This window comes from Clostridium sp. AF17-21AC (assembly GCF_003461365.1).
GTDB classification, from domain to species: domain Bacteria; phylum Bacillota; class Clostridia; order Lachnospirales; family Lachnospiraceae; genus Coprococcus; species Coprococcus ammoniilyticus.
In genome coordinates this window covers 245,781-303,451 of sequence record NZ_QTWY01000004.1, presented here as the reverse complement: position 1 = coordinate 303,451, position 57,671 = coordinate 245,781, and the positions used below count along the sequence as shown (strand labels likewise).

The 57,671-nt window shown below is 41.8% G+C and carries 57 protein-coding genes, 4 pseudogenes and 1 other annotated feature (2 of these 62 cut by a window edge); of the genes and pseudogenes, 23 read left to right on the top strand and 38 right to left on the bottom strand.

Translation table 11 applies throughout. The features are described 5' to 3' along the window. From DWW85_RS08325 to DWW85_RS08290, 7 genes are all read right to left on the bottom strand, one after another. On the bottom strand, positions 1 to 1,087 hold the 5' portion of the coding sequence (locus DWW85_RS08325; protein ID WP_117785554.1) for a 1-deoxy-D-xylulose-5-phosphate synthase. Its footprint begins 665 nt before the window's first position; only the first 1,087 of its 1,752 coding nucleotides appear in the window; the start codon lies at positions 1,085 to 1,087; its stop codon lies off the left edge, out of view. A 5-nt stretch (positions 1,088 to 1,092) separates the two neighbouring features. Then, positions 1,093 to 1,479: a MerR family transcriptional regulator gene (locus DWW85_RS08320; protein WP_117808355.1), complete on the bottom strand. Its 387-nt coding sequence runs from the start codon at positions 1,477 to 1,479 to the stop codon at positions 1,093 to 1,095. A gap of 315 nt (positions 1,480 to 1,794) precedes the next feature. Continuing rightward, complete coding sequence (locus DWW85_RS08315; protein WP_117808303.1) at positions 1,795 to 2,358, bottom strand: alpha/beta hydrolase; 564 nt, start codon at positions 2,356 to 2,358, stop codon at positions 1,795 to 1,797. A gap of 154 nt (positions 2,359 to 2,512) precedes the next feature. Next, positions 2,513 to 4,234, bottom strand: a complete 1,722-nt coding sequence (locus DWW85_RS08310; RefSeq protein ID WP_117808302.1) for a carbon starvation CstA family protein — start codon at positions 4,232 to 4,234, stop codon at positions 2,513 to 2,515. Between the two features lie 133 nt (positions 4,235 to 4,367). Next, positions 4,368 to 4,633: a binding site (T-box leader), on the bottom strand. 87 nt (positions 4,634 to 4,720) lie between these two features. Further along, positions 4,721 to 6,127 carry an amidophosphoribosyltransferase gene (locus tag DWW85_RS08305; protein WP_021944805.1) on the bottom strand — a complete coding sequence of 469 codons (1,407 nt, stop codon included), beginning with the start codon at positions 6,125 to 6,127 and terminating at the stop codon, positions 4,721 to 4,723. A gap of 459 nt (positions 6,128 to 6,586) precedes the next feature. Next, complete coding sequence (locus tag DWW85_RS08295; protein ID WP_003062094.1) at positions 6,587 to 7,777, bottom strand: site-specific integrase; 1,191 nt, start codon at positions 7,775 to 7,777, stop codon at positions 6,587 to 6,589. Positions 7,778 to 7,854: 77 nt separating this feature from the next. Next, positions 7,855 to 8,058: an excisionase gene (locus tag DWW85_RS08290; RefSeq protein ID WP_002322728.1), complete on the bottom strand. Its 204-nt coding sequence runs from the start codon at positions 8,056 to 8,058 to the stop codon at positions 7,855 to 7,857. Between the two features lie 284 nt (positions 8,059 to 8,342). On the opposite strand from DWW85_RS08290, the pseudogene DWW85_RS08285 reads away from it, so the two are divergent. From DWW85_RS08285 to DWW85_RS13115, 14 genes and pseudogenes are all read left to right on the top strand, one after another. Continuing rightward, positions 8,343 to 8,597: pseudogene (locus DWW85_RS08285) on the top strand (ATP-binding protein); the annotation flags it as partial. Continuing rightward, positions 8,597 to 10,807, top strand: coding sequence for an MFS transporter (locus DWW85_RS08280; protein WP_003060083.1), 2,211 nt, complete (start codon positions 8,597 to 8,599; stop codon positions 10,805 to 10,807). The pseudogene DWW85_RS08285 and the gene DWW85_RS08280, both read left to right, overlap by 1 nt. Next, the gene (locus DWW85_RS08275) at positions 10,804 to 11,811 is read left to right on the top strand and encodes a bifunctional lysozyme/C40 family peptidase (protein ID WP_003059774.1); all 1,008 of its coding nucleotides are present in this window, start codon (positions 10,804 to 10,806) and stop codon (positions 11,809 to 11,811) included. The genes DWW85_RS08280 and DWW85_RS08275 overlap by 4 nt, the downstream gene beginning before the upstream one ends. Positions 11,812 to 11,827: 16 nt before the next feature. Then, complete coding sequence (locus tag DWW85_RS08270) at positions 11,828 to 12,739, top strand: conjugal transfer protein (protein WP_003062215.1); 912 nt, start codon at positions 11,828 to 11,830, stop codon at positions 12,737 to 12,739. 144 nt (positions 12,740 to 12,883) lie between these two features. Next, a complete protein-coding gene (locus DWW85_RS08265; RefSeq protein WP_003061887.1) occupies positions 12,884 to 13,198 on the top strand; it encodes a DUF6442 family protein in 315 nt (104 codons plus the stop codon). A 1-nt stretch (position 13,199) separates the two neighbouring features. Continuing rightward, positions 13,200 to 13,409 carry a helix-turn-helix transcriptional regulator gene (locus DWW85_RS08260; protein WP_007286202.1) on the top strand — a complete coding sequence of 70 codons (210 nt, stop codon included), beginning with the start codon at positions 13,200 to 13,202 and terminating at the stop codon, positions 13,407 to 13,409. A gap of 14 nt (positions 13,410 to 13,423) precedes the next feature. Then, positions 13,424 to 13,753, top strand: coding sequence for a DUF3784 domain-containing protein (locus tag DWW85_RS08255; protein WP_003061243.1), 330 nt, complete (start codon positions 13,424 to 13,426; stop codon positions 13,751 to 13,753). Between the two features lie 15 nt (positions 13,754 to 13,768). Further along, positions 13,769 to 13,999, top strand: a complete 231-nt coding sequence (locus DWW85_RS08250; RefSeq protein WP_003060191.1) for a hypothetical protein — start codon at positions 13,769 to 13,771, stop codon at positions 13,997 to 13,999. Positions 14,000 to 14,165: 166 nt separating this feature from the next. Further along, complete coding sequence (locus DWW85_RS08240; RefSeq protein ID WP_003061398.1) at positions 14,166 to 14,936, top strand: ABC transporter ATP-binding protein; 771 nt, start codon at positions 14,166 to 14,168, stop codon at positions 14,934 to 14,936. Then, positions 14,926 to 15,768: an ABC transporter permease gene (locus tag DWW85_RS08235; protein WP_003060411.1), complete on the top strand. Its 843-nt coding sequence runs from the start codon at positions 14,926 to 14,928 to the stop codon at positions 15,766 to 15,768. Before DWW85_RS08240 ends, DWW85_RS08235 begins: the two co-directional genes overlap by 11 nt. Positions 15,769 to 15,788: 20 nt before the next feature. Further along, positions 15,789 to 15,872: a 23S rRNA methyltransferase attenuation leader peptide gene (locus tag DWW85_RS08230; RefSeq protein ID WP_001814874.1), complete on the top strand. Its 84-nt coding sequence runs from the start codon at positions 15,789 to 15,791 to the stop codon at positions 15,870 to 15,872. A 124-nt stretch (positions 15,873 to 15,996) separates the two neighbouring features. Next, positions 15,997 to 16,734: a 23S rRNA (adenine(2058)-N(6))-methyltransferase Erm(B) gene (erm(B), locus tag DWW85_RS08225; RefSeq protein ID WP_001038795.1), complete on the top strand. Its 738-nt coding sequence runs from the start codon at positions 15,997 to 15,999 to the stop codon at positions 16,732 to 16,734. Between the two features lie 169 nt (positions 16,735 to 16,903). Then, positions 16,904 to 17,164, top strand: a pseudogene (locus tag DWW85_RS08215) (topoisomerase DNA-binding C4 zinc finger domain-containing protein); the annotation flags it as partial. Between the two features lie 294 nt (positions 17,165 to 17,458). Continuing rightward, positions 17,459 to 17,713 (top strand): annotated as a pseudogene (locus tag DWW85_RS13115) (sigma-70 family RNA polymerase sigma factor); the annotation flags it as partial. On the opposite strand, the pseudogene DWW85_RS08205 reads toward DWW85_RS13115, so the two are convergent. From DWW85_RS08205 to crcB, 5 genes and pseudogenes are all read right to left on the bottom strand, one after another. After that, positions 17,703 to 20,348: pseudogene (locus DWW85_RS08205) on the bottom strand (SrtB-anchored collagen-binding adhesin); the annotation flags it as partial. The pseudogenes DWW85_RS13115 and DWW85_RS08205 sit on opposite strands and share 11 nt — an antisense overlap. Before the next feature lie 476 nt (positions 20,349 to 20,824). Next, positions 20,825 to 21,307 carry an HD domain-containing protein gene (locus DWW85_RS08200; protein ID WP_021944804.1) on the bottom strand — a complete coding sequence of 161 codons (483 nt, stop codon included), beginning with the start codon at positions 21,305 to 21,307 and terminating at the stop codon, positions 20,825 to 20,827. Between the two features lie 61 nt (positions 21,308 to 21,368). Further along, positions 21,369 to 21,857, bottom strand: a complete 489-nt coding sequence (locus DWW85_RS08195) for a pyridoxamine 5'-phosphate oxidase family protein (RefSeq protein ID WP_242996106.1) — start codon at positions 21,855 to 21,857, stop codon at positions 21,369 to 21,371. 544 nt (positions 21,858 to 22,401) lie between these two features. Continuing rightward, complete coding sequence (locus DWW85_RS08190; protein ID WP_117808300.1) at positions 22,402 to 23,610, bottom strand: amidohydrolase; 1,209 nt, start codon at positions 23,608 to 23,610, stop codon at positions 22,402 to 22,404. 42 nt (positions 23,611 to 23,652) lie between these two features. Beyond that, positions 23,653 to 24,015, bottom strand: coding sequence for a fluoride efflux transporter CrcB (gene crcB / locus DWW85_RS08185; protein WP_117808299.1), 363 nt, complete (start codon positions 24,013 to 24,015; stop codon positions 23,653 to 23,655). A 159-nt stretch (positions 24,016 to 24,174) separates the two neighbouring features. Between crcB and DWW85_RS12935 the strand changes: the two genes are divergently transcribed. Continuing rightward, entirely contained in the window at positions 24,175 to 24,540 is a 366-nt protein-coding gene (locus tag DWW85_RS12935; protein WP_242996105.1) for an RNA polymerase sigma factor, read from the top strand. A 100-nt stretch (positions 24,541 to 24,640) separates the two neighbouring features. Next, a complete protein-coding gene (locus tag DWW85_RS08170) occupies positions 24,641 to 25,735 on the top strand; it encodes a plasmid recombination protein (protein WP_278286977.1) in 1,095 nt (364 codons plus the stop codon). Between the two features lie 15 nt (positions 25,736 to 25,750). Here the strand turns inward: DWW85_RS08170 and DWW85_RS08165 are convergent, their stop codons facing one another. The 7 genes from DWW85_RS08165 to DWW85_RS08135 form a co-directional block, all read right to left on the bottom strand. After that, on the bottom strand, positions 25,751 to 25,984 hold the full coding sequence (locus DWW85_RS08165; RefSeq protein WP_242996102.1) for a plasmid recombination protein: 234 nt from the start codon (positions 25,982 to 25,984) through the stop codon (positions 25,751 to 25,753). 180 nt (positions 25,985 to 26,164) lie between these two features. Beyond that, complete coding sequence (locus DWW85_RS08160; protein ID WP_173783928.1) at positions 26,165 to 27,187, bottom strand: AAA family ATPase; 1,023 nt, start codon at positions 27,185 to 27,187, stop codon at positions 26,165 to 26,167. Then, the gene (locus DWW85_RS08155) at positions 27,168 to 27,359 is read right to left on the bottom strand and encodes a hypothetical protein (protein WP_054325471.1); all 192 of its coding nucleotides are present in this window, start codon (positions 27,357 to 27,359) and stop codon (positions 27,168 to 27,170) included. Before DWW85_RS08155 ends, DWW85_RS08160 begins: the two co-directional genes overlap by 20 nt. A gap of 388 nt (positions 27,360 to 27,747) precedes the next feature. Then, positions 27,748 to 28,440: a hypothetical protein gene (locus tag DWW85_RS08150; protein ID WP_054690455.1), complete on the bottom strand. Its 693-nt coding sequence runs from the start codon at positions 28,438 to 28,440 to the stop codon at positions 27,748 to 27,750. Then, complete coding sequence (locus tag DWW85_RS08145) at positions 28,437 to 28,997, bottom strand: sigma-70 family RNA polymerase sigma factor (RefSeq protein ID WP_117808298.1); 561 nt, start codon at positions 28,995 to 28,997, stop codon at positions 28,437 to 28,439. Before DWW85_RS08145 ends, DWW85_RS08150 begins: the two co-directional genes overlap by 4 nt. Before the next feature lie 340 nt (positions 28,998 to 29,337). Then, complete coding sequence (locus DWW85_RS08140; RefSeq protein ID WP_054325472.1) at positions 29,338 to 29,715, bottom strand: TnpV protein; 378 nt, start codon at positions 29,713 to 29,715, stop codon at positions 29,338 to 29,340. Then, positions 29,640 to 31,043 carry a DUF4368 domain-containing protein gene (locus tag DWW85_RS08135; protein WP_242996100.1) on the bottom strand — a complete coding sequence of 468 codons (1,404 nt, stop codon included), beginning with the start codon at positions 31,041 to 31,043 and terminating at the stop codon, positions 29,640 to 29,642. Before DWW85_RS08135 ends, DWW85_RS08140 begins: the two co-directional genes overlap by 76 nt. Between DWW85_RS08135 and DWW85_RS08130 the strand changes: the two genes are divergently transcribed. The 4 genes from DWW85_RS08130 (at position 31,044) to aguA (ending at position 34,556) form a co-directional block, all read left to right on the top strand. After that, positions 31,044 to 31,190, top strand: a complete 147-nt coding sequence (locus DWW85_RS08130; protein ID WP_117808353.1) for a sigma factor-like helix-turn-helix DNA-binding protein — start codon at positions 31,044 to 31,046, stop codon at positions 31,188 to 31,190. Beyond that, a complete protein-coding gene (locus DWW85_RS08125) occupies positions 31,174 to 31,794 on the top strand; it encodes a hypothetical protein (protein WP_117808297.1) in 621 nt (206 codons plus the stop codon). Before DWW85_RS08130 ends, DWW85_RS08125 begins: the two co-directional genes overlap by 17 nt. A 166-nt stretch (positions 31,795 to 31,960) precedes the next feature. Then, positions 31,961 to 33,253 (top strand): serpin family protein, encoded by a 1,293-nt coding sequence (locus DWW85_RS08120; protein WP_117808296.1) that lies wholly within the window; start codon positions 31,961 to 31,963, stop codon positions 33,251 to 33,253. A gap of 205 nt (positions 33,254 to 33,458) precedes the next feature. Continuing rightward, positions 33,459 to 34,556 (top strand): agmatine deiminase, encoded by a 1,098-nt coding sequence (gene aguA / locus DWW85_RS08115; protein ID WP_117808295.1) that lies wholly within the window; start codon positions 33,459 to 33,461, stop codon positions 34,554 to 34,556. 101 nt (positions 34,557 to 34,657) lie between these two features. Here the strand turns inward: aguA and DWW85_RS08110 are convergent, their stop codons facing one another. The 8 genes from DWW85_RS08110 to acgA all read right to left on the bottom strand — a co-directional run bounded on the left by DWW85_RS08110 (position 34,658) and on the right by acgA (position 39,989). Continuing rightward, positions 34,658 to 35,095, bottom strand: coding sequence for a DUF3783 domain-containing protein (locus DWW85_RS08110; RefSeq protein WP_117808294.1), 438 nt, complete (start codon positions 35,093 to 35,095; stop codon positions 34,658 to 34,660). Positions 35,096 to 35,163: 68 nt separating this feature from the next. After that, positions 35,164 to 35,496 (bottom strand): carboxymuconolactone decarboxylase family protein, encoded by a 333-nt coding sequence (locus tag DWW85_RS08105; protein ID WP_021944795.1) that lies wholly within the window; start codon positions 35,494 to 35,496, stop codon positions 35,164 to 35,166. Positions 35,497 to 35,512: 16 nt separating this feature from the next. After that, a complete protein-coding gene (locus tag DWW85_RS08100) occupies positions 35,513 to 35,947 on the bottom strand; it encodes a cupin domain-containing protein (RefSeq protein ID WP_117808293.1) in 435 nt (144 codons plus the stop codon). 178 nt (positions 35,948 to 36,125) lie between these two features. Beyond that, the gene (locus DWW85_RS08095; protein WP_117808292.1) at positions 36,126 to 36,908 is read right to left on the bottom strand and encodes a protein-ADP-ribose hydrolase; all 783 of its coding nucleotides are present in this window, start codon (positions 36,906 to 36,908) and stop codon (positions 36,126 to 36,128) included. Between the two features lie 107 nt (positions 36,909 to 37,015). After that, positions 37,016 to 37,969 carry a Sir2 silent information regulator family NAD-dependent deacetylase gene (locus DWW85_RS08090; protein ID WP_117808352.1) on the bottom strand — a complete coding sequence of 318 codons (954 nt, stop codon included), beginning with the start codon at positions 37,967 to 37,969 and terminating at the stop codon, positions 37,016 to 37,018. Positions 37,970 to 38,065: 96 nt separating this feature from the next. Further along, the gene (locus DWW85_RS08085; protein ID WP_117808291.1) at positions 38,066 to 38,677 is read right to left on the bottom strand and encodes a 4Fe-4S binding protein; all 612 of its coding nucleotides are present in this window, start codon (positions 38,675 to 38,677) and stop codon (positions 38,066 to 38,068) included. 90 nt (positions 38,678 to 38,767) lie between these two features. Further along, positions 38,768 to 39,829: a radical SAM/SPASM domain protein, ACGX system gene (gene acgM, locus DWW85_RS08080; protein WP_117808290.1), complete on the bottom strand. Its 1,062-nt coding sequence runs from the start codon at positions 39,827 to 39,829 to the stop codon at positions 38,768 to 38,770. Between the two features lie 28 nt (positions 39,830 to 39,857). Further along, a complete protein-coding gene (gene acgA, locus DWW85_RS08075) occupies positions 39,858 to 39,989 on the bottom strand; it encodes an ACGX-repeat peptide (protein WP_117808289.1) in 132 nt (43 codons plus the stop codon). Between the two features lie 249 nt (positions 39,990 to 40,238). Here acgA and DWW85_RS08070 point away from each other — a divergent pair, with 249 nt between their 5' ends. Continuing rightward, positions 40,239 to 40,559 carry a helix-turn-helix domain-containing protein gene (locus tag DWW85_RS08070; RefSeq protein WP_117808288.1) on the top strand — a complete coding sequence of 107 codons (321 nt, stop codon included), beginning with the start codon at positions 40,239 to 40,241 and terminating at the stop codon, positions 40,557 to 40,559. A gap of 123 nt (positions 40,560 to 40,682) precedes the next feature. Here DWW85_RS08070 and DWW85_RS08065 read toward each other — a convergent pair whose 3' ends face one another. The 6 genes from DWW85_RS08065 to DWW85_RS08040 form a co-directional block, all read right to left on the bottom strand. Next, the gene (locus tag DWW85_RS08065) at positions 40,683 to 40,985 is read right to left on the bottom strand and encodes a hypothetical protein (protein WP_117808287.1); all 303 of its coding nucleotides are present in this window, start codon (positions 40,983 to 40,985) and stop codon (positions 40,683 to 40,685) included. Positions 40,986 to 41,534: 549 nt separating this feature from the next. After that, a complete protein-coding gene (gene ptsP / locus DWW85_RS08060; protein ID WP_117808351.1) occupies positions 41,535 to 43,238 on the bottom strand; it encodes a phosphoenolpyruvate--protein phosphotransferase in 1,704 nt (567 codons plus the stop codon). Positions 43,239 to 43,278: 40 nt separating this feature from the next. Beyond that, the gene (locus tag DWW85_RS08055; RefSeq protein ID WP_008400082.1) at positions 43,279 to 43,542 is read right to left on the bottom strand and encodes an HPr family phosphocarrier protein; all 264 of its coding nucleotides are present in this window, start codon (positions 43,540 to 43,542) and stop codon (positions 43,279 to 43,281) included. 171 nt (positions 43,543 to 43,713) lie between these two features. Beyond that, positions 43,714 to 45,777: a fructose-specific PTS transporter subunit EIIC gene (locus DWW85_RS08050; protein ID WP_117808286.1), complete on the bottom strand. Its 2,064-nt coding sequence runs from the start codon at positions 45,775 to 45,777 to the stop codon at positions 43,714 to 43,716. A gap of 78 nt (positions 45,778 to 45,855) precedes the next feature. Next, entirely contained in the window at positions 45,856 to 46,758 is a 903-nt protein-coding gene (gene pfkB / locus DWW85_RS08045; RefSeq protein ID WP_021944790.1) for a 1-phosphofructokinase, read from the bottom strand. Further along, entirely contained in the window at positions 46,755 to 47,507 is a 753-nt protein-coding gene (locus DWW85_RS08040; protein WP_008400090.1) for a DeoR/GlpR family DNA-binding transcription regulator, read from the bottom strand. The genes pfkB and DWW85_RS08040 overlap by 4 nt, the downstream gene beginning before the upstream one ends. Positions 47,508 to 47,909: 402 nt before the next feature. On the opposite strand from DWW85_RS08040, the gene DWW85_RS08035 reads away from it, so the two are divergent. Both DWW85_RS08035 and DWW85_RS08030 read left to right on the top strand, forming a co-directional pair. Next, on the top strand, positions 47,910 to 48,299 hold the full coding sequence (locus DWW85_RS08035) for a hypothetical protein (protein WP_117808285.1): 390 nt from the start codon (positions 47,910 to 47,912) through the stop codon (positions 48,297 to 48,299). Positions 48,300 to 48,366: 67 nt separating this feature from the next. Further along, the gene (locus DWW85_RS08030) at positions 48,367 to 48,828 is read left to right on the top strand and encodes a hypothetical protein (RefSeq protein WP_181986537.1); all 462 of its coding nucleotides are present in this window, start codon (positions 48,367 to 48,369) and stop codon (positions 48,826 to 48,828) included. A 190-nt stretch (positions 48,829 to 49,018) separates the two neighbouring features. On the opposite strand, the gene argJ is transcribed toward DWW85_RS08030, so the two are convergent. The 5 genes from argJ to glpK all read right to left on the bottom strand — a co-directional run. Beyond that, a complete protein-coding gene (argJ, locus tag DWW85_RS08025; RefSeq protein WP_117808350.1) occupies positions 49,019 to 50,263 on the bottom strand; it encodes a bifunctional glutamate N-acetyltransferase/amino-acid acetyltransferase ArgJ in 1,245 nt (414 codons plus the stop codon). 116 nt (positions 50,264 to 50,379) lie between these two features. Beyond that, entirely contained in the window at positions 50,380 to 52,059 is a 1,680-nt protein-coding gene (gltX, locus tag DWW85_RS08020) for a glutamate--tRNA ligase (protein ID WP_117808283.1), read from the bottom strand. A gap of 191 nt (positions 52,060 to 52,250) precedes the next feature. Beyond that, complete coding sequence (locus DWW85_RS08015; protein ID WP_021944785.1) at positions 52,251 to 53,225, bottom strand: aldolase catalytic domain-containing protein; 975 nt, start codon at positions 53,223 to 53,225, stop codon at positions 52,251 to 52,253. A 447-nt stretch (positions 53,226 to 53,672) separates the two neighbouring features. After that, positions 53,673 to 56,225 (bottom strand): glycoside hydrolase family 3 N-terminal domain-containing protein, encoded by a 2,553-nt coding sequence (locus tag DWW85_RS08010; RefSeq protein WP_117808282.1) that lies wholly within the window; start codon positions 56,223 to 56,225, stop codon positions 53,673 to 53,675. Between the two features lie 79 nt (positions 56,226 to 56,304). Further along, on the bottom strand, positions 56,305 to 57,671 hold the 3' portion of the coding sequence (gene glpK, locus DWW85_RS08005) for a glycerol kinase GlpK (RefSeq protein ID WP_021944783.1). It continues 115 nt past the right edge of the window; only the last 1,367 of its 1,482 coding nucleotides appear in the window; the start codon falls outside the window, past its right edge; its stop codon occupies positions 56,305 to 56,307.

Below are 57,671 nucleotides of genomic sequence, written 5' to 3'. Positions count from 1 at the left end.
ACTGATCATATGTCCGCTGGATAAATGAACTGTATACACCATATACAGGCTTGCCGCCATTTGCCGCAATACCGGATGCCAGTGCAACCGCTGTCTCCTCTGCGATACCTACATCAATAAACTGGCTGCCCGCTTCTTTTCTCTTATCCTCTGTAAATCCCATAACGGTAGGTGTTGCCGATGTGATCGTAACTACAGATGGATCTTCCTTCATTTTCTTTAAGAGATAATCTCTGGTTACGTCGGAATAATCTTCTCCGTCAAATTCCATCAAAGGCTTTCCTGTTTCAAGGTCAAATGGCATACACCAATGCCACTGTTCCTTATTCTGTTCTGCCGGTGCATAGCCTTTTCCTTTTAAAGTTTTAATATGCACGACAACCGGTTTCTTACTGTCTTTTACAGATTCAAATGCTGCGATCAATGCAGCAATATCATTTCCTTTATCTACATATACATAATCAAGTCCCATCGCACGGAACAGATTACATTCTGCCTGCCCATTTGTCTCACGAAGCAGTTTCAGATTCTGATACAAACCACCATGATTCTCAGCGATCGACATGTCATTATCATTTACAACAATGATCAGATTGCCACCAAGCTCAGCCGCATAGTCAAGACCTTCCAATGCCTCGCCACCGCTTAATGAACCATCACCGATCACAGCGATCACGTTGCCGTCTTCCTTTTTCAGATCTCTGGCTTTCGCAAGGCCACAGGCAAGACTGACAGATGTAGATGTATGTCCGATCTCAAAGAAATCATACTCACTTTCTTTTGGATTTGTATATCCGGATACATCATCGTAATGTTCTTCGTAGAGATAAGCATCCTTTCTGCCTGTCAGCATCTTATGCGGATAGCTCTGGTGGGATACATCATATACGATCTTGTCCTTTGGTGACTCAAATACATAATGCATCGCAATCGTTGCTTCTACCATACCAAAATTCGGGCCAAAGTGTCCGCCATGCTTACTTGCCCGGACAAGCAGTGCCTGCCGCATCTCTGCTGCCATCGCCGTCATCTCTTCTATATTCAATTTTTTTACATCTTCAGGTCCGTTAATCTGTTCAATATACATAATTTCTAACAATCCTCCTTATCCCATGACAATACGCCGGTCTGTACCGCTTTCTCATAGCGCGATACCTTATAGGCAAGCCGCTTCATGGTCTCCTCGATCTGTTCTTTCTGTTCCTGCAATGCGTCATATTGTTCCTGCAATAGCTGTCGTCTTGCTTCAAACGTCGTATCTCCCATCTGATACAGTTTCACATATTCAATCAATGCCTCGATCGGAACGCCTGCATTCCGCATACAAACTGCATTTTCTACCCAGCCGAGATCCGATTCCTGATAATCTCTGATTCCACTCGGAGTTCTTGTAACCGGTGGAATCAGTCCTACACGCTCATAATACCGAAGGGTATCCTGTGAGATACCAAATTTCTCACTTACTTCCTTGATCGTCATCTGCGCCACCATCCTTCATTTGGTTTTTCCTTACTATAGCACTTGGAGTTCACTCAAAGTCAAGATATTTTTTGCCAGTCTATAGATGAAATGTTTATTGTGATATATGCCACTGCCGCCTGTATAGCCTGCAGAATACGCTACGCTTTCTACTCGTCACACGCGCCTATCCGCTCATGCTCCTGTGCAACTCGCCCTTCGGGCTCAGACAGGCACCCGCATTCGCTGCCAGCGTGTTCCTCATTACGAAATGCTCGCTATGATTCTGCAGGCTATACAGGCGGCAGTGGCATATATCACAATAAACAATACACATTATTTAATAAATTCTGCCGTCAACACCATGATTTTTTCCAGATTCTTCAGATTCTTCCATACATCGGCTGTCTCTAAGGAATGATTTGCTTTCTCTATCACATGAACCGGAATCCCTGCTTTTTGACAACGATCTGTAATTACAGCGGTGCTCTCCACCCACGGATCAGCCGTTCCCGTAAATGCTATCGCTCTCCCCGACAGATCAGATGCGCAATTGTCAAATGTCGCCTCAAGCGGAGTATACAGCACATGCCTGCATGGTATCTTATGTCGTTCTGCGTAAGTAGTCGCAATGATCGTTCCTACACTTTTTGATAAGAATAAAATGCTGTCATACCCGGAAAAATCTATATCTTTTAATATTTCCTCTGTCTGTCCGTACAGGTCTTCAAATGCTGCCTGCATTTTTACCGGATCGCCTTTGACGTTTCCGATCCGATTCACATATTCTACGTTCTTATATTCTTTATATCCTACGGATTCTGCTACGCGCCTGCCATAATATAACAGTGGCTTGTCGCAGTGATAGCCGATTCCCGGAAAACATACTACCAGCTTCATCTTCATACCTCCTGACGGAGTTATTATAACACAAAAAACTGTGGTGGGAGGATATCTGTATATCTTCCCATCCACAGTTTTTCAATGAATATTATTTTTACGATTTAGATTTATTATTTATTTTACGTTTATTGTTTTTTATTTGAATATTATTTTATGCTTCCTTTTCAGCAGTCTTCTCATGCTTCATAAGAACAAGTTTTCTGATACATGTAATTGCTACAATGATACCAAGTACGATAAGGAATACTGCAACAATGAGCTGAAGTCCTTCAACAAGGAATGTACCGGTTCCGGCCTGGAACTTCTGGATATTTCCGATTACGTTGAGAACGATAGCTGTAAATGTTACAGCAAGCATTATAAGCATTGGTGGATAAAGCATTGCATGCTTTCTGCTTGTTGCCTTGAGGAATACTGCTACACCAATCAGTACAAGTGCTGCAAGCATCTGGTTTGCTGATCCGAAGAGTGGCCATACATTTGAATATCCACCCTTGCAGAGAAGGTAACCAAAGAACAATGTTATAACTGTAGCTAAATACTTATTTGTAAGAATCTTCTGCCATACAGGCATCTGAGATGGATCTGTAGTATCTCCCATGAACAGCTCCTGGAATGACATACGTCCGATACGTGCGACTGAATCAAGTGATGTAAGAGCAAGTGCTGATACACACATGGTCATGAATACATTCGCTACTGAATTTGGAAGTCCGAACTTCTCAAGGAAACCTGCGATACCCTGTGAGAAGATCTGGAATGGTGTAAGTCCTTCCGGTGCTTTTCCTCCAACTGCTACTGCACCAACTACGATCAATGAGATAACACCGAGGAGTGTCTCAAGGATCATTGCGCCATAACCTACAAATAACATATCTTTTTCATTTCTGATCGTCTTTGATGATGTTCCTGATGAAACAAGGCTGTGGAAACCGGAAACCGCACCACAGGCGATTGTTACAAACAGTGTTGGGAACAGATAACTCTTAGCACCTGTTGACGATACAACTGTGAAACCATTGAAAGCGTTCAGTCCCATATCCGGATGTCCAACCAGAACACCGACAAATGCTCCAACCAACATACCAACAAGCATGAATGTTGTCATGTAATCTCTTGGCTGCATAAGTAACCACATAGGAAGTACGGATGCAAGGAACAGATATGCCATGATAACGTAGTTCCACTGGTTACCGTTTAAGTACCAAGGAAGCTTCATACCTACTGCAAACATTGCAACGATGAGGACGATAGCTACGATTGCTTTCACCCACTCCTTCATATTCTTGCAAGTCTTCATAACAACACCGAGCACCATAGCGACAACAATGAATAACATAGATACTGTAGCGGCTGCTGCGCCGTTAAAGTTCTTTGTTACTGCTCCGTCAGCACCTGTTGTAAATCCGTTAAATGTTGATGAAACCATAGATGTAAAGGCTGCAATAACAAGAAGTGTAAAGAGCCAGCAGAACAGTGAGAAGAATCTTCTTCCTGCCTTGCCTATGTACTTCTCAATAACAAGTCCGATGGACTTACCCTCATTTTTAACGGATGCATACAGAGAACCGAAATCCTGTACTGCACCGAAGAATACGCCTCCGACAAGCAGCCAGAGTAAAACCGGTACCCATCCAAACATTGCCGCAATGATTGGTCCCTGTACAGGTCCCGCACCTGCGATGGATGAAAACTGATGTGCAAATACTGTAAGCTTTGATGATGGTACATAATCCTTTCCATCTTCATTTGCAACGGCCGGGGTCTTTGCATTTGCATCTATGCCCCATTTCTTAGCAAGCCATCTTCCGTAACCTAAATAGCCAGCTCCTAAAACTACTACTGCGATAAGAATAATTACCAAACTATTCATATCATTCTCCTTCCTTCCGCCATGTGGCAGATACTTGATTATAGTATGTTCACAAAGAGTTTATACAAAAACATATCTTTTATAGGACAACCTTTCCTATAAATTAAAAAAAGCTTTCGTCTTCATGTAATTTCATAAAGACGAAAGCCTTTAAACTTCCGCGTTACCACTTTATTTGCCATTCAAAAAAATGACCACTCAACCTCATCTCATAAGCTCACACTGTAGAAATAAGTTTCTTTGTAACGGTAGAAAACCGGTGACACCTAATGTCCATATCTGGAATTCAGTGCACTGCTCGCAGAGGATAATCACTAAAAACATACACCGTCTCACACCACCCGGCGGCTCTCTGAAATACTCCTTTTTTAATGATCGTATTCTGTTCGTTGCATTTGCTCTTTGTTAACTGCTAATTTAGCACTCTGTTTTTTTGTTGTCAAGAGCGATTTTAAATTTTTTTGACTTTTTCTGAATGATTTTTCCCTATTCTTTACCATCCCAACAATAAGTACACAGCTTGCACTTATCGATTCCAACGGATTCCAGCATATCGTCCAAGCGATTGAAACGCAATGATGTAAAGTTCAGTTCCTTACGGATCTCCTCAACCATTGTTTCGTATTTCTCAGATTCCGGATCTGCATACTCCTGTAATACCTCATCGGTTACATTTCCATTCTCCAGACGATCGATCACACGACGGGTGATCAGATCCATTTCTGATGATGAACGAGAGAAATTCAGATATTTACATCCATATAATAACGGAGGGCATGCCGGACGGATATGTACTTCCTTCGCACCACTCTCATATAAGAATTCAGTTGTTTCACGAAGCTGGGTTCCTCGTACGATCGAGTCATCGATCAGAAGAAGGCTCTTATCACGGATCAGTTCATCCACTGCTAACAGCTTCATCTTAGCGATCAGATTTCTCTTACTCTGGATCGTTGGCATGAAGGAACGTGGCCAGGTCGGTGTATATTTGATAAATGGTCTGGAAAATGGGATTCCGGATTCATTTGCATAGCCGATTGCATGAGCAATACCGGAATCCGGTACCCCGGCTACAATATCCGGCTTTACGTTATCACGCTTCGCCATTGCCTTACCACAATTATACCGCATCTGCTCTACACTTGTGCCCTCATAGGAACTGGATGGATAACCATAATATACCCAGAGGAAGGTACAGATCTTCATTTCTTTATTCGGATTGACCAGCGTGATACAGTTCTTGTCTGTCACGACAGCGATCTCTCCCGGTCCAAGTTCCTTATAGTCCTTATATCCAAGATTTTTATATGCAAAATTCTCAAAGGTTATACAATAGGCATCTTCTTTCTTACCGATAACAACCGGTGTTCTGCCGTATTTGTCACGGGCTGCATAGATTCCCGCCTGATTCATCAACAGAATGGATACAGAACCATCGATAGAATCAAGCGCAAACTGAATTCCTTCGATCAGATTTTCCTTCTGATTGATCAGTGCTGCGATCAACTCCGTTGCATTGATATCGCCGCCGCTCATTTCTAAGAAGTGAGAATGTCCATTCTCGAACAGCTTCTTTGTAAGTTCACCTATGTTATTAATCTTACTGACTGTTGTAAGTGCATAAGTGCCATGATGAGAACGTACGATCAATGGCTGCGGTTCGTAATCGGAGATACATCCGATTCCCATATGACCACTCATTTCCTGAACATCTTTGTCAAATTTTGTACGAAATGGTGCATTCTCAATATTGTGGATCGCACGATTAAATCCGTCTTCTCCGTATACTGCCATTCCGCCTCGTCTTGTTCCCAGATGTGAATGGTAGTCGATACCAAAGAACAAATCAAATACACAATCCTGCTTTGATGCTACGCCAAAAAATCCGCCCATTGCCTTTTCCTCTCTTTTCTAAAACTCTCATGACATTCCTCAACAAATGCTTCCATAACGAGATGTATCCATATATATTCTTTATTTCACAGAACACTTGCGTTCTATTTTTACGCAACGGTACTAAGCTCTCTGCTAATCGCAGATCGCTAAGGACCGGCGTAAAAAGAGGTCTGTTACATAAAAATATATATGTCTACATCTCTGTTTTCTAGTACAATCTCATATCTCTTTGTCAATTCATATCAATATTTTCTTCAGTGATAATTCTTCGTTTTTAATAGAAAAACTTACTAAATTTCTGATTATCTTTTCATAAGTTGGTAAATGCCGATATATCCCGTATTTTAGGGCTTTATCGGTATTTTCTTTTTGGAAGATACCTTGCATAAGCTGGCATTTACCAGCATGAAAATGCAACCAAAAGTAGTAAATGAGTAGTAAATATAAGCTCCGATATTAACAAGCCAGTCTTTCCAGTTCTGCTTTTGCAGATTGAAATGTACCGTGTGCATAATAGCCAAGTGTCATGGTTATGTTAGCGTGTCCCATAAGATATTGCAGGGTGTTTGGGTTCATTCCTCTGTTTGCCATATTCGTACAGTAAGTATGTCGGAATGAATGTGGTGTGATGTTCGGTAACTTGTCCGTGTGATACTTGTTATACTTCTTAATTAGTCCTCGCACCATGCCCTCATAGTTTCCTGCAACTTTAGGTAAGCCCTCACGGTTCAAGAATAGGAAATTGCTATAACCACCTACAATCAACGGTTGTGCCTTTCCTCTGTTCTTTAGTATTCTTTGGATTGCTTGATAAGCCCGTTCTGTCAATGGAAGTTCTCGTTTTCCGTTTTTGGTCTTTGGCGTTTCAATATAGTAGCCGATTTCGCTGTCTTTCAATAACTGGTGGTCTATATTGAGTATTCTGTTCTGCATATCAATATGCGTCGTTAGTCCGCAAAATTCAGAAATACGAAGTCCCGTTTCCAGCAGAAGCACAACCTCATCATAATACTTGCTGTAAATCTTATCCTTTTCCATAAAGGCAAGCAGGCGTTCTTCCTGCTCTGGTGTAAGGATAACTTTCTGCTCCGTATCATCTTCCAGAACATCACTTAGCTTAAATTCAAACGGGTTCTTTCTGATACAGTCGTCTTGTATCGCCATGTAAAATGACGCTTTCAAGGAACGCTTGTAGTTATCAATCGTTTTATAGGCGTATCCTTTTTCGCTCATTCTGATAGCCCATTCTTTAGCGTCCGACTGCTTAACAGTATCAATCGCCCTCATACCCAATGGGTCATTTTTCAGAGCGTTCATAAGATACTGTCGTCCTTTTTCAGTAGCCCTCTTGATGTTCTTTCTTTGGCTGTTCTTCTTGTCGTAGAGCTGGCAGACTGTCATTTTACCGCCTGCTGTATCGATACCGTCGTTAAGGTCTTTTTTAATCTGTGTTTCTTTTTCCCTCAACGATATATCATCACGCTTTCCAGCAGGTGTCTTGTCTGTCGGTACAAGTTTCCAAGAATAGATAAATTGTGGCTTTCCGTATATATCGGTATATTTATAAACGTATCTTCCGTCTTTTCGCTGGCTCTCTCCATTACGCAAATTGCGATTTTTACTGTCTTTTCGTTTTACATTAGACATAGTGTAAAGCTCCTTTCCGTCATGGAACGAGCCGTGATACGCTATATTTATTATACCATATCTACGGCTCAATGACATTAGATTTCGTCCAATGTATCTATGATTTTTTCAAATTGTTTTCGCTTAATCTGAATACGGTTGCCGTTCACGATAACCCAGCCAGCGTCAAGATTTTCTTCGGCTAATTTACGCAATTTCTTTTCGCCAATGCGGAAGTATTTGGACGCTTCTTCAACCGTCAGCGTATATTTTTCCCAAATAGGCACATCAGTATTGTTCATAATCTATGCACCCCCCTTTACTGTGTGTCGTTTTTTACAAGCAGGCAGACGGCTTTGGAAAGCTCCATTAGTATCTCAACTATTCCCATTCTTGTGGGCAGAACCGCACCATGCGGACGTATCATTATTCTGTGAGGATAGGTCGTGGCAAAACAACTTTTCCAACAGTCGCTCTCGGATCACTGCGTGGGTCGCTCGCTTTCTTTTGAAAAGGTCGTGGCGTACAGTCCCCGTGGCTCGCCATCTCACAAACGTATCTGTCTGCTTTATTCAGTTGTCAAAGTCTGAAAAACAATATCGGCTTAAAGTTTGCATTTAGAAGCACGGATATAAACGAGATAAAGCAGACCTTAGAGTTTTTCGGTATCGACAAGGACGATGAGAACAACCAGAAACGCTTGCGTGATTTGGAGAACGGACAATGCTTATTGCAGGACTTATACGGGCGTGTCGGTGTGGTGCAGATACACCCAGTCTTTGAAGAACTGCTACACGCCTTTGATACCAGACCGCCCGTACAGAGAAATGAGGTGGAGTGATGAAAGAAAGGATAAAAGGTGTGTTCACAAAAAAGAAGATTTTCCACTTTCTCAAAATGGCTCTGTTCGTGGTGGCACTCTCCCTTATCCTGCTTTCACTTTTGGGGACGGTGGCTCATGCGACGGGGCTTGTAGACGATACCATAAACGCAGAAAATCTTTATTCAAAATATCCCCTTTCCAACTACCAGCTTGATTTTTTCGTCGATAATAGCTGGTCGTGGCTTCCGTGGAACTGGCTCGACGGTATCGGAAAATCGGTACAATACGGGCTGTACTGCATTACCAACTTTGTCTGGACTATCAGTTTGTATTTGAGTAATGCAACGGGCTATGTGGTGCAGGAAGCCTATAAGCTGGACTTCATCAATGATATGGCAGACAGTATCGGAAAGAGCATACAGACCCTTGCAGGCGTTACCGAGAACGGCTTTTCTTCTACGGGCTTCTATGTTGGTTTCCTGCTTCTCATTATCTTAGTGGTGGGAATGTACGTTGCTTATACGGGACTGATAAAACGGGAAACCAGCAAAGCACTTCACGCTGTTATCAACTTTGTGGTGGTGTTCGTGCTGTCCGCTTCATTTATTGCTTATGCTCCCGACTATATCAAGAAGATAAATGAATTTTCATCAGACATCAGTACCGCTTCTTTGGATTTGGGAACAAAAATCATGCTCCCTAACTCCGACAGCGAGGGTAAGGACAGCGTGGACTTGATACGGGACAGCCTATTTTCTATTCAAGTGGAACAGCCGTGGCTCTTGCTTCAATTCGGGAACAGCAACGCAGAAGAAATCGGGACAGACCGTGTAGAAGCTCTCGTATCGGCAAGTCCAGAGGACGAGGACGGGAAAACCAGAGAGGAAGTCGTGAAAACAGAAATCGAGGACAACGACAATAACAATCTGACAATACCGCAGGTCGTGAACCGTTTGGGTATGGTGTTCTTCCTCTTGTTCTTTAACTTGGGTATCACGATATTTGTATTCTTGCTTACGGGCATGATGTTGTTCAGCCAGATACTTTTTATTATCTTTGCAATGTTTTTACCTATCAGTTTTTTACTTTCCATGATACCGAGCTATGAAAGCATGGCAAAGCAGGCAATCGTGAGAGTATTTAATACCATAATGACACGGGCAGGAATAACGCTCATTGTAACGGTGGCATTTAGTATTTCCAGTATGTTTTACAACATTTCCACAGACTACCCATTCTTTATGGTGGCGTTCTTGCAGATAGTATGTTTCGCTGGTATCTACATGAAGCTGGGCGACTTAATGAGTATGTTCTCACTTAATGCTGGCGACAGTCAAAGCATGGGACGACGCATATTCCGCAGACCGTATCTGTTTATGCGACATCGGGCTAGGCGTATGGAACACCGTATTGCAAGGGCGGTAAGTGCTGGCGGTATTTCGGGCGGTGTAGCTGGTGCGGTGGCTGGAAGTGCCGTTGCTGGCAAGAGAGCCGAAAGAAAAAATACGGCTTCTAAAGAAAATCGGGGCAATACCACTTCCAGCATGGGACAGCGTGCAGGTTCAAAAGTCGGTGCTGTTTTAGATACGAAAAATAAAGTGAAAGACAAGGCAAACGCTGTCAAAGAGAATATCAAGGATATGCCGACACAGACCGCTTATGCGGTGTATTCCGCAAAGGAAAAGGCAAAGTCCAGCGTGTCCGACTTCAAGCGTGGCATGGTGCAGGAACAGCAGTCCAGACAGACGGGACGCTTGGAAAAGCAGGAACAGCGTAAGAAAAATATCGCTGACAAACGTATGGAGCTTCAAAAGGCACAAGAAGCAAGGCAGGTACAGCGAAAGGCTGACGGATCAGCGACAACGGGAGCTACCCGTCCCCATGAGCGACCAGTCACAGCTTCAACCATTCCAAAGCCGAGTGTTGAAAAAATGCAGGAAGTCAAACGCCCAGCCACAGCTCCAACTCCGAAAGCAAGTGAGCCAGTCAAGACAAATGTTATCAAAGAGCGTCCGTTATCTTCTGGTGCTTCTGATAAGAAAGCACCCCAGCCTACACAGACAGTACATAGGCAGAATGTAGAAAAAGTGGTATCGCAGGAAACACGCCAGAATGACACCAAAGACCGCAGGATAAAGGTTCAGCAGACCCAGAGCGTCCAGAAGAACCAGCAGACCATAGAGAAAACCCGTAACCTTGTAACGAAGAAAGGACAGAAGAAAAAATGAAACTGAAACATATCGCTATCATTGGCAGTCTGTTTCCTATCCTCTTTTCTCTGGTGCTTTTCTTTGGCGTCCTCATTAGTGCGGACAGCGACGACGAGAACAGCAATTTTTCTTCTGGCATTACGGGTATGAACCTATCCGCAGAAGTCTTGAAACATCAGCCTATGGTAGAAAAATACGCCAGAGAAAACGGTATCTCCGAGTATGTCAATGTGTTACTTGCTATCATTCAAGTAGAAAGTGGCGGTACGGCAGAAGATGTTATGCAGAGTTCGGAAAGTCTTGGTTTACCGCCTAATTCCTTAGATACGGAAAGCTCAATCAAGCAGGGGTGTAAGTATTTTGCGTCCCTGCTTTCTTCCTGCAAAAATCAAGGTATCGACGACTTGAATGTAGCGATACAGTCTTATAACTATGGCGGTGGCTATGTGGGATATGTGGCAGGAAAAGGAAAAAAACACACTTTTAATCTTGCAGAGAGCTTCGCCCGTGAGAAATCGGGTGGAAAGAAAGTAACCTACACCAACCCGATAGCCGTTGCTAAGAATGGGGGCTGGCGGTATGGCTATGGAAATATGTTCTATGTGGAAGTAGTCAATCAGTATTTAGCAGTTCCGCAGGTATCGGGAGAACTGGCACAAAAGGTAATGAATGAAGCGTTGAAATATCAAGGCTGGAAGTATGTGTATGGTGGCAGTAACCCGAATACTTCCTTTGATTGTTCGGGATTGACGCAATGGTGCTATGGAAAAGCTGGTATCTCCTTACCGAGAACAGCACAAGCACAGTATGACGCAACCCAACATCTGCCACTCTCGCAGGCAAAAGCAGGCGATTTGGTGTTTTTCCATTCCACCTATAACGCTGGTTCGTATGTAACACACGTCGGTATTCTTGTTTCGCCGACACAGATGTACCACGCAGGCGACCCGATAGGATATGCAGACCTAAGTAGTAGTTACTGGCAACAGCACTTAATCGGTGCAGGACGAGTAAAACAATAGAAAGGACTTGAAAAATATGTTTAAGAAGAATAAGAAACAGACAGAAACTATCAAAGAACCAAAAGAAAAAAAGGTGCGTACTGTCAAGGTAGGCACACATAAGAAAACCGTGATTGCGTTGTGGGTGGTGCTTGTCGCAAGCGTGAGCTTTGGGGTGTATAAGAATTTTACGGCTATCGACCAGCACACCACCCATGAAAAAGAAATCATTGAACTTTGCTTGCAGGACACCAACGGGATAGAAAATTTCGTGAAAAACTTTGCGAAGTCCTATTACACATGGGATAACAGCAAAGAAGCTATCGAAGCAAGGACGCAGGCAATCAGCGGTTATCTGACAAAGGAATTGCAGGACTTAAATGTAGACACCATTAGAACCGATATACCGACCAGCTCCACGGTTACAGATGTGATTGTATGGCATATCGAGCAATCGGGAGCGGACACTTTTTCTGCTACCTACGAAGTAGATCAGCAGATAAAAGAGGGAGAACAGACAAGCAATGTGAAAGCAACCTATACTGTAAAAGTCTATGTGGACGCAGACGGGGATATGGTAATCGTTCAAAACCCTACCCTTGCACCAGCAGTTGAAAAATCAGACTATGAGCCTAAGACACCAGAAGCAGACGCAAGCGTGGACGCTGATACGGTAAATGACGCTACCGCTTTTCTGGAAACATTCTTTAAGCTGTACCCAACAGCGACGGAAAAAGAGCTTGCTTACTATGTATTGGGAAATGTGATTGAACCTATCGGCAGGGACTACCTTTATTCTGAACTGGTAAACCCTATCTTTATAAAGGACGGCGACAATGTGAAAGTCAAGGTTGCGGTAAAATTCATTGATAATCAGACAAAAGCGACGCAGGTATCGCAGTATGAGCTTGTGCTACATAAGGATAGTAACTGGAAGATTGTAGGATAAATGATATAGCGTGCATTTCCTATCAGATTTGCACGCTTTTACAAAACGACAAGAAAACTGTGCAAAAATATTGACTTGTAATGACCGAATGCTATAATATAAATGACAAGTGTACTTGGTATTATTTGAAGGGAGCGTTATATAATGGATAAAGAAAAAATACTATCACAAAACAAAAAAGAGAATCTATATCTTGATGAATACGAAAAACATATTAAACTTCAAGGGAAATCTTTTGGCTTAATGTTTGTTTTATTTATCTGCATTTTAATTCTTTTCATTAAAGCAGTTTGTAAAGAACCTTACTATGACATAATGACAATTATTGGGTCTGTGGCATTTGGCTCTATGGGTTATGAAGCACATATTTCAAAAAATAAATCCAAATTTGTTATTGCTTTATTCTTTTTTCTATTTATGGGGTATTACTTTTATAAATTTTTAATGGTAGGTTTATAGAATGGACGAACATTTAATTTTGCGAAACAGATTAAAAACTGTACGAAAAGAAAAAAAATTATCACAAACAGAATTAGCTGAACTAGTCGGGGTTTCTCGGAATACAGTTAGTTCTATTGAAACTGGACAATTTAATCCAACAGCAAAATTGGCATTAGTGCTTTGTATAGCTTTAGATAAAAAATTTGAAGAATTATTTTATTTTGATTAAAGGAGAGAACGATTATGGAATTAGAGGAATTGATTGTTGAAATAGTTATAGGATTGTTTTTACTTTTTACATCTTATCAAATAGGTATAAAAGAGAATATTACTTTATTACATGGTTATCATTATACACAACTTGACCCTAAAGATAAAAAGGTGTTTACAAAAAAAATAGGAATAGGCACTTTACTGGTTAGTATTGGTATTCTTGTTATGCCGATTATCAATTTAATCTCTCATTCTGAATTAGGCTATTACATAGGTCTTATTTTGATTGTTGTAGGAGTGTTTTATATCATATTCATCATTGTAAAATACAATGGAAAACTTATTAGCTTTAAAAAGTAGAATTGAGGTATGAATATGATAGGACTGAACAAAAGAGATATAAAAAAGGCATTGAAAGCTGGTGCAAAAGCTGGCGGTGTATCATTGGCTGATGTTCGGGCGGATATTGAAGCTACGATTGATGAAGCTATGAATAGCACCGACCCAGAGGTGCAGGCAAATTTCAAAAAGTATTTTGGGAATAAACGCCCTACACCAGAAGAATATATTTATATCATTACGAAAAAGACAAAGGCAAAATTATAATAAAAGGGTCGTGGAAATGCTTCACAAAATTGTGATCTGCATTATCACGGCTCTTTTACTCTCTGTTTACTTTCAAAACTGTAAGTGTAATTGAATACTGCCCTTGCTATAATTTAATTGTATTCCAAAACAAATAAATGTGGCAGGAAGAAAGGAGCGATTTTTAATGGAACACATTTTAAATTTAGAGCAAGTAAAAAAATACTACGGGGGTAACTCTGGAAATATCACAAAGGCAGTAGACGGTATTTCTATGTATGTAGATAAGGGCGAATTTGTCGCAATCATGGGAGCTAGTGGTTCTGGAAAGACTACCCTATTAAACTGTATCTCTACGATTGATACTGTAACCAGCGGACACATTACAGTCAATAATCAAGATATTACCAAAATCAAGGATAAAGATTTTGCTGATTTCAGACGTGAAAATTTAGGGTTCATTTTTCAAGATTTCAACCTTTTAGATACTTTAACGATTGGAGAAAACATTTCTTTATCATTGGTTATCAACAAACAGAACCCTACTGATATTGAGAAAAGAGTTCATGCTATCGCCGATAAATTGGGTATTCGTGATATTTTATCGAAATTTCCTTATGAAGTTTCTGGCGGACAAAAACAGCGTTGTGCTTGTGCTAGAGCCTTAATCAATGAACCGAAACTGATTTTAGCTGATGAACCGACGGGAGCTTTGGACTCAAAAGCTTCCAGATTATTACTGGAAACAATGTCTGAAATCAACAAGAAAATGCAGGCTACTATTTTAATGGTAACACATGACCCGTTTAGTGCGTCTTTCTGTGAACGTATTTTGTTCTTGAAAGACGGTAAAATATTCAATGAAATTTTCAGAGGGGAAAAAAGCAGAAAAGATTTCTTCAATGAAATACTGGATATATTAACCTTGCTCGGAGGTGAAGTGGGAAATGTTAGGTAAGTTAGCGTATAGAAATACAAAAAGAAATATTAAAGATTATTTGATTTATCTGATAACCGTTACTGCATCCTTTTCTCTTATATTTGCTTTTAATTTGGTGGCAAATTCTGATGAAATTGTAAAGTTATGTTCCAGTATGGATGCATTTAAGAATTCATTGTTCGCTGTAAATATTCTTATTATTTTTGTGATATGCTTTTTGATCAACTATACAACGAAATTTATGTTTGAAAAAAGAAGTAAAGAATTAGGAACATATATGCTTCTTGGCATTAAGAAAAAAGAAATTGCCCACTTAGTTGTAATTGAAAATATACTGTTGGGAATTTTAGCATTTGTATTAGCTATTCCTATTGGCTTTTTATTCAGCCAGTTTGTGTCGTTAGTAATTGTAAACTTACTGGGTATTCCAAAAACTCTCTTTATTTCTTTGAATTTCGTTTCTATTGGACTATTGATAATTTATTTTTTAACTATTTATGTTTTGGTTTTGCTTAATCTATTAAGAAGAATAAGTAAAATGACGATACGTGATTTTCTTTATTTTGACAAACAAAATGAAAAGAAAATGTTCCGTGACAGTAAAAAAAGAAATGTCATTTTTGTTTTAAGTATTATTCTTGGTGCGATTTCTCTTTTTCTCTGGAATTCACGTTGTACTATGGATAATTTTAATAAGCAAGAAACACTTACTTATTTGATGGTAAGCGTAATCATGTTGATTATCAGCATTTATGGTATATCTACAACTTGTGCAGATATGTTCTTGACTGTTATCTTAAAATTTTGTATAATAGGAATTGAAGTTAAATTAGATGCTAAAAATTTGTAATTAAGAAGGAGGGATTCGTCATGTTGGTATTCCAAATGCGTAATGTAGATAAAACATCTACTGTTTTGAAACAGACTAAAAACAGTGATTACGCAGATAAATAAATACGTTAGATTAATTCCTACCAGTGACTAATCTTATGACTTTTTAAACAGATAACTAAAATTACAAACAAATCGTTTAACTTCTGTATTTATTTACAGATGTAATCACTTCAGGAGTGATTACATGAACAAAAATATAAAATATTCTCAAAACTTTTTAACGAGTGAAAAAGTACTCAACCAAATAATAAAACAATTGAATTTAAAAGAAACCGATACCGTTTACGAAATTGGAACAGGTAAAGGGCATTTAACGACGAAACTGGCTAAAATAAGTAAACAGGTAACGTCTATTGAATTAGACAGTCATCTATTCAACTTATCGTCAGAAAAATTAAAACTGAACACTCGTGTCACTTTAATTCACCAAGATATTCTACAGTTTCAATTCCCTAACAAACAGAGGTATAAAATTGTTGGGAATATTCCTTACCATTTAAGCACACAAATTATTAAAAAAGTGGTTTTTGAAAGCCGTGCGTCTGACATCTATCTGATTGTTGAAGAAGGATTCTACAAGCGTACCTTGGATATTCACCGAACACTAGGGTTGCTCTTGCACACTCAAGTCTCGATTCAGCAATTGCTTAAGCTGCCAGCGGAATGCTTTCATCCTAAACCAAAAGTAAACAGTGTCTTAATAAAACTTACCCGCCATACCACAGATGTTCCAGATAAATATTGGAAGCTATATACGTACTTTGTTTCAAAATGGGTCAATCGAGAATATCGTCAACTGTTTACTAAAAATCAGTTTCATCAAGCAATGAAACACGCCAAAGTAAACAATTTAAGTACCATTACTTATGAGCAAGTATTGTCTATTTTTAATAGTTATCTATTATTTAACGGGAGGAAATAATTCTATGAGTCGCTTTTTTAAATTTGGAAAGTTACACGTTACTAAAGGGAATGGAGATAAATTATTAGATATACTACTGACAGCTTCCAAGAAGCTAAAGAGGTCCCTAGCGCCTACGGGGAATTTGTATCGATAAGGGGTACAAATTCCCACTAAGCGCTCGGGACCCCTTGTAGGAAAATGTCCTAAGTGTGGCAACAATATTGTATTAAAAAAATCGTTTTATGGTTGTTCAAATTATCCTGAATGTAAGTTTACTTTAGCTGAACATTTTAGAAAGAAAAAACTAACCAAAACGAATGTAAAAGAATTACTGGAGGGAAAAGAAACCCTGGTAAAAGGAATCAAAAACAAAGAGAAAAAGCCCTACAATGCCGTTGTAAAAATTGGGGAAAAGGGATATATTGATTTTATCTCTTTTTCAAAATAAACATAAAAGCCCTTTAAAGAGGGCTTTTATATATTAATCACAAATCACTTATCACAAATCACAAGTGATTAATCACAAATCACTTGTGATTTGTGATTCTTAATGATACAATATTACTATGTTTTAGCTTTAAAGGCTCGTACAGACTATATGTTTTGTGCGGGCTTTTTTCATACCCGAAAAAATTTAAAAAATTTTTCAAAAGAGGTCATTAAATCACACCTAGCTGTCCTTATATGGTGCGGAAAGAGGGATAAACACTTTTCAAATCATAAAGGAAAGGAGGTGAGATTGATGAAACCGTCTGACTTCCAGAAAACAGTTCAATGTCGTTTTGAAAGTTGTTTAAAGAAAGTTGTCCGTAGTGTCGTGAAAGATTATTACAAGGAATTAAACCGTCGTAAGAATAAAGAAATATCTTTCAGCGAATTGCCAGATGTCCTTGTTGATAAAATGGCTGTTTGGGACGACTACGAAACAGATTATACAATCTTTTCAGTATGTGGCATTGATATTCGTGTCCTTGATGATGAATTGGCAGAAGCTCTGCATTTTCTTCTTTCAACATCTGCCAGCCTACAAGTTTGTACTGTGTGCCGACTTCTAAGCCCTCTAAGGTTATGGTATCAATGATTGTTACCTCTTTTCCAGCTTCAAGCTCTTTGTTGCCGTCCTTATCGGTAGCAGTCGTATGAATTTTGATGATACGCTCTGTGATAAGTACCGTCTGTCCGTCGTCCTCAATGTCTTTATGTTCCGCAACTTTTACGGGTTCTTCTGGATTGCTCAAATCGTATAATTCCTCGAATGTTACCAGATTTTTACCGCCAAGCTCGGACGCATTGAATGTATAAGTAATTTCCACTTTCATAGCTTCATCATCAGCGATAAAGGTATAGTCATTTTCTACACGCTTTCCATTGATAAGAAGCTCGGTGTTTTCTTCCTTTAACATCTGCCAGCCTTTGAGCTGATATTTTGTGCCTTTTGTAAGTCCGTCTAATTTGACGGTATCAACGATTGTTACCTCTTTTCCTGCAAGGATTGTCTTTTCGCCGTCCTTACTGGTCGCTGTGGTATGGATAGAGATTTCTTTTTCGTATTCATCAGTCAAAGTACCTAAATCAATCACAAGGTTATTTCTTGATACCACGATTTCAAAAGGTGGGATAAGCTCAAAGCCTTTGTTACTATCGCAACGCATTTCTTCAATGATGTAGGTATCATAAGGCAACGCCCCTTTGCTGTCGTCTGGTTTAGAAGTTCCAAACCATACACCGTCCTCGCTGGTCTTTCCTGCGTTGGTATTATGCTTATGAGAAGCCCAGTCAGAAGAAGTGGAGAATTGCCCGTTATCATCAGTTACCACAACATGACTTTCGCCCGTTGTCTTGCTTGTGATCCTAAAGGGAACATCAGCAAGACGCTTGTGTGTGCCTGCTCCGATTTTTACGCCCTCAATATCTCCACGCTTAATCTGATTGTAGATAGAATGGGCTTCGTCGGTTAAATCAACGATTTTTCCATTCTCTGTGATTGCAAAATCAATCGGTTTTGCACCGTCTGTCAAATATCCGTTTGGAGCTTCACTCTCAACGATACGGAATTTTCCATAAGGTAAAAGGTCAGCAGACGTAGAAGCGACACCCTCAATGTCTGTATGGATTGTCTTTACCACTTCATTTTTCTTGTATAGCTTGCCCTCAACCAGTACCGCATTATCATTTAAGGAAATGATGTCAAAGGCAGTATCTTTCAAAGTGGCACTTCCTTGTGGTTTTGTATCGCCCGTTTCTAAATCTCGTTTCTGAATTTTCACACCGCCACGGATAACCTTGTCTGATACAGAAAACTGGTTACTTCCAGTCAATACGGCAAGGTCGCCGTCCTCGGTAATCTGTGTTACATATAAGCCCTTAATCTGTTCGGACTTATCGCCAGCCTGCATATATGCACCGTCCAGCAAGTAACCGTTTGGAGCTTTTGTTTCTTCTACGGTTAGTGTTCCAAGTGGAAGAACGGCTTTGCCGTCCTGCATATAGAAACTGTCGCCAGATACCTTGTATGCGTCCGCTAATTTTGTAACATAGTGGATTGTACCGTCGCTGTCTGTTTCGGCGATTGTCTTTGTAACCCATGTTCTTGTAGCTTCGGCAGGGAGATTGTCTTTATTGTAGAAGCCAGTATAATACTTCCATGTAAATTCCGCACCTGCTAAAGAAGCGTTCCCCTGCGGATTGTCTTTCTGTGTTTCCATATCAATCTTGAAGAGTTCAATCAAAGTGTCTGTTACCTTTGGTGTATCTGATACGTTCAAGGTCGCTGTCTTTCCAGCTTCAACCTTTAAGGAATATATATTTGTATCAACCTTATATCCTGCTGGTGCGGATAATTCCTTGATATAGACTGTGTCAGCCGTTACCTCTACGACATCTGTATTTCCGTTTTCATCAGTCGTAAGGGTGGCAAGCTGTTTCGTGCAGTCCTTATCAGCAAAGACACCGTATGTCGCACCAGCGATAGAGTAATTCCCGTTACCGTCTGTAATGCTGGTATTACTGGAAGTCTTTTGAAGTTTCGCATTTCCAACATTGAGTTTCGCCCAGAATTGTCCCAATTCCTGCCCCTCGCCAGAGTAGATATAACCGCCACATTCATAGCGTCCTTTATTCTCTTTGACAAAGGCTTTTGCACCAGCGAAAACTTCGTCCTGCGTTGCCTTTGGAATTTCATCATAAGAAGCTCGCACGTTATCGCATTGCCAGCCAAGATGTACGCTTAATCTCTGCCAGACAACAAGCTGTCTTAAAAGGTAGGCGTGGTTTTTGCTTATTCCGTTGTGGCTGTCTGTGTACTGTTTTACATATTCGATAGATAAGGCAACGTCGCTTATCTGGTCGGCACTCATACGGGTGCTTGCGTCAGCTCTGGTCTTGTAGCCATTCTTAAAGTCTGTGTTAATGTCGATACAGTAAGCGTCCTCGCCCTCAACGGTCAAATGTCCCTCATTAAAGGTAGAACCAATCGAACCGTCATTCATTACTTTTTCAACGATACCGACACGCTCTTTTGACTCCGTCCAGTATTGCTTACTTTCTGCATGAACGGGTGTAGTCGGCAAAGCAGTAACGACAGTTGCAAGAGCTAAGAAGCCCGTACACAATCGTTTTAACATCTTTTTCATAAATCTAATGCTCCTTTCATTTTTGGTAATAAAATAACCGTCCATAATGAACGGCTGAAAATAGAAAAGGAACGTCATTTTAGGCGTTCCATAGTCTATGAGTTATTCAATTTTTCTTGTTTCAATACTGATGTGCTGTACCATATCTTTGCATATCTAGGAAAACTTGCGTATCAAGGCTCATTCAATGGTAGTAAATAAGTAGTAAATTGATGTGTTTGTTTCCTTGAAAATGCTGATAGATACTGTGTTTTAGCGGATAATCAGATTTTTATTGTGTTTTTAATAGAAACCTTTTTTATTTTATAGGATGTACTTACATAAATCAATAATTTCTATCAAAAAACGTAATAAAAAAAGAACAAGATCATACACTTATCGGGCTGCAAACAGCTTGCGAAAATATGTATAATGTTGTTCTTTTTCTATAGATGTCAATATTATTCTTTAGCTATATGCAGCATGCTGCATTATGATCAGCCTCTGACGGTTTTTGTGACGGCAAGGCGGAGGACTCTGGTGGTTTCTTCGGCGGCGCACAACTTATCCGCCCATGTTACGATCCAGCTCTCCCGGAACTTTGGAGGTGTTATGTTGAGTGGGAACATATGCTTTCGGATGATATCCCGCTCAATGAAGTTCAAATTGAAATCCCGTCTGGCATTATGCAAGGCTCGTTCTGCATGAAAAAAACCATGCAGCCGATGTCCGCCATCCTTCTCATGCCAGTCATACAAGAAATAATCATGAAGCAGTGCTCCACGCACCAGCGACCGTTCATCAATATATGCGGAACATTTCTCTGCAAGCTCCAGACTTTTCTCCGCCACCCGCAGGGAATGATCGTAACAGGTTATTGAACCATGTTGCACAAATGTTTTTTCTTTCTGCATACCCTCTGATGCCAGGATATCCGCACCATATTTATATATTTTTTCTTCGATACGATTCGCTTCCATTTTGGATTCTCCTAAATTTCCTAATCTCTGTCTCTTACATCATTCAACTACTGCCAACTATTTATTTTTCTTGGTTCATTTTTACCGATAATTCCGGAACAACAACCTTGATCACATTCACCAATTTTGTCATTGGTTCTGTAATGATAAAATCTCTTCCCAGCTGACTCTTTATTATAAGCTCCAGTCCCATAACCTTCTCATCAACATCGGTCAGAATGCTGGCAGTTCCTTCTCCCATCACGCAAGCATAATTTGCCCCATATTCACATGGAACTTCACCACCACTGGTCAGTACCATATCTGTATCAATCTCGATAAATACATTTGGATTGGCTGCGATCACGTCATATTTGCGTCCTTCCGTTGCGCCATGCATATATAACGTAAGTCCACCATCCTTATAAATATATCCATAATGTAATGGAACAATGTATGCCTTTCCCTCATCCACCATACCAAGGTGAACCACGCCTGCTTTCTTTATGATCTGCTCAATCTTCACCGGATCTGTAACTTCACATTTTTGTCTTCTCATTGGTCTGTTCATTATGTTCTCCTTTTAGCCACATTGGGCTTAAATTATTATTAAAGACTTATTTTCCATCCCTCAATCATCAACAATAAACTTATGAATAGGGCGTACTTTCCTATAAAGTAAAAAAAACAGAGAATTCGCACATCGTCGAACCTCTCTGTTCTTTTTTATTATATACCAGATTTGTGTTATCTGACAAGTGAACATTTATAATTATTTAAAGTTGCATGCAGAACATTTGTTTGATATAATAATCACGGTGCTACCCTATTCGGTAGGCGGTCAGTCTTCTCCACAGGAGTTATAGCCTGTGTTTACATAGAAATCCATTTATGGAAATCTGTTGAGGAGGTCGGTGCTTATGCTTACAACGGAGCTTTTTATAGCCATTATCAGCTTATGCATTACTTGCTTTGCTCTTGGTTATACCGTTGGTTCTAAGAGCAATAAATAGGCACAAAAAAACCGCCCAGCCCGGTAAACTGTGAGCGGTCCTTTTTGTGACCAAAACATTATCAAGGCTAACCGTCTATCGGTAGCATCTTTTGATATTATATTAACATTCCCCCTCTTTTATGTCAACACACAACCCGGCAAACATAGTAACTGCGGTTTCAAGTATGGAATCGGGAAATTCGAAATGCTCTGTATGAAGCTGGGCATAATCCTCTCCATCACCAATGCCGAAAAATGCGCCCTTTGTCTCCTGCAAGTACCAGCCAAAGTCCTCCGACCAGTGCATCGGCTCAGGCAGCTCTATATATGGAATCTGGTGAGAAGCCGCACATGCCCGGATCTTCTGCACCTGTTCCGCATGATTATCCGTAGATGGAAACCGTTCAATCTCCTTTATCGAAAGTTCCAGAGCTTCCTTCTGTGCCATAACCTCTGCCAGCTTACGGATCTCTGCCAGATACTCACGAAATACCTGTTCGCCTTCGCTTCGAACGGTAAGTCTCAGATACCCGTCCGATGCCGCTACACCGTAGTTCTCACTTCCAAGTTTCATCCCGATCAAAGTCATGCGGACAAATCCCTTCGTCTCATTAAACTGCTTTGTCAGTTCTTCAATCTGAAGCAGAAGTCCGGCAAGTGCATATCCGGGATTTCTGCCAGCTTCCGGATATGCTGCGTGGCTCGGCGTTCCTGTCATGTGGATCTCTAAGCCCGTTGAAGCACATGCAAATGTTCCATCCTTCACAAGTACCGTTCCAAGCGGCTTCCCCGGTATATTATGAAAGCCATAGATTTCTCCGATATGCTTTTCTTTGATCAGGCTTCTGCAAAGCTCTGCACCCTTTCCAATCTCCTCTGCCGGCTGGAAGATCAGATATACATCCTGTGCCAACGGATCTTTTCTGCTGTCCAGATACAAGCCAAGTCCACATAGCACACTGCTGTGTCCATCATGTCCACAGAAATGCCCCGGCTTTCCATCTTTGCCACATACCGCATCCATATCTGCCCGGAATGCAATCGGCTGCTTATACTCCTCCATTTGCTCTGGTATTTCCGCAGCCACTTCACTCACATGGAATGTTTTATCATTTTCTGTGGTTACCCGATCATCTGCTCTTTTCACCGCATAAAACCACGCCCCACAATCTACGATCTCTAATGCTGTATGCGATTTTAAGAAATCCATCAGCAACTGTTTTGTCTTTACTTCCTGCATGGAATGCTCCGGGATCCGGTGGAGCTGCTTTCGCAGTTCCATTATTTGCTCTATAATCTGTTTATCTATATATTGCTCTCTCTTATCCATATCGTCAGCCCTCTATTCCCATAAATCTTCATCGTTTCATCGTTACTTCATAAGTATTTGTGCAGCAAACACCGCAGCAACACTTAATATCACACTTAATCCTATATAAAGTATCGCAAATCCGTAATTCCCGCTCTGTATTAATTGATCTGTTTCCAACGCAAATGTAGAAAACGTCGTAAATCCACCACACACTCCCGTCTTTAATGTCAAAACCAGAAGTGGTGATACCTGATACTTTTCTGCCGACACAGAAATTAAGCCAATAACAAATGCTCCTATTACATTAATCAATAATGTTTTTATCGGAAAGTTGTTTTGTGCTCCCACCGGTATTAAACCAATCAAATATCGAAGAATTGCACCTATGCCGCCTCCAACGCCAACTAACAAACATTTTACCATTTTATCTTTTCTCTCTTTCTGTCATTTCATACCTACACTATCAAATGATAAAACAATACAAATTTTATGCAAGTATAATTTGTATTTTTGTAACCTTTAAACCGGATGAATTGTGTTATTATTGAAAGGCCTTTTAACACAAGAAAAGAGGATGTGACTATGCGATTACCAACACAAACTGTTATACAAATGTATCAGGACAATCTGTTCCGCATTGCATTTTCCATTTGTCAGAACCGGGAGGATGCCGAAGATGTTGTTCAGGAAACATTTCTACGCTATCATTCAGGTGCCGTGGATTTTAACGATGAAATGCATATCCGGGCATGGCTGATCCGGGTTACGATCAATCAGTCAAAAAATATGCTTCGCACCTTCGGGAACGAGTTTGTCAAGATGATTTTTGTAAGTTTTCTAAATTCAAATATTTATCTGCTGAAAAAACGCCTAACATCTCGTGTCGGCATATTTCTTGAAACACCGTATTCAAAGGCTTCTTCGCACTTTCCGATTGCTTCACATTGACAATAAAAGTTGTTTTGCCTATTCGCGTTGTATAAGATAAAGTGTTTTCTTTCATATAGTCCGTTTCTCCTTTTCATAAATTGACTGTGGGGCATTCCGTTTGGAACACCCCACAAATACAGCCTGTTTCATCGGAACATATCAAGAAGTCATTCGTGGACTGAGGAAAGACGCTACCCTTTTCAATGAGATTGTGATTGATGTGAATACGATGTACTTCGAGCGTAACGGTGGTTATGAATATGCAAAGCAGTTTTATGAAGAAGCCTATCATTTCATCGAAGAAAAATTCGGTGCTGATAATGTTATATCGGCAGTAATGCACGCTGATGAAATCAATGTAGCCGCAACCGAGGAACTGGGAAAAGAGGTTTACCATTATCATCTTCACGCAATGGTTCTGCCTGTTGTGGAGAAAGAAATCTTATGGAGTAAGCGTTGTAAAAACCCCGAACTGCGAGGAACGGTCAAGGAAGTGGTTAATCAGATAAGCCATTCAAAGAAATGGAAATCGGATATTCCAATGACCGATGAAAAAGGAAATCCATTGTTAAAGAAGAACGGCAAGCCGATGTTTCGAGCTTCGTACAGCATACTGCAAGATGAACTGTTTAATTATATGACGGAACGAGGGTTCAAAGGCTTTCAGCGTGGCGAATACGGAAGTACAGCAGAGCATTTAACTTCCCTGCAATATCAAATCCAACAGGACAAAGAACGATTGGAGAAGTTGCAGAAGCGTATTCAAAAGGAACAGGTTAAATATGAGCCTGCCCGTCATATCTCAAAGACCTTAAACGAGATTGACGGTATGGGACAGAAAACCTTTACGGGCAAGATGGCAATATCCAAAGAGGACTACTCACAACTGACTGCCCTTGCAAAAGAGGGAATTACCAGTCGTGCGGAAATCAATAAGTTGGAGCAGAGTGCAAATTATTACCGACAGAAATATTTTGACAGTGCAAACGCATTGGAGAGAATGAAAACCAAATACAACGAACTGAAAGAAAAGTGCAGACCTTTTCTTGAAGCGTTGGAGCATTTCCCCGAAGTTGCTAAACTTTTTACCGAAAAAGTGAAGCAACTTTTTTCTTTTAAGGAAGCACAGGAACGAGCCGAAAAAGAAGCGAGGGAAAAAGAAAGACAAGAGCGTATTAAGGCACGAAGAAACAAGCGTGGTATGGAAAGATAACCATTTCCATTATACTCACGACTTAAGCGATACTAACCCGTCTGTTTCCATCTGCTTTAACTGCTCCATATAGGTTGGGACAGTCGGTTTTTTGAAATGCACATTAAGGGCTATGCGTTCCGTAATCACATTCATATTTTCATAGGTTTCATTCTTGCGTTCATTGTGCCTTTCCGCCTTGCTCACATCAAAAGCGGTGTACTGTTTTACCCTTGCACAACTCATATCCGCCTTATTGGTTTTTGCCATTTTTCTCTCCTTTCCAGACAGGGCGAAGCCATTACACAACATTCTCTGAATGTGTGTAACCCACTATGACACTTTCAGACTTCGTCTGCAAAGATGTCGTGGGCAAGGGTGTTCCCCCTTGACCTCCTTTTGATACCTCCATCATAAAAACAGACTGTCCCGCCATCAGACAGCCTGCTTTTATTCTCTCGGTATATCGCCCATCGGCAAAGACCAGTACCACAGAAAGCCTTGTTTTCGGGAGATAACTCCTGCTTTCTTCTTTGCCTTTTTGATGGTCGATTTTTTGAACCCAGCGGCTTCAAGTCTTTCTTCGCAATCCGAAGAAAGCATTTCTCCGTCTTTCAGCATTTCCAAAAGAAATTCTTTCGCCTTGATTTCCTTTTCGTTCGGTCTGCCCATTTTGGGTGCGAGGGATTGGAACGCTTCTTCTGCTGTCATTTCCATTTCAGAGATAAAGTCCACTCCCTTTTCTGCCACCTCAAAAAGAATTGCCGAGCCTGTCGGGGCAAGGTTAGATTTCACTTGCACCATATATCGTTCCGCTGGTGCTTCTTTGTTCGGTGTGCGTGTGATTGCAAGAATACTTCTTGCAGCACCCGCAATATCAATCGAACCGTTGGTGCGATAAAGAGGATTTATATCTCTCATCTTGTTCATATGGGCGATAATCACGATGGCACAGCCAGTATTTTTTGCAACTGCAATCAAGTGATTAAACTCTGCCCTTGTTTCGTTGGCATTGTTCATTGAACAGTTCTCTCCGATATAGGAACTCATCGGGTCAAGAATTAAAAGTTTTGCGTGATACTTTTCGATTGCTTCAGCAATACGGTTATCTCCAAAGGATAAAGACTTTTCATCTTCCTTGATGAAGATAAGGTTTTCTCCGTTCCCACCGGCAGAGTTAAATCGGGGTACTACCGTATCGTCTGCATCATCTTCCGTTGTCTGATAGATGATAGTCATAGGCTCATTTTCTTCCGTTTCAGTAAAAGGCAGAGGTTCGCCCTTAGAGAGCAGTGCGGCGATTGACAGCATTAACTTGCTTTTTCCATCGCCCGGATCGCCCTGCAACAGCGTAACCTTGCCGTACGGAATATACGGATACCACAGCCATTTCACTTCCTTCGGCTCAATCTCACTTGCCTTAATAACTTCGAGAGGGACATTTACATTCATTTCATTTTCCATTTGCTTCATTTTTCTTCGTTCTCCTTTTCGATAAATACTTAGGGCAAAGCACCACGATACAACGGAAACTCTGCTTGCAGTCATTACTGCATTTTCTGCAAAGTTCGTTGTAGGTAATGCGATTTCTTTCGTTCAGAAACAATGCCCAATCTTGTTTCCGTTTCTTACTCATTCTCGGCATATCAATCCTCCTTTCCGTCTGAAAATAAAAAAACCACAGGAAAGATACTCAGAGCCTTGTTTCTGTCATTTTTCGGGGCGAAAATCGGGCAAAATTGCCTTTCTAAGCCTTTCAAAAAAATCACGCAAGGTATTTGTACTAACCTGTGGTTATGTATGAAATTGTAGGGTTTGGGGCAACAAAAAACACCGTATTTCTACGATGTTTTCTGTCATTCAAGTAGCAAAAAACGTGACCACTAAAATTATAATCATAAGAACAGGCAAAAAGCGAAGATACCGTTCTAATAGAGCTTTTTAGACTTGTTTTTTGGGGCTTTATATTACTTTCCCTATTTTTTAAGGGTATAGGGTGTTACATCAAGTTCTTAGTATATGAAATTTGCAGATTATTCTTGGATTTGGCTCAAATCAAATGCACCGTTCTCAATCAACTTCAAAATTGTGTCTGCCAAGTTGTTTTTTACAGTTTCACTTTCATTTTCAACGCCAGAATACTCTACATAAATAGTGTTCTCTCCCATATCAAAGGTTGCATAATATATTACGGTTTTGACACCTTGACTATTTGACTTTGTTACGAAATATCCTGCGTTGATATCAACGCCGTCTACACTTGAAGTGATTGTATTTCCATCAATGATAGTATCTAATAGATTTACACCCTGTTTAGAAACTACCATTCTTGTATCATCAATTTTTCCCTCAAAACCCAGAATATTATGATTGTCAGCATCAAAATAAGCATCTGCGGTAACAGGCAAGTCTGCAAAAAGCATTTCAATTTCAGCATCGCTCAAAGGTCTTGTTGTTACATTTAAGTTAATTGAAGATTGTGATAAGTCATTTTTAACAAAAGTAATTGTTTCTCCATCATTCAGCGTGGCAATATCGTTTTTTGTACCAAACAGATTGCTTTGAAAAACTCCCACTCCAATCACAGCAACGAGTACGAAGCAAGCTGCAACAGACACCCATTTTTGCCGATTAGTTATTTTACTTGTTTTTTTCATAGGTTCAGCCTCCTTAATATACTGATTATCGACATTTCCCAATGCCCTTAAAAGTTTCTTTTCTTTCATACAGAGATACCTTCTTTCTCTAACAATTTTTTGAGTTCGTTCCTTGAACGAAATAATGACATCTTGATTTTGCTCTCGCTCATACCATATTCCGTTGCAATTTCTTTAATGGGCGATAAATACCAATATCTTCTCATAAAGATTTTTCGCTGTTCTAATGACAGGGAAGAAAGAAAGCGGTTGAGAATATCCGTTAGAGCGATTTCTTCAACAATGTTTTCTGTACTATCCAACGATGGTATGCACTCTTGTATTTCATCAAAAACCAATGGCATTTGCCCACCATTACGTTTCTTTGCATTAAGCAGTTCGTACCTGTCCAAAGATAGGTTGCGAGTAATCTTCCCTAAAAAAGTTTTTAGGACAGATGGACGGTTAGGCGGTATGCTGTTCCAAGCTCTTAAATAAGTATCATTTACACATTCCTCGCTATCTTCGTCATTGTGAAGAATATTAAAGGCTATGTATCTGCAATACTTTCCGTATTTTTTTGAAGTTTCGGATATAGCAGCTTCGGAGTGCTCCCAATATAAATCTAATATCTGCTTATCATCCATAGGCTTCTCCTCCTTTCCCTTGTATTAAGGCCTTTCACCCTAATAAACGGGAAAAATGTGTCAAGCGTCACTTAAATTCAAAAAATATTTATTCAAAGATTAGCTTTCATTTTTTGAAAGAATATAATAAAACAGCAAAAGGCTTACACCTACAAGTCTCTTAATATTCAATGCGGAAAATTACAATTCATCACTCTCATTTTAACACATCATACCATCTTTATGAACTTTCAATTTAACCACTTCCATTACACTCACGACTTAATGACTTCTTGAATACTTCCCGAAAAAGAAAACTGCCATCAGTAAAGACAGCAGTTCCTTTTCGGCTGGTATGCTATTAGGAATACACAATATCGTTCAATACAATCTCATCTGCACAGGCTCGGATATTATTCATCAATCCGACCCATCTCATCATATCCTCCGCTTTCAGTTGTTCCGTCACACCTTGTTTTCTTGCCATTTCCTTTATCAGATACTCCGCCATATTACACGCCGAAGTATCAATTTCAGCAAGGTGTTCATATAACTTTCCGCTTGTAAGCAGATTGCAATATAAGACTTTCCTATGCTCCCTCAAATATCTTTCCCTCATTCTTCCGTATTTTGTGAGCGTAGGCGGTTCTTCGTTTTCTATCGTCAAGCAGGGATAGTAATAATCTCCGATGAGTTCGTACTGGATACCAGTTCTTTCGTCTGTAATAAATCTTTGCATTCTGATTTCTCCTTCTGCTTCTTGTGATAAAATTCCAAAGACTTCTCGTTATGGTTTATCTTTTGACATTCTTCGGAACAGAATTTCTGCTGACTGTGTGTAGGCCAGTAGGTACTGCCACACACAGCACAGACACGCTGACGATAATAATGATTTCCTTTTTCAGCTTCTCTGTCGGCTTTTGTCTTGTCCTGCCTTGCCTGATAGCAACAATCTTTTGAACAGAATATCTGTCGGTTACTTGTAGGCACAAACTCTTTTTGACAGTGAGGACATATCTTTGTCTTGACGATTTCTCCATCGTTTTCAGCGAGTTTTTTCGCCTTTCGCTTCTCTCGGTAGGCTTTTTCACGCTCACGCTGTTTTGCCAAGCGTTCCATCTCAATCTGTTCTTCCTGTGCCTTTATTTCAGCAAGTTCTTCTTCTGTATAGGCAATATCGACCTGCCCGACATAGTTGAAGTAAATATCAACCTTTTGTGTCCTTGCTTTTCCCACACCCTCTGCTTCATAAACCACAATCTTGTCAATGAGTTCAGCAAACATCAAATCGGAAATTTCTGTCGGCTCTTTGCACTTGCGAATTAAAGAAATGAAATGCTTAATATCAACAGCATTTACTTTTTCTTCGGTAAGTTCCTTTTCCATTTCCTCAATCTTCGTTTCCAGCTCAGCCTGTTCGTCATCGTACTGCTTCATCAGTTGCTTATACTGTCTTTCGGGCAGTAATCCCGAAACAAGATTTTCATACAAGCCACGAATAAGTTTAGACAATTCATCGTATCGCTTCTGAAAACGGTGCAATTCCGATTTATTGTGCTTTGGCTTTTCTGTCTGCTTTTCATTCCAAAGTGCTTGAAGTTCCTTTGCAAAGGCTTCTTCGTCATTCAGAACAAATCTTGATAATCGTTTGACAGCCGATAATATCAAGGCTTCAACATTATCAGCACTAATTGAATGGGCAGAGCAGGAGTTTACTTTGCTTGCATATCCGCCGCAACGGTAAGAATACTGCACCGAACGGTCTTTTTTACTGTAATGCGTTTGCAGGGTCATTCTTCTGCCACAATCCGCACAGTACAGATAACCGCTTAAACGGTTGCTATGCGTTCCTCTTGCCGCTGTCCTGTTCGCTCGTTTCTTTCGCTTCTGAACGCTGTCCCAAAGTTCCTGCGAGATGATAGGCTCGTGCGTATTATAAAATACATACTGTTCATCTTCATCGGTATTCTTTCTTTTGTGCAGTTTGAAATTGGTGCTGACCGATTTACGCAAAACAGTATGACCGAGATATTCCTGTCTGCTTAAAATCGCTCTTATGGTTGACATCTGTTTTATTATGAAGACTATTCCATTAAGGAAATTGCAGACATTCTAAAGATCAGCGAAAGCAACGTAAAGGTCCGGTTAAACCGCGGACGTACCGTGCTTCGTGACACCCTAAAGGAGGCTTGGGACTATGAACAATCAGAATAAAGAACGCTATAAGAAAACATTTGACATGATCCACTCAGATGCAGTCATCAACATCACCCCGGAACGCTCAAAGAAGCTGCGGATCCACACGATCACACGCAGACTTTCCTACGCAGTTGCCGGACTGGCAGCCATCTTCTGTCTGTCAAATGGCATCTGTCTGGCAGCAACCGGAAGCACCTGGATGCATAAGGTATTCTCTACTGCAAATGGTACGAAGGTCGAATACGATGCAGAAGACGCTACCATGTCTTTCCGTATCGAATCAACCGATCAAACCTATGTCACCACGAAAGCCGGAAGACTGTATTTCACCCTGAACGGACAGCAGACCGATATCACAGACAAATGCAGTACAGATACCTACTTCCGATATGATTACACGGATGCCGATCATATCACACATGTGATCGTCATAGGCGGAACTGCCGATGATTATGGCTATGCCGAATATCTGTTTGATGCAGATGGTACTTATATCTTCAACAACATGAATGTATCTTCCGATACTCCGGCATGGTTTGTAAATGCGGAAAAAGATCTCGGTGTAGATGCGGAATCCTTATCAGATGAAGCTGCCACCTATTCCGTGACCGAAGAATAAAAATTTTTAAAATAATTCCATAAATCCTCCATTTTCTTTCGTATGTAAATTAAAGAAGCAAATAAACCGGACATTGATAAGACTATATATTTTTTTGAATATTCTTATTCACTGATATATGTTAGTATTATTCATATCTGACCACGAAAGAAATGGAGGATTATTTATGAATAAAAAGATAATCAGCTTATTACTTGGTGCATGTCTGTGCACAAGTCTTGCAGGATGCAGAAACGCAGATAATAATGGCGGCAGCGTCACCAAACAAAAACTTTTAGCATCAAAGGAACTCGGAAGTGACATCGCAGTCGGAGCAAAACCGGCGCCCGTCGATTCCTATGAGGAACTTAAAAACGGTGTCAACAATTTTGCATTTGACCTGTATGATGCACTTCCAAAAGACAGCAACTGTTTTTATTCCCCTTACAGTATTTCCAGTGCACTGTCCATGCTCGATCAGGGTGCCGGGGGCGAAACGAAAACGGAACTGGAATCAACACTTGGCATCAAAGATCTTTCAACCTGGAATACGGAAATGCAAAGCTATCTGAACAAAGACTGGTCCAAGCAGACATATGTAAATACTGCAAATTCCATCTGGATGACCACCGGAAAAGACTGGGCGGCTAATATCTCAGATGATTTTCTGCTTCCGGCCAAGACCTATTACCATGGTGAGATATATGAAGCCGATTTTACGGATCATGCCGATCAGGTTGTGAAGGATGTAAACAACTGGGTAAATGAACATACAAATCAGATGATCCCATCCATCATGAATGAACTTTCGACAAATACTGTTATGATGCTCATTAATGCGGTTTACTTTGAAGGAAAATGGCAGACACCATTTACAGAGGGTAACACATACGATGATACTTTTCACGGAACAAACGGAGATTCTACCGTACCAATGATGCATCTGTACGATGAACGATTCTCTTATGCGGATAGCGGATCGATAAAAGGAATCGTACTTCCTTACGATGGTGATTCTGTTGTAATGAAAGTATTCCTTCCATCTAAAGAAGGCGATACGATCACCAACCTGTTCGATGCTTTAAGCAGTGATGAGAAACAGGCACTTATCGACTCTCTGGATAATGCTGATTCTCCTGAGATAGAGACCATTCAGCTTCCAAAATTCACAGATGAACAGAGTATCAACGGTCTGGATGATATCCTGAACAGACTTGGAATCCGGTCTGCATATGCTTCTGCTGATTTCTCAAAGATCGCAGATGGCATCGCGGTATCTTCCGTTTCTCACAAAGCAAAAGTGATCGTTGATGAAAACGGAACAAAGGCTGCCGCGGAGACGGATATCATAATAAAGGAAACTGCTATGATGCCACCGGAAGAAACCTATAACTTCATCGTTGACCAGCCATTTGTCTATGTCATTGAAGATCAGGATACCGGAATGATCCTGTTCATGGGACGGGTAAATGATCTGTAAGATCCAATTCCATATTGATTTTCAATAATCTCTGTGCTATCGTAATAAGAAATAAATACAGACACATGCAACGGAGCAATTCAGAAAATGAGTTGCTCCTTTTTTTGTTTTATCAAATATAAGACTGAAAAATCTCCTTCCTGCAAGAGATGATTTTTCAAACACGATATGGATATTTTATTTGCGATACAAGGAGGATACAGGAATGGCGAAACTTATTACAAACTCGACCCCAAAGGCTGACGGTTTCCGTATGCCGGGAGAATTTGAAGAACAAAAGCAGATCTTTATGATCTGGCCGGAACGAACCGACAACTGGAGAGCCGGTGCGAAACCGGCACAAAAAACATTTGCAAATGTAGCTGCTGCGATCTCAGAATTCGAACCTGTTACAATGTGCGTATCTGCCGCACAATATGAACATGCAAAAACCATGCTGCCTGCCGGCGTACGGATCGTTGAAATGAGCAGTAACGATGCATGGTGCAGAGATATGGGACCAACTTTTCTGATAAATGATAAAGGCAAAACCCGTGCCTGTGACTGGACCTTTAATGCCTGGGGCGGACTGGTCGACGGATTGTATTTTCCATGGGATAAGGATGATCAGATCGCATCCAAGATCTGCGAACTGGAACAGATTGATTCTTACCGAACTGATGATTTCGTATTAGAGGGCGGCTCTTTTCATGTCGATGGGGAAGGTACACTGATCACCACCGAGATGTGCCTGCTGTCAAAGGGAAGAAATCCTCATCTCACAAAAGCTCAGATCGAGCAGAAATTAAAAGATTATCTGAATGTCGATACGATCATCTGGATCAAGGACGGCATCGATCCCGACGAGACAAATGGACATATCGATGATGTCGCCTGCTTCGTCCGTCCCGGTGAAGTTGCCTGCATCTATACGGATGATCCGACTGACCCATTCTATAAAGAAGCACAGGTCGCTTACCACACCCTGTCAAATGCTGTAGATGCCAAAGGCAGGAAGCTGATCGTCCATAAGCTCTGTACAACCAAAGCTCCGGTTTATCTGAAGGGCATGGAAACAGTCGATGCAGTCCCCGGAAGCACTCCAAGAAAAAACGGCGACCTTGCGATCGCCTCTTATCTGAATTTCCTGATCGTAAATGGCGGCATCATCCTGCCACAGTACGGTGATGAAAATGACGCTCTTGCAATCCGTCAGGTACAGTCCATGTTCCCGGAACGTAAGGTTGTCGGTGTCCGTACCGAAGAAATTGCTTACGGCGGCGGCAATATCCACTGTATCACCCAACAGCAGCCGAAAGCCTGACATGATGTCTGCCATCTTTATCATAGCAAATCTGCTATTGCATCACCGAAATTCACTACAAAAAATGGAGCATACAGAGTTCTCTCTGTACGCTCCATTTTCTACTTTCGCATCATTACAAACCGCTCCTTGCGAAGCTCCTGCATAAGAAGCTTCACTGTCCAGTTCTGATTGCTCGGTGTCAGGATCGCCTTGTAATCCACTTTCACATCACCATGCCGAAGCTCGAATAGCATCTTGTCCAGACGTTTTTCCTTCAAATTACATAAAAGAATCAGGCTGTCTGCCCGGCTCTTTATCTGCATACCCGCAGTCACTGCACTCGAAGAATGTTTAGCTGCGTTTTTCCCAGTCTGATCCGTTGCATCTGCCATTTCTGCTGCTTTTTTATAGGTTCCATTTACAAGCTCACCCAGCTTATAATTCGTTGTCACTATCTCATCCGGTATCCGATCTACGGTGATCTTCATCCGGCTTGCAATATTCTGTATTTTACGGTATTCGCTGTCTGTTACATGTATTAATACTAACTTTTCCATGCTGTCTCCTGTCTGTATATCTCGTTTCACACTACCACAGGATTAGAAGAAATGCAAGAGACTCAATACTACTTATCTTCTTCTGCCCAGACTTCTTTTGCCATACGAAATACTGCCCATGCCTTCGGCCATCCACAGTAAAATGCTGCATGTGTAACGATCTCTGCAATTTCCTCCTGTGTGATTCCGTTTGCCTTTGCACTCATCAGATGATAACGGAAGGATTCATCGGTAAGCCCCTGTGCCATTAATGCAACTACAGTTACCAGTGACCGGTCTCTGAGGGACAGCTTATCCTCTCTGCTCCATACCTCGCCAAATAATACATCATCATTTAATTCTGCAAACTTTGGAGCAAATTCTCCAAGCTGTGTTCTTCCTGCTGTCTGTTTTACTGCCATGATAGATCCACCTTTCCTATGCTAACTTATTATATTCTTCATCCGTGACCGGTTCGCACCATTCATTACTGCAGTTCTCACCCGGTACTTCTACTGCGATATGGGAAAACCAGCTATCCTTCTTTGCACCATGCCAGTGCTTTACCTCTGCCGGAATCGTGATTACAGTTCCCGGTACAAGACTGACTGCCTCTTTTCCTTCTTCCTGATACCAGCCCTCTCCGGCTGTGCAGATCAGGAGCTGTCCGCCGCCCTTTGTTGCGTGATGGATATGCCAGTTATTCCGGCATCCCGGCTCAAAGGTTACATTTGCAAGAAACAATCCTGTTTTCGTGTCTGTCAGCGGATTCAAAAAGGAATCCCCAATAAAATATTGTGCAAATGCTGTATTTGCATTTCCTGTTCCAAATACGTTCTGCTTCTCAAATTCTTCTCTGTTTGTAGTCTTCATACTATCACTCTCCATCTTACTTAAACTTGTTTCAGCGCTTATGCGCCTATGCTCTGATGCTTTCCGTATTTATATACTAAAAAGGAGTATACCTTTTTCGTACACTCCTATCATACTCTTTGAACTTTACTCCAAGTCAAGAACTTTTTTGTATGAAGTTTTTATGAAGTAAGTATTCTCAGTATTCAAGTAACCTTTTGTATATATGTAAATCCTCATCCTTGAACACGTTAAATACCACCTGCATCCGGCTTCCTGTTTCTTCCAGATACTTCTGCACGGTTTCTACTGCGATCTCCGCTGCCCGTTTATTCGGGAACATGAATACGCCTGTCGAAATGCAGCAAAAGGCAATACTTGATACTCCATTTTCTTCTGCAAGTTCCAGACAGGAACGATAACAGGATGCCAGCAATTCTTCGTGTTCCTTCCGCAGCCGTTCCTGCACGATCGGACCTACTGTATGAAGTACATATTTACATGGAAGGTTAAATGCCGGTGTGATCTTTGCCTGTCCGGTCGGCTCCTCATGTCCCTGCGCCTGCATGATATCATTACAGCGCAGCCTGAGCTCTATTCCTGCCTTTGAGTGAATGATATTGTCCACACAATTATGCATTGGACGAAAGCAACCGCACATCTGACTGTTTGCGGCATTCACGATTGCGTCCACCTTTAGTGCTGTTATATCTCCCTGCCAGAGATAGATCCGGTCATCTGATTTTGTCGGAAACAACTTTGTAAGATCTATGACTCCTGCCTTTTCATTTTCCTCCGTCAGATATTCGTCCTGAATCCTTAAAAATTCCTGACTGATCTTCTTCGGCATCCGTACATTCATCAGGGAGCGCAGAAGATCCTTCTGTTCCTGTTCATCTTCCGGAATTCTGTAATTCTTATAATATGTATCTTCATCCAGCAAATTCCGGATCAGCCATTTTCTCTGTTCCTCGTGATTCATCAATCTCTGCTTCCTTCCATATTTAGACTTTCTGTTTTACTATTTATTACACTATCTCTGGAAATCCTTCATCCGTTATTTTTCTGCCGCATAGCGCCAAATGTCCGTTACATCCCAGCCACACAACGCTCTATATCCGTAATGCTTTCTTTCATATCTGCATTAATTCCGACCGCGCGGTCACCAAGACTCTCCGGCACAACTGCTTCATTCAGATTCAGACGGATTATCGAGATATTTTTATTCTCTCTGACCAGTTTTTCAAATGGAAATCTAATTATCATTGGTGTGTTAAATCCAACGCCAAGTTCCAGCAGCACCAATCTGCCTTTCTCTGCCTCAGACAGGAAATCTCCAAATCTCTGCTCCGCATCATACCATGCTACATCCTGAACGAAATGCTGATCTTTTCGCAGATTCATGTCCATAGCCCCGCCGCACACCGGACATTTCGGAACCATATATGTCGGTATCCTGCAATCCCTCCGTGCCTGATCCATCTGCCGGAACATATCTACCGCATCGTAAAGCTTATCATGACAGCCTTTTCCGCACTGAATATGGAAATAATCTCCCTGTGTGCAGAAGATCTGATCTTCCGGCAACCCTGCTTTGACAAACTGACCATCTGCATTTGTGCTTAAGACAAATATCTTCTTACCGGAAAGCATACTTAAAAACGTTTTATGAAGCGGTGTCACATCCAGATCAATACCGCCAAAGATCGCCTGTTTCGACCAGTAGCCCCAGTAGCTTTCTTCATCCGGATACGGGTAAAAGCCTGCAGAATACATATCCTGCATATATGGACCTTTTCCATATTTCTTCTGGAACTCTCCAAAATTCTCCTCAAAAAAACTTCCACCATACTGTGCACCTGCGGCTGCACTCATTCCCGCACCTGCTCCAACCAGAACATACTCTGCATCCTGCAGCATCCGGGAAGCCAGCCGGATCTGTTCCACATATGGCATCTTCTGGAACACATAATCTCTGGCAGGTGTCCCGGACAAAAATGTTTCAAATGTTATTTTATCATTTCTATACTTAATCTTTTTCATAATCTGTCGCTCTGTTTCTGTCTGTATATCCATTTCATTATTTCTATCCGTTAGTTATTACTATCCGTTTTTATTTTTTATTTATATTATCGCATGTCACTTTCGTATGATTGCCTGAACAGGGCAGTTCTCATAACAATTTCCACAATGCAGACAATGCTGCTGATTAATCTTATATGGTGTTCCTCTCTCGATACACCTCTGGGGACAGAGTTTCTCACATTTACCACAGCCGATACAGGCATCTGTTATCACATACCCCTTTTCCCGGATTATAGCATTTCCAAGGCTGTATGTCTCACGAAATATCGGATTCACGCCCAGATTAAAATATTCTACCTCACCCTGATCAATACAGAATATAATACCTATACTTCTGGTATTACCCGGATAGACATTTGCCAGATAAGGCTGCTCCTCAAAGATGGTATCACGCCATTTCTCCTGTTCTTCCTCGCGCACCGCATATGCCTTTCCCGACAGTCGTATCATCTCTTTATATTTTGTATAGCAAAGGATCTGAACCCGTCCATCTTCCAGAAGTTCCTGACAGAAATTCTTCCCCCTTGCCGTATAAAAATACAGGGCATCCGATTCATAATGGATCGCACTGATATTCCGTATCTGCGGCGCACCATCCTTATCCACTGTTGCAAATGCAAGAACTCCTACCAATTGCATCTTCTTTAAGCATGTTTTTAAATCCATCTATCGTTCCTCCAATACAAAATAACCAGACATCCGCATTCCTGTTCGCGTTTGTTTACTCTACAATTTTAATTCTTCCCTGTTTTCTTGTTAACATGGAAGCACCTCCCCAGTAATCTCATTTCTTGTCTTCCAGCACTGAGGATCTGCTCCGTAAAAGCTCCCGGTCGTTCCATTTGCAACAGCCGGACACCCTCTGCACCATGCCTTTAATTCACACTTGCTGCATTTGCTGAATTTCTCATAATCTCTGTATTTCTCCATCTGACAGATCCACACATCTGCCAGCCGGTCTTCGAATACACTTGCCACCTTGCTGTCCATAACACGCCTGCATGCCATCACGTCACCATTTGATGAGATCGTGATATGGCAGTTACCACAATTACAACCCGCATAGATCATGCCTACCTGTGCATTTTCCGGCAGCGTAAACGCTCCTGTTTCATACTCATATAACGTCCACAGATGATCCTTTTTATTAAAATACGTCTTGCAGCCTGCCGCTTCATATGCCTTATACTTCGCATCACAGACAGACAAAAGCTCCCGGTACTCCTCCGGTGTCATGCTGGTATCGACCTCTCCACCGGTCGGTACATATCTTGAAAATGCATACACATCCACGCCAGCCTGAACAACTGCATCGATAATATCCGGTATCTCATGCATATTTGTCTTTGAAACCGTACTCATGATAATGCTCCGGATTCCTGCCCGATTCAGACAGCCGACTTTTTCCAGCGTCAGATCGAAGCTGCCCGGTTTCCGAAACCAGTCATGGGTCTCTCTCATTCCATCTAACGACATCTGGTATTTTTCACAGCCACAAACGGCTAACATTTTACAGATCTCATCGTTCAGATGGAATGGATTTCCCATGATTGTAAATGGAATATTTTTGCTCTTTAACAGAACCATCAATTTCCAGAAATCAGGATGCAGGATAGGATCGCCGCCAGTAATATAGAAGTACGGTACTCTGTGATAGACCTTACAGAAATCTTCACAGTTCGCCACAACCTCCTGCATCTGCTCCCAGGTCATGCTCTTTAATTCCTTACATCCTGTCCCTGAAAATATATAACAGTGCTTACACCGCTGATCACACTCATCTGTGATATGCCATTGAAATGCAAAATACTGACTCATCCTGTCCATGCCTCCTTATTTCTTCATCTTATTTCTGCTCCGGCTTGTCAGACGCTCCACATGCTGTTCCGCACGCTGCCGGTTTGTCGGATGCTCCACATGCTGCACCTGCCTGCTTGTCCTTATCGTCTTCCCAATCTGCAATATTTGATAATGCCATCTTCTGTTACCTCCTGATAATTTTATTTTTGGGCTGTTGCCCTCTTGCATTATCAACATAACAAATTCTGATTTTCGAAAAAAGTACGCACTTTTTTATTACCTGGTCACAAAAAAGTAACCCCGGTTACCTTTTTGTAACTAATTGACCACACATAGGATGTTAGATTATAATTGGATGTAACAAGAAAAAAGAATATTGGGTACAAAATAAATGTTAGATATAAAACAAATACATGGAGGTAATGTTATGTTAACAAAAGAAGAATTACCAGAATGTCCGGTTGCAACGACCGTTGCTCTGATCGGAAGTAAATGGAAGCTGCTTATTATAAGAAATCTGTTACAGCGTCCATGGCGATTCAACGAACTCAAACGCGATCTGACCGGTATCAGCCAGAAGGTTCTGACCGACAGCCTTCGCTCAATGGAAGAAGACGGGCTGATCACCCGAACCGTATACCCGGAGGTTCCGCCACGCGTAGAATATGCGTTAAGCGACCTCGGACAGACCTTAAAGCCAATCCTTGACTCTATGGTCGAATGGGGTAACGCCTATAAACAAATGTAAAAAAAAGCCATACATAGTGATTAACCCTTTTCATAGCTATTATCTCCACTATGCATGGATAGTAACGGATACCAGAGAAGAACACAAGGCAATTGAAAAAGCACCCGACCGGGTGCTCTTGCTTTATCTTTTCTTTGCTGCTTTGGCTGCTTTCTCCAACTTTCGCTTCTTTGCCTGCTCAGCCATGAATAATTTTCTGAGATTTTCCAGCTTTGCAGCTTCCTCTTTTGCGGTATTCAGATCATCTGTGACCTTGTCCTGTGCGTCCTGACTGTCAAATCTTACAAAGTTCTCAAATACGGTCGGATAAGTGAAAGTCTTTTCTATATTCTCACACTGAAATAAAATACGGATGTGTGTACCATCACATTCAACTACGTTTCCCTCACCAAATTTTACATGTTTCACTTTTTCGTTTTCAAACATAACCTATCTTCCTCTCTACCTATTGAAAACATCTCCAACTGCCAATATGTGCCCTGTTTCGTCTTGCCGCTACGGCTGAAAAATAACTTTTTATTTCAAGTTTCTATATTAATATTACCAAATATTTTCCATAAAATTCCAGTGCAAATTTATTTTCGTAAGAAATTCGTGAAAACCCACACTCAATCTTTCAAATTTTGTAAAAAATTTATTCTTGACATTTACCCGGCTATTCAAATATGCAGAAAACCGTCTCAGAAAACAATGCACTTTTTAAGCCTCGCCTGCGCTAATTGCAGAAACTTTCATATCTGGTTTGTTTGGAACAATCCGATATATTACAAAAGCAACAGTTACTATATATTACACTATTATGTAGCAAGCCTTTTTCAACGCCGGTCCTTAGCGAGTTGCCATAGGCAAGGGGCTTAGTACCGCTGCGTTGAAATAGAGTGCAAACGACTTGCGGAATAATAGGTGTAATTATAGTACTAGTTGCTTTTAATATCTTTCATTCTGTTCCAAACAAAACAAATATGGAATTTTCGCTTATCTTGCGGAGGCTTTTAACAGTTCAGCCACCTCAGCTTCTGTGGATAAGGACAATGCTTTTGCTGCAAGCGCATCTGCATCTGCCTTTGACCATTTGGCGATCGTGCCTCTGGTTCTTAAAACAGAAGTTGCCGATACACTGAACTCTCCCAGTCCAAAGGAGATCAGAAGTGGGATCAGTAATGGATCAGCTGCTGCTTCACCACACATACCTACCATGATGCCTGCTGCATTTCCTGCTTCAATAACATTCTTCATGGAACGAAGAACAGCAGGATTGTATGCGGAATACAGATATGCAACCTTGGCATTTCCTCTGTCAACTGCCATTGTGTACTGAGTCAGATCATTTGTACCGATACTGAAGAAATCGGCTTCCTTTGCCAGAAGATCTGCTATCAGACTGGCTGCAGGAGTCTCGATCATAACGCCGACCTGAATGTCCTTGTTATATGCGATTCCCTCTGCATCTAACTCCTTCTTAAGCTCCGCTACCAGTTCTTTTACCCGTCGGATCTCATCCACGCAGGTAACAAGTGGAACCATGATCTTGATATCGCCAAATGCACTCGCACGAAGCAATGCACGAAGCTGTACCTTGTAGCTGTCCTCATTCTTCAGACAATATCTGACTGCACGGAAACCGAGGAACGGATTGTCTTCTTTCTCCAGTCCCAGATATGGGATATCCTTGTCTCCGCCGACATCCAGTGTACGGATAATAACTTCTTTGCCCTGCATCGTCTCGGCTGCTGCCTTATATGCTTCAAACTGCTCGTCCTCTGTTGGCAAACTGTCTGTTCCCATGAACAGGAACTCAGTACGGAATAAGCCTACGCCTTCACCATCAGCAGCTACAACACCCTTGGCATCCTCTGGATTGCCGATATTGCCATATAAAGCTACCTTTGTTCCATCAGCAGTTACTGTATCTTTTCCTCTGTAGATCTGAAGCAGTTCCTTCTCTTTCAGGTAATCTGCACGCTTTGTCTCATATTCTGCGATCTCATCCATCGCAGGTTCTAAGATGCAAACGCCTTCGCATCCGTCTACAACTGCCATCATACCATCGGACACCTGATCTACGATACCATCTACACTAAGTACAGCAGGGATCTCAAGTGCTCTTGCAAGAATAGCTGAATGAGAAGTCTTACCGCCAATCTCGGTGATAATACCTGCTACATTTTCCTTTACGATTCCTGCTGTCATGGATGGTGTCAGATCCTTTGCGACGATCACTGTACCTGCCGGAACATCTCCGATATTAATATCCGGCGTACCGGTAAGGATCTTAAGCATACGGACACGGATATCTCCTACGTCAGTTGCTCTCTGTCTGGTCAGTTCATCATCTACCTGGGAGAACATGGATACGAACATATCACATACACTGTCAACGGCTGCTTCTGCACATTCGCCATTACCGATCAACTCCTTGACCTGATCCTGCATAAATGGATCACTTATCAAAACGATATGTCCTTCCAGGATCTCTGCATTATGTTCTCCAACCTTTTCTTTCATTGCATCTGCCATTTTCTGAGTCTTTTCAACAAAAACTTCCATAGCATTCTCAAATCTCTGAAGTTCAGCATCTGTATCTGTTACTGTATGCTGCTTATATTCCGGTTTGCCATCACTGATGATGACAACCTTTCCGATGCCATAACCGGCTGAGCCGCCTATTCCTTTTAACATATCTTCTACCCCGCTTTCCAGATGAAAGAATGCTGTCTGACTATTCGCCAAGACCGGATTCAACCAACTCTACTGCCTTTGCGAGAGCTGCCTGCTCGTCTTCACCGTCACACTCAATTGTCATCTCTGTTCCACACTTAATACATGCTGCAATGATCAGCATAACGCTCTTTGCGTTGATTCTCTTACCGGCAATATCGATTGTTACGTTACATTTGAACTTTGTCATTTCCTTTGCAAATACTCCTGCCGGTCTCATGTGTAATCCCTGCTCATTAATAACTTTAACTGTCTGTGATACCATAATCATCTTCTCCTTTTTATATCTCTTTTATCATTTGTCCGATTCGGACAAACGCATGATCAACATTGTTACTTTTGATTTAATATTTGAAATATCCCTGTTTTATTTATATCCGGCAGGAACAGATTCTTTCTGTTCCCACCGTTGTTAAAAAGGATAGGGTTTTTGTTTTTATTCTTCTGCTACATTTTTCTTGATCAGACCGAGCAGTAAACAGGTTACTACAGAACCGATCACCCATGAAAGAATGTAGAATAATGGATGTCCTACTGTTGCAAATACGAAGATTCCTCCGTGTGGTGCCATCAGTGTACATTTGAATGCTGCTGATAATGCTCCTGCTACACCTGCACCAACCAGGGTACATGGGATAACATGAAGCGGATCTGCTGCTGCAAATGGAATCGCACCCTCTGTGATGAAGGAACAACCCATTACAAAGTTAGAAACGGCTGAGCCTCTTTCTGCCTTTGTGAATTTCTTAGGGAACAGCTTACATGCAAGTGCAATTCCCATTGGTGGAACCATACCGCCGATCATTACGGCTGCCATGGAAATGTAGCATGCCTGAACGGCTGCATCACTCTGGGATGCACCGGCTGATACAAGGTCTGCTGCTGTAGAAAGCATTCCCGAGCCGAATACATAAGCTGCCTTGTTGATAGGACCGCCCATGTCGATCGCCATCATTGCTCCGAGGATCAGACCAAGGAGAGCTAACAGATTCTTATCTGCAAGTGATGTAAGCATATTGGAAAGTCCTGTATTTACAAGGCCGATCAATGGATTAAAGATAAATACCATCAATACGCCTACAAGGAAAATACCAACTAACGGATAGATCAATGTTGGCTTGATACCCTCTAATGACTGAGGGAACTTTGAACACATCTTCTTTAATAAAAGTACGATATAACCTGCAAGGAAACCTGCAAGAATACCACCTAAGAAACCGGATACTGTATTACCGGAGCCTTCGCCTACAAAACCGAATTTTGAGATAAAATTCTGGAATGGGGAAAGGCTTGCACCTGCCCATATATATTTTGCGATCGCTGCATTACCGGATGAAGCAAGAAGTCCGCCGGTAAATCCAACTGCAAGACCCGGACGATCTGCGATCGAATATGCGATATAACCTGCAAGTACCGGAACCATCAGTCCCATGGACAGATCTCCGACATATTTAAAGAATGCGGAAAGTGGTGTACAGGTACCGAAGTTTGAACCACCGGTTGAACCATATCCACAGATTGTATCGATCAGGAATGCCAGTGCGATCATGATACCGCCACCGATAACGAATGGAAGCATATGGGATACACCGCTCATCAGATGCTTGTAGATCTGACTTCCAACACCGCCTGCGCTTTCTTCCTCTGCTTTCTTTCCACTCTCATGATGTACCGAAACCTTGCCATCGATCACTTTATTGATAAGCTCTTCCGGTTTGTGGATACCATCAGCTACCTTTGTAAAAAGAACTGGCTTGCCGTCAAATCTTGCAGTCTCCACATTCTTATCGGCTGCTACGATAATACCGTCACATTCTTCAATCTCCTTTGCTGTCAGACGATTCTTAACACCGCCGGATCCATTTGTTTCAACCTTGATCGTAATGCCCATTTCATTTCCTTTTTTCTCAAGGGCTTCCGCTGCCATAAATGTATGTGCGATACCGGTCGGACATGCTGTAACTGCAAGGACTCTGTATCCTGTCTTTTCCGGTGCGTTTTCTTTCTTATCTTCTGTTGCTTCTCCAAGTTCATCCGCGAACTTTTCCATCTCATATTTGCTGCAGATATCTAAGAACTGATCTGCATTCTTGGCTGCAAGAAGTTCTGCTCTGAAGTTCTCATCCATCAGCAACATACTGAGTCTTGATAATACTTCCAGATGTACATCTGCGCCCTTTTCCGGTGCTGCGATCATGAAGAACAGGTTTGCAGGCTGTCCATCTAATGAATCATAATCTACACCGTCCGGTACTGTCATAGCTGCAAGTCCCGGCTGCTTAACTGCTGCATTCTTGGAATGAGGAATCGCGATTCCCTCTCCAACTCCGGTCGAACCGGATTCTTCTCTTGCAAGAATTCCTTTCTTGAATTCTGCCTTATCTGTTATATTGCCCGATTTTGCATGAAGATCGATCAGATAATCAATCGCTGCGTCTTTAGAATCTACTTTTACACCAAGGGCAATTCCTTCTTTTTTTAATAACTCCCTTATTCTCATACTCATTCTCCTTTACTCAAATACCGGTTTATCAGGATCTGGTCAGGCCAGTCGGTTCTTCTCCCTTTTCCCCAACTGTTAAAATTGTCCTAAAAGTTTCTCAACCTGGTCTTTTGTTGCAAGTCCTTCTGAAAATGCAGTTGCACTGCCTGTTGCTGCGCCGTACTTTAATGCTTTCTTGTAATCATGCTCTGCAAAATAGCTTGCGATAAATCCTGCCACCATGGAATCTCCGGCTCCTACAGAATTAACAACTTTTCCTTTTGGAACGCCCATTCTGTATGTCTCTCCGGTCTCTGTGAGCAGCATAGATCCGTCTCCTGCCATGGAGATCGCTACGTTTCTTGCTCCAAGTGCCTGTAATCTCTTTGCATATTCTTCAATCTCCTCATCAGAATGAAGTGTTACGCCAAACATTTCTCCAAGCTCGAAGTTATTCGGCTTGATAAGAAACGGATGATACTTGAGAACATTTAACAGGAGATCCTTCGTAGCATCGACTACGATATCAACCTTCTTGCCTGCAAGTCTTGCCATGATCTTCTCGTACACATCAGATGGTAAAGATGGTGGGATCGCTCCTGCCAGAACCAGACAGTCACCGTCTGTTAAACCATCTAATTTCTTATAAAGTTCTTCCAGTTCTGCATCGCTGATATTAGGGCCTTTTCCATTAATCTCTGTTTCTTCTCCGGCTTTCAGCTTAACATTGATTCTGCTAACGCCATCTGAAACCGTGATGAAATCAGCTTTTACACCAAGGGCAGCGACTCCTTCTTCAATCGCTTTTCCGGTAAAGCCTGCAACAAATCCAAGTGCTACAGAATCTACGCCCAGATTCTTAAGGACTGTCGAAACATTGATTCCCTTTCCACCGTAGAACAGGGCTTCTTCTCTGCTTCTGTTTACCGAACCGATTTCCAGTTTTTCCATTCTGACAACATAATCGATTGCCGGATTGAAAGTTACTGTGTAGATCATTCCTTCATTACCTCCTTTATGACTGTTGCATCTGCATACTTATCATTTACAAGTCGGTCGGTGATAATACACGCCTTCTTGATTCCTGCAAATGTAACCGCTGTAACCTTGTCAAACTTCGTGTGATCGGCAAGGACAACACTCGCATAAGATCGGTTGACCGCTTCCATCTTTACAAGTGCTTCTTCTACATCGACTGTCGTGAAACCGTAATCTGTATGTACACCGTTGGTTCCAAGGAAGCATTTTGAGAAATTGAACATCTTCATATTATTTACAGCATCTGCACCTACCGTAGATTCTGTGACCGGCTTTCCGAGTCCTCCGATCATGTATGCCCGAAGTCCTTTGTTCATCAGCCGTTTGATATGTGCAATTCCGTTTGTGACAAATGTCGCTCTGGTTGATTCCAGATACTCGATCATCCATCCGGTACTTGTTCCTGCATCTATGAAAATAAAATCGTCATCATTGATCATATTCACCGCATACCGTGCAATTGCTTTCTTTTCTTCCACACAGAGCTGCTCTTTTACACTGACCGCAATCTCATCTGCAATAAACTGGTGTGCAACTGCTGTAGCTCCTCCGTGTACCTTATTCAGTTTTCCCATTTCATCGAGAGCGATAAGATCCCGCCTTATGGTTGATTCTGATGCTCCTGTGCACTCTGTCATTTCTGCAACTGTGATCGTTCCTTTGTTCTTCAGAGCTTCCAGTATCTTGTTATATCTTTCTTCCGTAAGCATATATATAGGTCTCCTTATTATCAAGTCATTTTATTATTTGCAATTCAATTCATATATATGCATTATAACCGATTTTTCGTTCAAAATCAATCATATTCGTTCAACTTGGATTTATATTAACACACATTTTGTTCATAATCAATCATTAATTTGCATTTTTTTGAAGTTTTTTGAACAAATATGAGAGAAACGGAATTAAAGAAAGCAGACAGTCTCGTTATAAGACCACCTGCCGGTCGATATATGACATCAGCCAAAGGGTCATAGCTGCGCCTCTTCCAAAAAGGATCTCATTATAGAGTTCTTTTTTGCGTACGAAATTCTAAAATATAAAATGGGACGTCACCATATCATTCCAATTCTTTCTGGAAACGTACAATCATCGGATGCAGCCTGCTCGGTATGGTTATCGTAACTGCATTGCCAGCACAGGCAGCAGTTCAGGCAGCAACTTTAAATGAGCACACAGTTTCCGCTGTCAGTACATACACAGGCACCAATGCTGCCCTTGCCACAAGTAAGACCGCAGCTATAAACACTGCCACTTCTACTACAAATACAACCACAAATGATGCCACCCTTACCGCAAGCAAGACCACGGCCAAGAAAGCTGCGCTGAATAAAACATCTTTAAAGCTGAAGAAGGGCAAAACTTACCAGTTAAAAACAAAAAATGTAAAGGGAACGGTAACAGTAGTAGAGGGAAACTACAACTCCTCCATTCACTGGTTCCGAACCATAACGAAATCTTCCTTGCAGCAAACAGGCTTTTCAGTAGATACACGGTATTAAGCACAGTTCAAATGCAAATCATTCATTTCAGGGAGATAAGTTTTTATCTCCCTGTTTGACTATACTTATGGAGAAAATCATGAATAATTCTTATATTAATAAAGATGAGATAAATAATAAAATATATGACTACATTGCCGGCTACATAAATTGTTCAACAGATCAATTAAAAGAAGAAGGCACACATTTCGTAAAGAACAAAAAGGCTGCTAAAAATTATGTTAAAATTCTCAGCATCAGAGATACAAATATCATTTCTCTGTCTGAAGAAAAATATGAACTTGGAAAACAACTGTTATCAGGTAAAACTCGAGACGAATCATATGAAGGTAACAACCTTAAAACATTATGTGATATCGAGGGCTTTGAAAATTCACTGACTTTTGATGCAGAAGGAAATACAAATACAACCATCGTTTTATGTGCAATAAAAGATAACGAAATAATAGCAATTGCGGGTGCTGCTCCCACCGGTAAACTGATGGAAGTTGGAATTGATGTAAAAAAGAACTGGCTTCCCAAGCAGTAGCCATCCGAAGCGGCTATATGCCACTCTGGACAGATTCATTTGGAACACGCTAATCAGCGCACTATAAGTATAAAAAATAACCTCCCAGCCTTGAAGTGAACCCCTTTTATTAGACAAAAAAGGTCTAATAAAAGGGGCTATTTTTAACTCATCATATCAAGGCTAACCGTCTATCGGTGGCACTTTTTATTTATGAACGATAATCACCGTTGATCTTAACGTAATCATAAGTCAGGTCACAGCCCCACGCCTTGGCGGATGCTTCACCCTGATTCAGATTGACATTGATGTAGATATCATCCTCGGATAATACCTCAGAGGCTTTTTCCTCAGAAAATGGAATACCGGAACCATCTCTGCACACCTCTACGATACCCTTCTCAGATTCAAGATCTACATCTACTTTATCGATATCGAAATCTGCTTCTGCATATCCGATCGCACAGAGAATACGTCCCCAGTTTGCATCTTCACCAAACATCGCACATTTGGTCAGTGGGGAACGGATAATGCTCTTTGCAACGATGATCGCTGTGTCCTGATCCGGTGCTCCTGATACTGTACATTCCAGCATCTTGCTTGCGCCCTCTCCATCACTTGCGAGCATCATCGTCATACACTCCATAACGATGTACAGTGCTTTCTTGAAAATTGCATAGTCGTCATTTTCTGTTACGATCTCTTCATTTCCTGCAAGTCCATTTGCCATGACACTTAAAGTATCATTTGTCGATGTATCACCATCTATGGACAGACAGTTATAAGTTATCTTTACGATCTCACTCAGAGCCTTCTGGATCATATCGGCTGAGATTGCAACATCCGTTGTGATAAAGTTCAGAGTGGTTGCCATATTCGGATGGATCATACCGCTTCCCTTTGCCATTCCACCAAGACGACAGGTCTTGCCACCAAGTATGAATTCTACTGCAACCTGCTTATCAACTGTATCTGTCGTCATGATCGCATTTGCAGCCTTATCATTGCCATCGGCACTTAAACCGCCAGCAAGCTCTTTCATGTGCTCTTCAAATGGTTCGATCGGAATGATCTGACCAATCACACCGGTCGATGCATTGATGATCATATCTGCATCGATTCCCAGTGCATCTGCTGCCAGCTCACAGATCCGCTCTGCCTTTTCCACGCCATCCGCATTACAGGTATTTGCATTCTTTGAATTAACGACAACTGCCATGGCTTTGCCGCCTGTTGCCTTCAGATGCTCCTTAGTTACAAGGATTGGCGCACCTTTTACCTTGTTCTGTGTATATACGGCTGCTGCATTACAGACTGTACTGCTGTAAACCATACCCAGATCATTCTTATTCTTATCGGAATTCAGTCCGCAGTTTATACCATTTGCCACAAATCCCTTTGCTGCACAGACACCACCGTCTACATATGTGTATCCTTCGTATGTTTTCTTCTTCATAATCATCCGTAGCCAAATCCTGTCGACTTCCACGTTTCATTCCACTACTGCCGATCAGTGATTCGCCACTGCCTCCTTTTTAAGATATATAAAACTCTGCCTGTATTTCTATTATCTTACTTGCCGATTGCTGCCAGAAACTTGTCCAGTCTTCCGATCGTACGATTCTTGCCGATTACGTTCATGATCGTAGCAAGATCCGGTGAATTCTTCTTACCGGTTACTGCCACACGAACGATCGTGCAGACATCTGTGATCGATCCCTTATAAGCATCCGGATTCTTCTTATATTCCTTGACATTCGGGCAATAGCCAAGCTTATCACCCATAACCTTCATCTCGGCAAACCAGTTCTCAGCATCTAAGAACAGATCCTTCTTATATTCATTGATGATCTCTGCCATCTGATCTGCATTATACTTCTCGTCGATCTCGTAGGAAAGCTTCAGTTCATCCTCCGGCACATAGAGATAGCCGAACATCTCTGCCAGATCCGACCACTTACCAACATCCTTACGGACTTTATTTCCTGACATCTTCCAAAGGCTAATCGTCTTTAAGAAGCTCTCTTTATCATTTGTGCCAAATTCATACAGCTTCTCATCAAATTCTTTTGCCCATGCCATGATCTTCTCATAGCACTTTTCTTCTGAAAATGTGGAGATCATCTCTTTGCTGACATCATTTAACTTCACCATGTCAAATAATGCACCGGATGCCGGCATCTTCGCAAGTGACAATGTGAAATCATCGATCGTCTTATCAGGATTTGCTGCATGCCATTCCTCATAATTGGAATTGGCGATCGTCATCAGATATTCCAGTACACTCTCGGATGGATAGCCCTGCTCCTGATAGAAGCCAACGGCTGCCTCCGGGTCTTTTCTCTTACTGAGTTTTCTCTTGTGCTGATGTTCATTTCCATCCTCATCCACAGATATTTCCATCTTCATAATTGGTGAAATATGTGCATACTCAGGAAGTTCAAATCCGCACAGTTCAAATAACTGCTTATGAAGCGGATAGGATGCAAGCCATTCATCACCACGAATGACCATATTTGTTCTCATAAAATGATCGTCTACTGCATGTGCAAAATGATAGGTTGGGATTCCGTCAGATTTTAACAGTACAACATCCATCATGTTCTCAGGCATCTCGATCTTACCACGGATCGGGTCACTGTAAACAACTGTCTTGCCTGCCTCGCCCGGGCTCTTAAGTCTGACAACATAAGGCTCTCCGGCTGCCAATTTCTCCTCGATCTGCTCGTATGTCAGATTTCTTCCAACCGCATACTCTCCATAATATCCGATATCTACCTTTGCAGCCTCCTGCTTTGCTCTTATCGCATCCAGTTCTTCCGCAGTTGTAAAATCAGGATATGCATATCCCTCCTGCATCAGCTTCTTAACGCAGATCTGATAGATCTCTTTTCTCTCGCTCTGCTTATATGGTGCATATGTGACAGGGCTTCCTTCAAATGGTCCCTCGTCAAATCCAAGATCAAACTTGTTTAAGGAATTGATGATCTCCTCCACGCCATTTTCAAGCTCTCTCTTTCTATCTGTATCTTCTATTCTAAGATAGAACACACCACCGCTCTGCTTTGCAAGTTTTCTTGATATCATAGCAGCATATAAACCACCGATATGCATATATCCGGTTGGGCTTGGCGCAAATCTCGTTACCTTCGCACACTCCGGCAAGTCTCTCTTTGGAAATCTTGCTTCGAGATCGTCTACCGTTCCTGTTATATCCGGGAATATTAATTCTGCTAATTTGTTATAATCCATCTTATCTGCCACCTCTTATATCAAATCTATTTTTCGTTTCTTACCGCCTGACAGCACCTAATCGACTGTCAAAACACATATAGTAAAAAATACCACAAACCCCCGGCTTTGTACAGGTCTTTTCTCCCGTTTGCACTCAGGTGGACAAAAAAGACCCGGGATTTTTCCCGGATCTCTTTTCGACTTATTTCTTACTCACGATAAAGTAAGTAGCTGTACATGTCAGCGTATTCGTGTTTGCCCTGTTTGATGAAATCAATGGCATCTCTTGGATGCTGGTTCAGCATACCGGTCAGCATGTAAGGTACATCATAGCCCCATACAGCATCACCCTTTTCCTTTAACGGAACCATGTAACGCTCAATGAACTTCAGGATATGGTACAGATTGTACTTTGGATTACGAAGGAAGCCAAGCAGCAATTCCATCGCGCAATTTCCTGCACCTCGTCCCATAGAGCTTACCGTTCCATCTAACATGCTTGCTCCATGTCTCATTGCCTCAACAGTATTTGCATATGCCATCTTCATGTTGTCATGTGCATGAATACCAATCTTCTTACCGTATTTCTCTCCAACTGCCACATATTTCTGTGTCAGTCTCTGGATCTGCTCCGGGTATAAAGAGCCGTAGCTGTCTACAATGTAGATTCCGTCTACATTTGATTTGCCTAACATCTCAAGGGCGATATCGATCTCTGACTCCTGATCCTTTGAGATAGCCATAATGTTACAGGTCGTCTCATATCCCTTTGCATGTGCATCCTCTATCATCTCGATCGCAGCAGGCATGGTGTTGATGTATGTAGCCACACGTATCATGTCAATAACACTGTCTGCTCTGTCAATAATATCTGTCTTGTAATCGCATCTTCCGACATCCGCCATAACAGATATCTTCATCTCTGTATTATTCTCTCCGACTATACTGCGAATGGCTTCTTCGTCACAGAACTTCCACTTTCCGAACTTCTCTACATCGAACATCTCCTTGGAAGCCTTGTAGCCGAATTCCATATAATCAACACCAGCCTTCAAATTTGCTTCATAAAGTGCTTTTACAAATTCATCTGTAAAATAAAAATCGTTGACAAGTCCTCCATCTCGAATTGTAGCATCAAGCACCTGAATATCAGGTCTGTACGTGATCATATCTCCGCCTATCATCGCTGTTTCCTCCTAAATCTTTTTTATCACCTGATGAGCCGCTCAAACGCTCAGGGGTATCCAACGCTCTTTCTATTTATTTTCTCACTTTAACGCGTTGGCGTGAGTATAGTATAACAGCTTTTTGAAATAATGCAAGCACTTTTTTACTTCAACGCAATAAACTTTTTCACTTTAAAGTTCCGCGATGACTGTCCTATCATAGAAAAAGCTCCCGGACATCCCACCCCTGCTGCATACTGCCTATACGAAATAACATTGCGAGAATTTCGTTGTTCACTGCACATTGTCAGTAAATGCGGGCGCAGGTTCTCACCGAAGGTGAGTTTGCGCAGGAGCATTTACGAATCAGACATGTGCAATGAGCAGAAATCGCAGCAAGTTATTTCGTATAGGCAGTATGCAGCAGGGATGGAGTGCCCGGAAGCTTTTAATAATAATATATCATTACGCCCGCTTCAGGCTACCAACCCGAAGCTCGAATTCATCCAATGCTTCCTGCTCCGGATTCTCACATTTCAGATGAACCAGATTGATCAGTCTGGTATGTGGTTCATATTCGTATTTATTATCAATGTCCGCCGGATCAAGTCCCAGTCTGAACCACAGATGATTCATATGCGCTTTCGTCACAGAATTCTCATACAGCACCTTGATCGGTGTCTGCAGACTGTAGCTGTACTCTGTCTTCGCATCCAGATAAACAGGCATACTGCACACGATATTTCGGGAGCTGTTGCCGATCAGAATATTATAGACGCCTTCCTCTGCTACCCACTGATGCAGGTCACTGTCAAAGGATGCAAAATCCTCCTTCGTCAATGTAAATGTCACCTTTTCACGCTCACCATATGCCAGCCGGATCTTCTTAAAAGCTTTCAGTTCCTTTACAGGCTTTGATATCGTCGCATACGGATCACTGATATAAAGCTGAACAACTTCCATACCCTCTGAAAACTCTTCCGGTCCCTGATTGATCACATCCACAGCAATCCGAAGAGAATCCGTCAGCACCGGCATCTTCTTATTATCCACTTTGCCATCCGGATAAACCAGTTCCACCGGAACAGAATCTGCGATTGCACGCTCATTGCTGATCTCAAAATGACTATAGGATAAGCCATGTCCAAATGGATACAACGGCTCTACCATTTTCTTATCATAATATCTGTATCCGACGTAAATCCCTTCTCCATAATTGACCTGATATCCATCCCCGGGGAAATTCAGATACGTCGGTGTATCCTTATGCTTCTTCGGGAAGGTCAGCGGCAGCTTTCCGGATGGATTAACACGTCCGGTTAAAATATCTGCCATCGCATGTCCGCCCTCCATTCCCGGAAGGAACATACAGAAAATACCATCCAGCTCATGCTCCCAGAGTGCCAGATCAACCGGGCCGCTTACATTTAAGATCAATCCTAATTTGACCATAGGATTTTCCCGTTTCAGATCTAACATCTGATTCAAAATCTGTGCATCCTCCACGGACAGCTTCATATTCTTCCGGTCATTTCCTTCCATGCCCGGTATTCTGGCAACGCAGATATAGGTGGAAATGCCTGCACGCTTCCCTACTGCCGGTATTCCGATACTCACCTCGACGCCATTCTGGATCAGCCCCTCGTAGATGCTGCTGTCCTTATCTGTCGTAATACCTGCACTTCCGGTACCACAGTCATATAAACGGATAGCTCCGCTTCCACATAGGACAACCCCGGACATTACCTCCTCGTCTGATACAGTTTCAAATACAGAATCATTGCCCGCCTTTCCTTTCGACCGGATCGGGAAGATTCCATTTTCATTTTTCAATAATACAATTCCCTCACAGGCTGCCTTATATGCTGACTGCTTCGACATATCCATAATATACTGTGCTGACATATCATAGCATTCCGGTGAACCATAGGTGTCCATCAGCTCCAGCACTCTCGCCACATTCCGGTCAAGCTCCTCTTCTATCAGCTCCCCGGCTTCTACTGCCTGAACAACCTTCTCCGGATCTGCTGTGATTCCCGGCATATTCAGATCATTGCCTGCCTTTAACGCTGCGATCGGATCATATACTGCCCCCCAGTCTGATACGACCATACCTTCAAAGCCCCAGTATTTACGCAGAATACCGTCTAACAGCCATTCATTTGCGGTGCAGGCTGTTCCATTGATCTTATTATAGGCTGCCATAACTGTCGCAGGCTGTGCCTGCTCTACACAGGCACGGAAACCAGGAAAATAAATCTCCTGCAATGCCCGTTCTGATATCGTTTCATTTATTCCCTGACGGTTCTTCTCCTGATTATTGGCAGCAAAATGCTTGATATTTGCTGCAACGCCTTCCGCCTGCACACCCTTTACATATTCCGGAGCAAGCTTCGCTACCAGACACGGATCCTCAGAGAATCCCTCAAACAGTCTTCCGCCCAATGGATCTCTGTGGATATTGATGTTCGGTGTTCCAAGAAGCATACTCACGCCATATGCTCTCGCTTCTCTTCCAAGTGCATGTCCTGTCTGATTGACAACATCGGGGTTAAAGGTTGCTCCCAGCATCATGCCACACGGAAAACATGCCGGAGACATAATATCAGCCGCCGCATCGCCTGCCATTTCAACAAATGCAAGCGTCGTATCATTATTGGTTGTATTCTTTATAAATTGTTCCTTCAGATATTCCCGGACTTTTTTCCAGACCTTTGTCTCTTTTTCTGTCAGCTTGTCCGGACGAAAATAGTCAAATATAACATTTCTTTCTTCCGTTGCACTAAAATCCTTCATCAGCCATGCTTCTTCCTCATCGCGCGGATTTGTACGCCAGGAAAGGATCAGATCTGCGATCAACTGTTCATAATTGATCCCGGTTCCTCCATCCAGCATACGGATCGCAGGCACCCCATATCTGGAAGCATCCGCTGTGCAGAAATTACTTGCACCGCATACCATGTCAGCCTTTTCTTCTATTGTCATTTGTTCCAGTATTGTCTTGATCTTATCTGTCATATTTTTATCTCCTGCTATTTGTAACTATTTTCTGTTCATCTGAAAACAGCTCACAAATTCTATCTACTAAATTCTGATTTTATAAAAGCACCCGCTTTACTGCGTTTTCCCAGCCGGAAAGCAGCATCCTCCGCATCTCTTCATCGATCTGCGGCTCAAATATCCGCTCCACCTGCCAGTTCTGCTTTATCTCTTCTATACTGTCATAATATCCAACAGCCAGTCCTGCCAGATATGCCGCACCAAGTGCTGTCGTTTCTGTTACGACCGGGCGCACAATTTCCCCTGCTAACAGGTCAGCCTGGAACTGCATCAGGAAATTATTTGCACTCGCACCGCCATCTACACGCAGCCGTTTCAGCTCCATGCCGGAATCATTCTCCATTGCCTTTAACACATCGTAGGTTTCATATGCCAGTGATTCCACGGTCGCCCGAACAATATGTTCCCTTGTGGTGCCTCTGGTTAGTCCCAGGATCGCACCTCTGGCATATGCATCCCAATATGGTGCGCCAAGTCCTGTAAATGCCGGAACCACATAGACACCATTGCTGTCCTTAACGGATAATGCTATTCTCTCTGTATCACCGGCTTTCTCGATCAGCTTCATTTCATCGCGCAGCCATTTGATCGCCGCTCCTGCGACAAATACGCTGCCTTCCAGTGCATACTGTACCTTGCCGTTCAGTCCGATCGCTATCGTAGTAAGCAGTCCATGTTCGGAATAAACAGCCCTGTCTCCCGTATTCATCAACAGGAAACAGCCGGTACCATATGTGTTCTTCGTATCTCCCGGTTCAAAGCAGCACTGTCCAAATAAAGCTGCCTGCTGATCTCCGGCAACACCTGCAACCGGTATCGAACCGCCGAATAACCGTTCATCCGTGTATCCATAGATCTCACTGGAATTATGCACCTCCGGCAGCATACTTTCCGGTATCCGGAATTTCTCCAGCAATTCCTTATCCCACTCTAATGTGTGAATATTAAACAGCATCGTTCTGGATGCATTTGTATAATCCGTTGCATGAACCCTGCCGCCGGTAAGCTTATAGATCAGCCAGGTGTCCACTGTACCGAAATACAGCTTGCCCTGCTCTGCCATCTCTCTTGCTCCGTCAACATGATCGAGGATCCACTCGATCTTCGTAGCGGAAAAATACGGATCTGCGATCAGTCCGGTCTTTTCCCGGATCACAGTATCATACCCTTCTGCCTTTAATGCATCGATCCGGTCAGCGGTTCTTCTGCACTGCCATACAATAGCCGGATAAATCGGTTCTCCTGTTTCTTTATTCCAGACAATCGTTGTCTCTCTCTGATTCGTAATTCCGATCGCTGCAATCTCTTCTACTGGAATACCAAGTGTCTCTCTTGCTTCCATCATTACGCTCATCTGAGATGCCCATATTTCCTTCGGATCCTGCTCTACCCAGCCATTTTCCG

What these genes read in the sequence shown, in the direction of transcription:
- DWW85_RS08145 (WP_117808298.1), bottom strand. Translation starts at nt 28,997, where the DNA reads ATGGATGATAAGCAGATATTAGATTTATATTGGGAGCACTCCGAAGCT.
- DWW85_RS08030 (WP_181986537.1), top strand. Translation starts at nt 48,367, where the DNA reads ATGGAGAAAATCATGAATAATTCTTATATTAATAAAGATGAGATAAAT.
- DWW85_RS08065 (WP_117808287.1), bottom strand. Translation starts at nt 40,985, where the DNA reads ATGTTTGAAAACGAAAAAGTGAAACATGTAAAATTTGGTGAGGGAAAC.
- DWW85_RS08125 (WP_117808297.1), top strand. Translation starts at nt 31,174, where the DNA reads ATGAACAATCAGAATAAAGAACGCTATAAGAAAACATTTGACATGATC.
- DWW85_RS08055 (WP_008400082.1), bottom strand. Translation starts at nt 43,542, where the DNA reads ATGGTATCACAGACAGTTAAAGTTATTAATGAGCAGGGATTACACATG.
- DWW85_RS08255 (WP_003061243.1), top strand. Translation starts at nt 13,424, where the DNA reads ATGGAATTAGAGGAATTGATTGTTGAAATAGTTATAGGATTGTTTTTA.
- DWW85_RS08250 (WP_003060191.1), top strand. Translation starts at nt 13,769, where the DNA reads ATGATAGGACTGAACAAAAGAGATATAAAAAAGGCATTGAAAGCTGGT.
- DWW85_RS08315 (WP_117808303.1), bottom strand. Translation starts at nt 2,358, where the DNA reads ATGAAGCTGGTAGTATGTTTTCCGGGAATCGGCTATCACTGCGACAAG.
- aguA (WP_117808295.1), top strand. Translation starts at nt 33,459, where the DNA reads ATGGCGAAACTTATTACAAACTCGACCCCAAAGGCTGACGGTTTCCGT.
- DWW85_RS08290 (WP_002322728.1), bottom strand. Translation starts at nt 8,058, where the DNA reads ATGAACAATACTGATGTGCCTATTTGGGAAAAATATACGCTGACGGTT.
- gltX (WP_117808283.1), bottom strand. Translation starts at nt 52,059, where the DNA reads ATGGATTATAACAAATTAGCAGAATTAATATTCCCGGATATAACAGGA.
- DWW85_RS08135 (WP_242996100.1), bottom strand. Translation starts at nt 31,043, where the DNA reads ATGTCAACCATAAGAGCGATTTTAAGCAGACAGGAATATCTCGGTCAT.
- DWW85_RS12935 (WP_242996105.1), top strand. Translation starts at nt 24,175, where the DNA reads ATGCGATTACCAACACAAACTGTTATACAAATGTATCAGGACAATCTG.
- DWW85_RS08190 (WP_117808300.1), bottom strand. Translation starts at nt 23,610, where the DNA reads ATGGATAAGAGAGAGCAATATATAGATAAACAGATTATAGAGCAAATA.
- DWW85_RS08275 (WP_003059774.1), top strand. Translation starts at nt 10,804, where the DNA reads ATGAAACTGAAACATATCGCTATCATTGGCAGTCTGTTTCCTATCCTC.
- DWW85_RS08035 (WP_117808285.1), top strand. Translation starts at nt 47,910, where the DNA reads ATGGTTATCGTAACTGCATTGCCAGCACAGGCAGCAGTTCAGGCAGCA.
- DWW85_RS08015 (WP_021944785.1), bottom strand. Translation starts at nt 53,225, where the DNA reads ATGATAGGCGGAGATATGATCACGTACAGACCTGATATTCAGGTGCTT.
- DWW85_RS08070 (WP_117808288.1), top strand. Translation starts at nt 40,239, where the DNA reads ATGTTAACAAAAGAAGAATTACCAGAATGTCCGGTTGCAACGACCGTT.
- DWW85_RS08110 (WP_117808294.1), bottom strand. Translation starts at nt 35,095, where the DNA reads ATGGAAAAGTTAGTATTAATACATGTAACAGACAGCGAATACCGTAAA.
- ptsP (WP_117808351.1), bottom strand. Translation starts at nt 43,238, where the DNA reads ATGTTAAAAGGAATAGGCGGCTCAGCCGGTTATGGCATCGGAAAGGTT.
- DWW85_RS08160 (WP_173783928.1), bottom strand. Translation starts at nt 27,187, where the DNA reads ATGAAGCAAATGGAAAATGAAATGAATGTAAATGTCCCTCTCGAAGTT.
- DWW85_RS08265 (WP_003061887.1), top strand. Translation starts at nt 12,884, where the DNA reads ATGGATAAAGAAAAAATACTATCACAAAACAAAAAAGAGAATCTATAT.
- DWW85_RS08100 (WP_117808293.1), bottom strand. Translation starts at nt 35,947, where the DNA reads ATGAAGACTACAAACAGAGAAGAATTTGAGAAGCAGAACGTATTTGGA.
- DWW85_RS08105 (WP_021944795.1), bottom strand. Translation starts at nt 35,496, where the DNA reads ATGGCAGTAAAACAGACAGCAGGAAGAACACAGCTTGGAGAATTTGCT.
- DWW85_RS08095 (WP_117808292.1), bottom strand. Translation starts at nt 36,908, where the DNA reads ATGAATCACGAGGAACAGAGAAAATGGCTGATCCGGAATTTGCTGGAT.
- DWW85_RS08010 (WP_117808282.1), bottom strand. Translation starts at nt 56,225, where the DNA reads ATGACAGATAAGATCAAGACAATACTGGAACAAATGACAATAGAAGAA.
- DWW85_RS08200 (WP_021944804.1), bottom strand. Translation starts at nt 21,307, where the DNA reads ATGGAAGCGAATCGTATCGAAGAAAAAATATATAAATATGGTGCGGAT.
- DWW85_RS08140 (WP_054325472.1), bottom strand. Translation starts at nt 29,715, where the DNA reads ATGCAAAGATTTATTACAGACGAAAGAACTGGTATCCAGTACGAACTC.
- DWW85_RS08155 (WP_054325471.1), bottom strand. Translation starts at nt 27,359, where the DNA reads ATGCCGAGAATGAGTAAGAAACGGAAACAAGATTGGGCATTGTTTCTG.
- DWW85_RS08195 (WP_242996106.1), bottom strand. Translation starts at nt 21,857, where the DNA reads ATGAACAGACCAATGAGAAGACAAAAATGTGAAGTTACAGATCCGGTG.
- argJ (WP_117808350.1), bottom strand. Translation starts at nt 50,263, where the DNA reads ATGAAGAAGAAAACATACGAAGGATACACATATGTAGACGGTGGTGTC.
- DWW85_RS08040 (WP_008400090.1), bottom strand. Translation starts at nt 47,507, where the DNA reads ATGCTTACGGAAGAAAGATATAACAAGATACTGGAAGCTCTGAAGAAC.
- DWW85_RS08150 (WP_054690455.1), bottom strand. Translation starts at nt 28,440, where the DNA reads ATGAAAGAAAAGAAACTTTTAAGGGCATTGGGAAATGTCGATAATCAG.
- DWW85_RS08305 (WP_021944805.1), bottom strand. Translation starts at nt 6,127, where the DNA reads ATGGGCGGATTTTTTGGCGTAGCATCAAAGCAGGATTGTGTATTTGAT.
- DWW85_RS08260 (WP_007286202.1), top strand. Translation starts at nt 13,200, where the DNA reads ATGGACGAACATTTAATTTTGCGAAACAGATTAAAAACTGTACGAAAA.
- DWW85_RS08280 (WP_003060083.1), top strand. Translation starts at nt 8,597, where the DNA reads ATGAAAGAAAGGATAAAAGGTGTGTTCACAAAAAAGAAGATTTTCCAC.
- DWW85_RS08085 (WP_117808291.1), bottom strand. Translation starts at nt 38,677, where the DNA reads ATGGATTTAAAAACATGCTTAAAGAAGATGCAATTGGTAGGAGTTCTT.
- DWW85_RS08050 (WP_117808286.1), bottom strand. Translation starts at nt 45,777, where the DNA reads ATGAGAATAAGGGAGTTATTAAAAAAAGAAGGAATTGCCCTTGGTGTA.
- DWW85_RS08320 (WP_117808355.1), bottom strand. Translation starts at nt 1,479, where the DNA reads ATGACGATCAAGGAAGTAAGTGAGAAATTTGGTATCTCACAGGATACC.
- pfkB (WP_021944790.1), bottom strand. Translation starts at nt 46,758, where the DNA reads ATGATCTACACAGTAACTTTCAATCCGGCAATCGATTATGTTGTCAGA.
- crcB (WP_117808299.1), bottom strand. Translation starts at nt 24,015, where the DNA reads ATGGTAAAATGTTTGTTAGTTGGCGTTGGAGGCGGCATAGGTGCAATT.
- DWW85_RS08120 (WP_117808296.1), top strand. Translation starts at nt 31,961, where the DNA reads ATGAATAAAAAGATAATCAGCTTATTACTTGGTGCATGTCTGTGCACA.
- DWW85_RS08230 (WP_001814874.1), top strand. Translation starts at nt 15,789, where the DNA reads ATGTTGGTATTCCAAATGCGTAATGTAGATAAAACATCTACTGTTTTG.
- DWW85_RS08310 (WP_117808302.1), bottom strand. Translation starts at nt 4,234, where the DNA reads ATGAATAGTTTGGTAATTATTCTTATCGCAGTAGTAGTTTTAGGAGCT.
- DWW85_RS08235 (WP_003060411.1), top strand. Translation starts at nt 14,926, where the DNA reads ATGTTAGGTAAGTTAGCGTATAGAAATACAAAAAGAAATATTAAAGAT.
- DWW85_RS08090 (WP_117808352.1), bottom strand. Translation starts at nt 37,969, where the DNA reads ATGAAAAAGATTAAGTATAGAAATGATAAAATAACATTTGAAACATTT.
- DWW85_RS08270 (WP_003062215.1), top strand. Translation starts at nt 11,828, where the DNA reads ATGTTTAAGAAGAATAAGAAACAGACAGAAACTATCAAAGAACCAAAA.
- DWW85_RS08165 (WP_242996102.1), bottom strand. Translation starts at nt 25,984, where the DNA reads ATGGCAAAAACCAATAAGGCGGATATGAGTTGTGCAAGGGTAAAACAG.
- DWW85_RS08240 (WP_003061398.1), top strand. Translation starts at nt 14,166, where the DNA reads ATGGAACACATTTTAAATTTAGAGCAAGTAAAAAAATACTACGGGGGT.
- DWW85_RS08295 (WP_003062094.1), bottom strand. Translation starts at nt 7,777, where the DNA reads ATGTCTAATGTAAAACGAAAAGACAGTAAAAATCGCAATTTGCGTAAT.
- acgA (WP_117808289.1), bottom strand. Translation starts at nt 39,989, where the DNA reads ATGGCATTATCAAATATTGCAGATTGGGAAGACGATAAGGACAAGCAG.
- acgM (WP_117808290.1), bottom strand. Translation starts at nt 39,829, where the DNA reads ATGAGTCAGTATTTTGCATTTCAATGGCATATCACAGATGAGTGTGAT.